The following is a 57,671-nucleotide window of genomic DNA, read 5'->3' on the forward strand; positions in this document are numbered from 1 at the left end:
CATCTGCCTTACAAGCAGAGGGTCATAGGTTCGAGCCCTATTGGTCCCATTTTGAGAGAATTTCTCTCAGAATGCCGTTGTGGCGGAACTGGCAGACGCACAGGACTTAAAATCCTGCGGGACTTATACTCCCGTACCGGTTCGATTCCGGTCAACGGCATTGAGCACTTATTAAAAGTGCTGCTTAATTTCATATGTGGGCGTAGCTCAGCTGGATAGAGCGTCTGGCTACGGACCAGAAGGTCGGGAGTTCGAATCTTCTCGCCCACGTAAAACCCTTATAAATCATTGATTTATAAGGGTTTTTTGTGCAGTATTATTTATTATAAAAGTTCGGAAAAAATGACGGAAAAATACCTATTTTGTATGATGAGAGGTTTACTTTACAGAAATGTTGTGGTATAATTCATAACTGTGAATGAAATGTAACAATACTGTAATAAACATAAAATTAATATAAAATATCGAAGTAGGAAGGTAACATCTTTATGAAGTCAATATTAAAAAAGACAGCAATATGTCTGCTCGTCTTTTCTATGATCATTACATCAGGATTGGCAGCTCCGAAAAAGGAAGTTCATGCAGCACAGGGTACATACGGCGGACGGATATGGAAATCATGGGTAAAACTGAGAAAGTCCAAATCTAAAAAATCGAAGGTGATCCGTAAAATTTCAAAAGGAGAACCTGTGCAGGTTCATTATACGAGCGGGAAATGGAGAAAGGTTACATACAAAGGCAAGACAGGATTTGTCCTGAAAAAATATGTGTATATTAACACAAATGCTCCTGAACTGTCAGGAAGCCAAGAAGAAAAAGGACAGACAGTGGCAGCCTTTGCCCAGCGTTTTGTAGGAAACCCATATGTATGGGGAGGAACAAATTTAAACAGCGGTGCCGACTGCTCTGGTTTTGTCGGAGGAGTATACCGTTCCTTCGGATATAAGCTTCCGAGAACGTCTTCGGACCTCAGAAAAGCGGGCAGAAAGGTATCTTATAAAAACAAGCAGCCTGGAGATCTGATTTGTTACAGCGGCCATGTAGCCATGTACATAGGCAACGGTAAGATCGTCCATGCCAGCACAAGAAAAACAGGGATTAAGATTTCTCCGAGAGCCAACTACAGAAAAGTAGTAGCCGTGAGGAGAATCGTAAGAGAATAGATCAAACAAAATGTGCAAGAGAAATCCTGCACATTTTTTTTCATGTTCTCATAATGTTTTGATAGAAGGAGGAGCGTATGAAATCAATCTTATTTGTCAATGGATGTATCAGAGGAGAAGAATCCAGGACATTGCTGATGGCCAGACGGTTTCTTGACTGTCTGAGAGGGAAATATGAGATCACAGAGGTGAACGGCCTTTGTCTGCCGCTGGACCGTGAGGCACTAAAAAAGAGGGACCGTCTGGCAGCTCAGGGGAATTGGGATGATCCGGTGTTTGATGAGGCCAGGACATTTCTGGAGGCGGATATCGTTGTGCTTGCGGCTCCGTTCTGGGAAGGAACATTTCCGGCTGCCGTACACGCTTATATTGAACAGATCTGTGTCACAGGTCTGACGTTTGGATACAGGGAGGACGGAACCGCAGAAGGTTACGGAAAGGCAAAGAGAGCCATATTCTTTTCCACAAGAGGAGGAATTTATTCTGAGGGTCCGAATAAGAAGGACGACCACGCCGGAAAATTCCTTGATTCTGTCTTTCGGATGCTTGGAATCCAGAGGACAGATGTGGTGACCGCAGAAGGACTTGATATCATTGGAAATGATGTGGGACTCATCATGGATCAGGCAGTGAGAGAGGCAGAACTGCTGGCAGGGACTTTTTAGGGAAATGAGAATGAATCTTTTCCAAAACATGGACGCAATAACTTGAAAAACATGATAAAATACGGTTATATAAATATAATAGAATTCAAAAGACAAGAAAAGAGGCGGCAGTTATGTTAAACGTAGAACATTTATCATACCGGATTAATGAAAACGGTGCAGATGTGCAGATACTGGATGATGTGAGTTTCTCTGTAGATGACGGGGAAATGCTTGTTGTCACAGGACCCAATGGCGGAGGCAAGTCCACCATCGCAAAGATTTTAATGGGGATAGAAAAAGCAAGCGGAGGTAAAATCTCTCTGGACGGAGAGGATATCACAGACTATACCATAGACCAGAGGGCAGAAGCAGGCATAGGATTTGCATTCCAGCAGCCTCCAAGATTTAAAGGGCTGACGGCTTCCAGGCTTCTCTCTCTCGCGGCAGGGGAGAAACTGAAGGACGAGCGGTGCTGTGAATTGCTGAGCAGTGTCGGGCTCTGCGGAATGGAATATAAAGACAGGGAAGTGGACGCTACTTTGTCAGGGGGCGAGATGAAGAGGATTGAGATCGCCACGGTATTTGCAAAAGATCATAAAATATGTATTTTTGATGAACCGGAGGCAGGAATCGATCTTTGGAGTTTTGCCATGCTGATCAAAGAATTTGAAAAGATTCACAGAGAAAACAAGGCAAGTCTCATTCTGATTTCCCATCAGGAGAGGATTATCCGGATGGCAGACCGCATCATGATCATCAGGGACGGCCGGGTAGAAGAGATCGGGACGAAAGAAGAGGTCTATCCTCATCTCATGGCAGAAGAATCTGAAGAGCAGTGTGCTTTTATGCAGGAATAGGAGGATAAGGACATGAAATTAGACCAAATAACGGCCGGAGTGCTGGAGGCTATCGACGGCCAGGGGTTTGTACAGAAAGGTGCTTATAACCTGCGTCAGAACGGACAGGCAGTATGTCACGGCGACAGTGAGAATGTGCGCATCGTAAAGAAACAGGACAAGCCCGGGATTGATATCTTTATCAGCGGGAAGACAAAAGGTGAGGCGGTGCATATACCGGTGGTTGTTTCTGCTTCCGGCATCACAGATGTGGTTTATAATGACTTTTATATCGAGGATGGTGCAGATGTTCTTATTGTGGCAGGATGCGGCATTCACAATGACGGGGACGAGGAGAGCAGGCATGACGGCATTCATGCATTCCATGTGGGCAGCCATGCCAATGTACGGTATGAGGAGCGCCATTACGGGGAAGGAAAAGGAACCGGAGGCAGGGTTTTAAATCCTGTCACGAAAATATATGTGGAGGAAGATTCTGTTTTTACGCTGGATACGACTCAGATCAAAGGGGTTGATTCGACGATACGGGAGACACATGTGGAGATGGGGGCAGGGTCCAAACTCTATGTAATGGAAAAACTTATGACACATGGAAACCAGCAGGCAATATCAAACATGGATGTACAGTTAAACGGGGAGGAGAGTTCTGCACAGATCATATCCCGGTCTGTCGCCAAAGACACATCTACCCAGGTCTTTCATCCGAAAGCCATCGGAAATGCGCTGTGCCACGCACACGTGCAGTGTGATTCTATTATCATGGATGATGCAAAGATCAGTTCTATTCCTGAGATCAACGCAAACCATGTGGATGCCCAGATTATACACGAGGCAGCCATCGGGCGTATCAATAATGATCAGCTTATCAAACTGCGCACTTTTGGAATGACTGGAGAAGAGGCAGAAGCAGTGATTATAGAGGACTTTTTAAAATAATCTTTAAAACAACAGGGGGAGAATAAGGGGGAGTATCAGGATGCTGGAATCAAGGGAAAATTATCTGGAAGCTATCTTAATGTTAAAACAGGAATTAGGGCAGGTGCGCTCTATCGATATCGCCAGAAAATTAAATTACAGCAAGCCAAGCGTCAGCCGTGCGGTCGGGATTTTGAAAAAAGGGGGGTATATTCTCGTGGATGCAAAAGGATATATATCCCTTACCTCCGAAGGGCTTAAAAAGGCCGAGTCGATCTACGAGAGACACAGGACGCTGACTTCGCTTTTTGTTCAGATTGCGGGAGTGCCGGAACATGTGGCCGAGGAAGATGCATGCCGGTGTGAACATGTTCTGAGTGCCCAGACTTTTCAGGGAATTAAAATGTTTTTAAATGAAAATGGTATATGCTGAAGAAAGGGTGTATAATTAAGAGGAAGATAAGACAAACAGCTGTGCAAGGAGGTAGCAGTATGGGAAGACTCGAAGGAAAAGTTGCAATCATTACCGGTGGGAATTCCGGCGTAGGTGAACAGACGGCAAAGCGGTTTGCAAAGGAAGGTGCCAAAGTCGTTATCACTGCCCGGAGAAAGGAAAAGCTTGAATCTGTGGCTGCTGATATAGAGGCTGACGGAGGCACAGTGCTGGCACTGCAGGGTGATATTTCTGTCCCGGGAGACGGCAAAAGAATCGTAGAAGCAGCCGCAGAGCATTTCGGTACGTTGGATATTCTGGTGAATAATGCCGGGGTGCTGGACGAAGGTCTGCTTCCCATCGATAAAGTAGCGGACAGCGAGATCGACAGAATCATTGACATCAACACAAAGGGAACGATGTATTTTATCCGTGCAGCGCTGGAAATCATGCTGAAAAATAAGAGCGGATCTATCGTCAATGTGGACAGCATTGCAGGATTGAACGGGGGCGGAGGAGCTGCCTACGTGGCTTCCAAGGCGGCAGGCCTGGGTATTACCAAACACACGGCTATGCGGTGTGCAAAAGACGGGGTTCGGTGCAATGCCATTTGTCCGGGCATGATCAAGACTCCGATGACAGCCGGACAGACGATGGATTCTATGGACCCGGATATGATGGGGGCCATGGCTGTGCATTCTGATCTAAGGCTTCCAGCATGTTCAGCAGAAGACGTGGCAAACTCAATCTTATTTTTGGCCAGTGATGAATCTGCTCCTGTTACCGGACAGTGTATCGTGCTGGATTACGGCGCAAACCTCTAAGAATTATATGGGCCTGGGATTTTCTCATAGGAGAAGATCCCAGGCCCTTTTTCATTCCATAGGAAAGCTGCAAAGCTGTCAAGCTCCTCAAAGCTTGCCTGCTTTGTTCTTCAAAGCAGAAAGTTCAGAACAATAGCAGACGTGATTGTTCTCATTATTTTTCGCGGAGTACAGTGCCTTGTCAGCATTGGACCATAGAGTTTGAAAGTCTTTTCCGTGCTCAGGATAAAAACCGATTCCCACAGAGACACATACATTGCCGTCAAGGTTCAAGTCCTCCTGGCGGGAGTTCCAGTTCTCAAAAAACAGTGCCAGCAATTCTTCAAGTCTGTGTTTATGTATAGAAAGACAGGATATATAAGTAATAAACTCATCACCGCCTATCCTTCCGTTGACTGCTTTTGGAAAAGTTTTTTGAAGACTCTTGGCGAGGGATACCAGTATCTTGTCTCCAAAAGGATGACCGTACTGGTCGTTGTAGATCTTAAAGTTATCAATATCCATGGCAATCAGGACGCCTGAAGGTCTTTGCTTCATCTGCTTATCGATATGATCCTCCATGCAGCGGCGGCTCATCAGTCCGGTCAGATAGTCAAATTGGGAATAATAAATGGTCTTTTTGTCTACACGGCTGAAATCCGGTACAGAGCGGTGAAGATGAAGTAGCTGCCATCCACTGTCCGAATACTCCGTAATCATGCTGAAACGAAGATGGACAGACGGCAGATTTGTTCCGCTGTTCCTCCTGCTGAGTTTAATTTCGCCGGTTATGAGAAAAAGATTCTCGCGCAGGCAGGAAGATTCATACCATTCTTTGTCAATTAAAAAAGTATGTTCAGCACGGGGAGCTCCAAAGGTTTTGAGAAACTCAAGGGAACTTTGACAAAATTCTCCGAGGCCTGTGCCAATCTCTGTCATACGAAGATCCAGAAATTTGTCAATTCCCTCTTTCTTATTGTCTATGAGATAACTATGCCAGAGAAAGCGGCAAAACTCCTCTGCAGATTTCAAGTTTTTCATTCACTTCGACCTTCCATACATTACCAGCCATGAAATGGGCAGAAATGTAGACTTTTTTCGTCGTTAATGATACTATTTTTATAGAGTGAATCCGAGACAGCAAACGTACCGGATTCAAAGATTGTTCCGCATTTATTTTTTTACGGGATGATCCGGATACTATAAAAAACAAACGGGTAAAAAAGTCTACTTTTTTTACCACATTTCTGTGTTTATGAGCGGCCTTCTTCTGCCTGCCGGACCCATTTAAAAAATGTGTTGTGAGTGGTTCCGAGTTGTTTAGCAGATTCCCGGCCGCTTATTTTTTCTGCCTTCCAGAGTGTATAAATGCGGTCAAACTCCTTTGGTATTTCTTTGGGAGGACGTCCAAAACTGACGCCTCTGGCTTTGGCTACGGCAATCCCCTCGGCCTGCCGTTTTCTGATCTGTTCCCGTTCTGTCTGTGCAACGTAAGAAAGGATCTGCAGCACCAGATCCGATATAAAGACACCTGTTAGGTCCAGAGCATTTTTACCGCGGGTATCCAGCAGCGGAAGGTCAGTGACAACGATGTCGGCCTTCTTGTGTTTGGTAATAGTACGCCACTCTTCGATAATCTCTTCATAGTTCCTGCCCAGGCGGTCAATGGACTTTACAAAAAGAGTATCTCCCGGCCGTAGCTTTCTTAGCAGTTTCTTATAAAGAGGACGGTTAAAATCCTTTCCCGACTGCCGGTCAATAAAAATGTTTTGTTTAGGTATTTTCAGGTCCTTCATCACTGCGAGCTGCCGTTCCACATTCTGATCTTTGGACGATACCCTGACATATCCATAATCCATTTCTCTCCCTCCTTCTACAAAATGTGACAGAATCATTATCCCATATGGAACAGCATAAATAAAAAGGTAATATATGCCGCAGAAAAAATAACTGGACTCTGTTTTCTCTCCGTGTGTTAAAATATTATTAAAACTGTACAGTATATGAAAAAGGAGGTGCAGGAAAAATGATAGAATTACCGGAAGCTCTGGCAAGGGCAGATGAATTGAAGAGTGAACTCAAAGGAAAGAGGGCAGAGAAAGTCTGGCCGCCGTCTTCTCCGCACAAGTTCTGCTGGTTTAACGGGGAAGCGTCATCTTATGACGATATGCTGAGTGGAAGGAAGGTGGTCGATGCACAGGGGTTCGGGATCTTTGCCGAGATTATTTTTGAAGGAGATCTAAGAGTTTGTTTCAATGACGGTGTGAATGTAAGGATCTTCGGGGAAGGGGATAACATACCCGGAAAGTATCAGCTTAGGATCGACTTCTCGGACGGAACTGTTCTTGTTTTTACAGTAGCGATGTATGGGAGCATTGCATGTGCAGACGGAAGTTATGACAATGAATATTATATTGTAAGTAAAAACAGCATATCGCCCATCTCACCGGAGTTTGACCATACCTATTTTTTCGGCCTTCTGGATTCAGCCAAACCGAACTTGAGCGCAAAGGCTTTTCTTGCTACAAAACAACGGATACCGGGGCTGGGAAACGGTGTCCTTCAGGATATCCTGTTTGAAGCGGGAATTCATCCAAAGAAAAAGATCGGCAGTTTTACAGAACATGAAAAGGAACTCCTTTTTGTGAGTATAAAAGAAGTATTGTCTGAAATGGTGCGTCTCAGAGGAAGAGATACAGAGAAGGATCTCTGGGGTAATCCCGGGGGCTATAAGACGAAACTCTCCAAGAACACATATAAAGACGGATGTCCGAAGTGCGGCGGAGAGATTACAAAGGCTGCTTATCTGGGAGGTACAGTATATTTCTGCCCTGAATGCCAGACATAAAAATACCTGAGACACCTTTTGAATCAGGAGTCTCAGGGAAGTATGATATTTGATGAGAATAGACTGCAGACACGTGTTTAGTCCGTCCGTTCATCTCCTTCAAAGAACAGGGCAACGGTTCCCGCACCCGTATGGGCTCCGATGACAGTTCCCACGCTGTTGATTACTACAGGGCCGTTCAGCTTAGGAAATGCAGCTTCGATCAGGTCCGCAACCTGTCTGGCATCTTCAAAGCAGGCGGAGTTGGAAATGAAACACTTGCCGCTGTAGTCTGTGCCGTCTTTTGCGTGCTCTTCCATTTTCTTAACGATTTCTTTAATGGCCCGCTTTTTTGTCCGAATCTTAGCGCGGGGGATCAGGTGTCCCTCAGAATCCATATTCAGCAGAGGACAGATGCCGAGCATCGTGCCGATAAAGCCTGAGGTCTTGGAAATCCTTCCTCCGCGGATGTAGGATGTGAGATCTGTGGAGAAAAACCAGTGGTGGATCTTCAGTCTGTTGGAGACAGTCCATTCATACACATCCCGGATGCTGTCCCCGCGGTCTCTCAGATCTGCGGCCATATCTACGAGCAGTCCATAGCCAGAAGATGCGCCCAGAGAATCCACAAGAAGGATTTGACGGTCTGGGTAGATTTCTAATAGTTCCTCTCTGGCAATATTGGCAGAATTAAATGTACCGGAGATTCCGGAAGACAGGCTGATATGCAGGATATCCTGACCATTCTTTAGGAACGGTTCGAAAAATTCGATATATTCTTCTACATTTACCTGGGAGGTGCCTGCCAGAGCACCTTCCTGTATTTTCTTATAGAACTCTTCAAACGAAATACTTTTTCCCAGATCATCCATGTAATCCTTGCCGTCTAAATTAACATGAAAACATACATAAGGAATATTACGCCGTTCAAAATAATTTTTTTCCATATCTGCTGTGGAACAGCAGGTCAAAACAAATGGTTCCATAGTAATCCCTTTTCTCTTTCTTTAAGTCATTTATCTGTTGTTTCCTATTATAAAGGAAATTCCAGAAATTATCAAACCGGTGCCTGTATACAGCGAAAACTTGTCTTGTTAATAAAATATGAATAATTATTACGAAAATATTACAAAATGCTTTACAATATTATTACGACGTGCTATAATTCATAAATGTAAACGAAATGTAATAATTACGTAATATATAGAAAGAAATTGAGTGAGGATACAATGAAAGCAATCGCAAAGAGAACCGCAATGTTTGCAGTTGCATGTTTAATGATAACAGGTACGGCGGCAGCATCGCTTCCGGAAAAAGAAGTGCAGGCAGCCTCGGGTTATACCGGATATATTAAAAGTGCGACTACAAGTTTAAAAAGGAGCAAATCAAAAAAGTCAAAGACATTGGCCAGAATCAAAAAGGGAAAGAAAGTCACCGTTTATTATACAAGCGGCAGCTGGAGGAAGATTTCCTATAAGGGAAAGAAAGGATTTGTCCCGAAAAAACGTGTAAAGATAAGCACAAAAGCACCGAAGCTCAAGGGAAGCAAAAAAACAAAAGGAAAGACAGTGGCAAGTTTCGCCAAAAGGTTTGTAGGAAATCCTTACCGCTGGGGCGGAACAAATTTAAATACAGGAGCAGACTGCTCCGGCTTTACAAAAGCCGTCTACCGTTCTTTTGGATATAATATCCCGAGAACTTCCTCCTCTCAGAGAAGAGCGGGGAAAAAGGTTTCTTATAAGAAGAAACAGCCGGGAGATCTGATCTGCTACAGCGGACATGTAGCCATCTATATCGGAGGCGGAAAGATCGTACATGCAAGTTCCAGAAAGACCGGCATCAAGATCTCACCAAAAGCGAATTACAGGAAAGTCGTCTCTGTACGGCGGATTGTAAGATAAATACCGGGAGATAAATATCAAACCGGCTAAAGAAAAAAAGCCCATGGAATCATTACCCCCTATCCTAAACTTATGATTCCAGGGCTTTTTTTCCATGTTCAGAAAGGGTTAGGCGTAGTAAAATAGAGAAAACATTCGCTAATTTTAAAAATTATACTAATTGTACCGATATAAGTGCAAAAACTGATTTTATGAGATATATACAAAACCGGTGAAGGATATTATGATTAATACATAAGCAAGACGCTTGCTTAACTTCATCGGTTTTATTCATTGAAGGAGGCCTACGAGATGAATAATTTACAGGAAAAAGTAATACGTAGAATGATTGATACGTATGGTTTTTTCACCACTGATGAACTTTCTGAAATGACAGGAGTTTCTGTCAGCAGCATCAAACACTCTTTAAGCGATATCAGCCGTGAGATAGAGAAGTATGAAGCAAAACTATTGACGGCACCGCGAAAAGGACTGTGTTTGGTCGCAACGGAAGAACAGAGGGAAATGATCCTGGATGACCTCAATGAATATGCCAACAAAGATCCGGAATCATTCTACTACCGAAAGAACTACATATTAGATACGTTATTTTACTATCCGGCCAAATATACGATTCAGCTTTTCTCCGAAGAGCTGTGTGTGAGCAGGAATATCATTCAGAAAGATCTGAAGCATATTGAAGACTATTTAAGTGAGTTTAACCTGACACTTACAAAAGTAAGGAATCAGGGGATTCAGATCAAGGGAGATGAATTTGATCTAAGACAGGCAATTGTGGATTCTGAAAACAAAAAGTATTGGAAACACGCCTATATTGAAAAACTGCCTGAAAACTTAGACTACCGAATCAGCAAACGGGCCTACACCTTTTTTACCGACCATTATCCAAAAGAAAACATTATGAAGGTGCAGGACAGCCTCCGGAAGGCAGAGGAGTTTTTAAATCAAATCTTTGTGGATATCTCTTTTTGCCGGCTGACGGAATATTTATTACTGACAATCAACCGTATCGGGGAAGGGAAAATCCTCCAAAACGCGGGAAGCCGAAAGATGACCAAGTTAGATACTTCTTTCCTCGATGCGGCTCGGTTGATATTAGATGAAATTATTCCTCAAGACGGAGACATGTCATTAGAATACCAGTTTCTGGCCGCTAAGCTGATGGTTGCAAAGACCTGCGGACACGGAATACGCCCTAAGGATGAAAAATATGAGAACATCGCACTGGACTATCTTTCCATTGTTCTGGCCGTGATGAAGAAAGAGAATGTATTAAAGAATGAAGTTCTTATCAATGACATCAGTTCATTTTTAGAAAAGATCACAATCAAACGTGATTACAAATTAGTGGAATGGGACGACCTGCACAGAGATGTGCAGCATCAGCTGCAGGATGTATATGCGGCATGTATGACTTATATTTTTGACATTGAAGGTAAGCTTTCTGTGATATTGACCCAGGACGAGATTGCATGGATCGCACTGCTGATCCACAATGCGATGATGGACAGCAGGGAGGGACGTGAGGCGGTGCTTCTTACTGCCACAGATCCTCACACCGCAAGGTACCAGAAGATTAAGATTGAGAATGCAGTTGAAGGGCTTGAGATTATAGACAGCATTCATATACGGGACTTTCACCCGGAAACAATGAAAGGACAATTATTGATTTCTACGGTTCCCCTAAAGGAGCCGAGGGAAAATACAATCGAAGTAACAAAACATATCGATCAGGCGGATATCAATAAAATCGCCGTGAGTCTGGATGAGCTCGATCATGACAAAAAAATGACGGATGCGCTGGAGACGACAAAGAAATCTTTCAGAGAATCTTTGATCTTAACCGACGTTAATGTCATGGAAAAACAGGACGTGATACAGCTCGCAAGCGACCTTTTGTATGAACAGGGTTTCATAGAGAAAGGATTCAGCCAGGAAGTGTGGAAACGGGAATTAAAAAGGCCGTCCACCGTCGGGAGGGGCATCGTAATGCCGCATATTTACAAAGATTATGTGAAGCAGAGCGGCGTTGCGGTCGTAAGGCTGAAATATCCGATTTCATGGACACCCAACGAAAAGGTACGGCTGATGTTCCTGATTGCGATTGATTTTGAAACTTCGGAGGAAATTCTAAGGTTTTTCCAGTATTTCTATGGGATGATCGGCAATAAAGAACTGATCGGACATCTTCTGGATGCGGAGGGACCAAAAGAGTTTTATGAAATTTTAATGAGTGAAGCAGGGTAACAATGGCCGAAAGGCATCTAATTTAAAGGAGGAAGCACTATGTTAGTAAACATGAAAGAAATTTTAGAGATCGCAGAGAAGGAGCAGTATGCAATTCCATGTATCAACACCCCGAACGTGGAAACTATCCGTGCAGTCATTGGTGCGGCAGAAGAATTAAACACACCGATCATCATTGACCATGCACAGGTACATGATCCGCTCATTCCGATCGAGAGAATCGGGCCGGAAATGTTAAAATATGCGAAGGCAGCATCTGTACCGGTTTGTGTACACTTAGACCACGGCAGTGACTATGATTTTGTACTTAGAGCTTTAAAAGTTGGATTCCCGTCTATCATGTATGACTGCAGCGCACTTCCTTACGAAGAAAACTTAAAGAGAGTTAAAGAATTCGTAAAGATCGCTCATCCTGCAGGAATCACAGTAGAGGCTGAACTGGGAGTTATGGCATCTACCGCAGAGGATACTCATGGAGAAGAAGACGCAGAGAGCCGTGTTCTGACAAACGAAGACATCAAAGAATTCTTCACAGAGCCGGAAGAAGCAAAAGCATTTGCTGAAGAGACAGGATGTGATGCACTGGCTGTATGTTTCGGAACGATGCACGGAATTTACGCAGAGCCGCCGGTACTGGACATTGACAGAGTGAAAGCACTCCGCGCAGCGATTCCGGATACATGCCGTGTCGTAATGCATGGGGCTTCAGGAGTAGAATTCTCTCAGGTACAGGAAGCGATCACAGCAGGATGCTCAAAAGTAAATTACTACTCTTACATGGCAAAGGCAGCAACAAAATTCGTAGCTGACCGTGTTGCTGAGACAGACGGCAAGATTGCATACCATGAATTACAGGAAGAAGCTTTCGAATTCATGAAAGGATATGCAAAAGACGTAATCAAGGCGTTTAAAAACGGGAAATAGGATTCCGTAAAGGGAGGGAATACATTTCATGAACAGTGTGGACTTATCCGAAGTGCTGCTCGATGAAATGGTGATCCTTGACCGGGAACCGTTTAAGGACAAAGATGATATGTTCAATGTGATGACCAGACAGTTTGAAACGGCAGGACTCGTTTCAGACGCCGGGGCATTCAAAAAGGCTTTGGATTTTCGGGAGACTTTGGGGCCGACTTACATGGGCAATATGATTGCCATCCCTCACGGGAAATGTAAAGAGGTCCTGACACCCGGAATCGGGTTCTGCAGATGCAGAGAGCCGTTCATTTATGAGTCTGGCGGGGAGTCAGGCGAAGTAAAGTACATCTTTGTTCTGGCGATTTCTGAAAATCAAGAGAATGATTACCATTTAAGAGTGCTGGCAACTTTGGCAGGATTTCTGGCTCACGACGAGTTTTTGGCATTATTAGAAAAGGCTGAAAGTTATGATGACTTGATCAAAGGGATCAAAGAACTCTAGAGAAGGAGGGATGTATCATGAAAGTTGTAGCAGTGACATCGTGCGCGACAGGGATTGCGCACACCTACATGGCGGCAGAGGCGATTCAAAAGATCTGTAAACAGAAAGGATACAAGTGTAAGGTTGAGAAACAAGGTGCACTTGGAATCGAAGACAAGTTGAGGGACCGTGACATCAAAGAAGCTGACCTGATCGTATTTGCGAATGATGTAGGAATTACAAAGGCAGAACGTTTTACACCATACCAAGACAAGATTTTTCAGACAAAACCACATGCAGTGATCAAAGACCCGAGTATTATTTTTAGTGAAGTAGAAGAGTAGTAGAAGAGAGAATTAAAATATGAAGGGATGGATGAAAAATGAGAGACGTAGTAGATGATATTAAAGAAGCGTTTTTAACCGGTGTTTCCTATATGCTGCCGTTTGTAGTGGCAGGAGGTATTTTAGTAGCTTTAGGGTTCCTGCTGGGAGGATACGATATCCCCAATACAGTAGAACCGGGAAGGAATTTTGCATCAACCATTTTCTGGATTGGTAAGATTGGTCTGGGAACTTTCATGGTGCCGATCTTAGGTGCGTATGTAGCATTCTCAATCGCCGACAAACCGGGAATCTGTGTCGGAATGTTCGGTGGCTGGCTGGCAACTGACCCATGGGGAATGGGTTATTCCTCAGGATTTATCGGAGCGCTGATTGCAGGTATTATCGCGGGCTATCTTGTAAATGCGTTAAAGAAGATTCCGCTTCCTAATGCAGTGAGATCCCTGCTTCCAACCTTAATTATTCCGGTTATCGGATGTGCGGGCATTTGTTTATTGATGCACTATGTGATTGGAGGACCTTTAGGAGCATTAACAGGAGCGTTGACAACAATGTTAAACAACCTGGGAACAGGAAACCTGGTGCTCTTAGGAATTGTTCAGGGATGTATGCTGGCATTTGACATGGGAGGCCCATGTAACAAAGTTGCTTACGCATTTGCACTGGCATGTATGGAAACAGGAAACTATGCACCGATGGCAGCAAACTTTATAGCCTGCTGTGCACCACCACTTGCAATGGCATTTGCTATGTTGATTGCACCTAAGAAATTCACTAAGGAAGACAGAACAGGAATCGCAGGATGTTTTGCAGGAGCATTATGCATGATCACAGAGTTTGCGATCCCATATGCTGCAAAGAACTTAAAATACATTCCGTGCTTTATGGTTGGATCCGCAGTCGGATCTGTGATGTCTTACTTATGGGGAATTACAATCCGTGCACCTCACGGCGGAGTCTTCGTAGTATTTGCAATGAACAAAGTGCTTCCATTCTTTATCTGCTTAATTGTGGCAGGAGCTGTTTCAGCTGCACTGATCGTACTTGTTTCTAAAACGAAAACGGAAGAAGAATTAGCAGCAGAGTAAATAAAATTAAAACAAAACAGGAGAAATAAAATGGCAAAGTTATTTGATATTATGGGAAAATTCCCTTTTGCACCAGACGACAAGAAACCGATGTTAATCCGCAAGCAGGATTACTCTACAGCACTGTATCCGCCGGATAATGCATTTACATCCGACAATACATTTACAATGATCACAACGGATACCTTCATGCTTGGTATTTATGAGTTAGGACCGGGCGGAGTATTTGCACCACTTGACATTCATCCTGGAGATGAGTCTTACTACATCTTAAACGGACCGGTTGTTCAGAGAAGCGGAAACGGACAGTTTGCTTACTTAGAGACAGGAGAGGGACTGTTTATGCCGGAAGGTGCTTGGCACTGCTGCCATAACTTCTCAGACCAGAAGGCAAGAATCCTTTACTTCATCACTCCAAAAGCATGGAGCGAGTCCATTCCTCCGGCAGTTATCCCGACAGAGGAAGAGACAAAGTTCTACAAAGGACCGAACAATGATAACCTTCCGGATATGAGAGACAAGATCCAGGATATCTCCCGTCAGGGATGCACCGATGATATCGGATGCTGGCCGGTAGATCCGACAGAAGCAAGAAAAACCGGAGCTGTTTACGCAGTGCGTGATTTTGAGAAATTAAACAACGTACACGGAACAACTCATCCGATGCTTATGAGATTTATCACAAGCAACGATTACGGACACTTCGGCGAGATGATCCTTCCGGCAGGAGGATACGGACCGAGATGTTCAGATCCTGACACACATGCAGGAGACGGAGCACTCTACTGTGTTGACGGACCGGTAACCGTAAACCTGGTTGACGCTCAGGAAAGCTTCGTTATGGAACCGGAAGATACGTTCTTCCTTCCTGCAGGAACGAAATATCAGTTAGTGAACTTTGAAGCAAAACCAGTAAAAGTTGTATTTGCAGTAACTGAATTATAATCCCATCCATGAAATCACGATAAGATATACATAAATCATCCAGGCATAGAACCGCCGCAGTGATTGGTGTATAATTAAGAAGAACACATGGTGATTTGCCTAGAAAGATTCTTTGCGGCATGCCGTGAAGAATCTTTTTGGCAGGAAAGGGGATAAACGATGGGACAATACAAAGGCATAATTTTTGACTTGGACGGGACACTTCTTGATACAATCGGAGATCTTACGGACTCCGTCAATGAGGTGATGGAGAAGTTTGGATTTCCTCTCCACGGGCCGGAAGACTACAAGAAAAAAGTAGGAAATGGGTTTAAAAAGCTTGTGGAGAGAAGCCTTCCTGAGGATGCCAGGGATGAGAAGACCATTGATGACGCAGTGGCTGCCTTTGTAGAAGCCTATGACCGGAGGTATCTGGATAAGACTGCTCCCTATGAAGGAATTTTGGAACTGCTGGCGAAGCTTTGTGAGAAAGGGATCGCCCTCGGAGTCAATTCCAACAAGAGATCGGACTATACCAGTGCACTGATCAAAAAGTATTTCGCACATATTCCGTTTGTGGATGTGTACGGAGAAAGAGAGGGAATACCCAAGAAGCCTGATCCGGCAGGGGCGCTGAAGCTTTTGGAGCTTATGGGTCTTGAAAAGGAAGAGGTGCTTTATATCGGGGATTCCAATACGGATATGCTGACAGGAAAAAACGCAGGCCTCGATACGGTCGGCGTTTCCTGGGGATTCAGGGGAAGAGAAGAACTGGAAGCATATGGGGGAACTTTTGTGGTAGACAGGCCGGAGGAAATACTCGGTCTGCTGGAAAGGAGCGAGCAATGAAAATTTCTTTAGGATGTGACGAGGCAGCATTTGACTTGAAAGAGGCGATTAAAAAGCATCTGGAAGATGCGGGACATGAAGTGGTAGACAACGGCGTGGGACCGGGGGAAGTGGAACTTTACCCGGATGTGGCAGTGCGTACCTGTGAAAAAGTAACAAGCAACGAATGCGACAGGGGAATTCTTGTATGCGGAACAGGAATCGGTATGGCGATGACAGCCAACAAGGTGCCGGGCATCCGTGCGGCAGTCTGCCACGATCCATTCTCAACAGAGCGCTCTATCCTGAGCAACGACGGAAATGTGATGTGTATGGGAGCAAGAGTCATCGCACCACAGCTGGCATTATATTTACTGGATATCTGGATGGGACTTACCTTCAAAGACGGACCGTCTACCGAGAAAGTAGAACGGATTACATATTACGAAAAACAGTTCAGCAAATAAAGCCAAGTACATAAACAAGGAGGGTTTTCTATGAATTTTAAATTTGGAGTGGATACGTTTATCTGGGCAGAAGCATATGGAGAAGAACATCTCTGGATCATCCCTAAGGCGAAAGAACTGGGATTTGAAGTCATTGACTTTGCGATCTCCAACCCATTCACATTTCCTGTAGAAAAAGTGAAGGCAGAGTTAGAGAGAGTAGGCATCGACTGTGTCTGCACTACCACGCTGACACCTGAAACCAATCCGATCTCTCCGGATGCTGAGATTCGTGCAGAAGGTGTAAAAGCCATGAAAAAATGTGTGGATATCTGCAACGAACTGGGTGCACCGATCTTAGGCGGTGTAAATTATGCAGGCTGGGGATATCTGACGAAGAAGCCAAGGACCGAGGAAGAGTGGAACTGGGGCGTAGAGTGCATGAGGGAAGTTGCCGAGTACGCAAAGGAAACCGGAGATGTTACCATCTGTGTGGAATGTGTCAACCGTTTTGAAACACATTTCTTGAATATTGCAGAAGATGCAGTTGCATTCTGTAAGGATGTTGGAACAGGAAATGTCAAGGTTCATCTCGACTGCTTCCACATGATCAGGGAAGAAAAGAGCTTTGCAGGGGCAGTAAAGACCTGCGGCAAAGAATATCTCGGATACATTCATGTCAATGAAAATGACAGAGGTATTCCTGGAACAGGGCTTGTGCCGTTTAAAGAATTTTTCAATGCATTAGTAGAGATCGGGTATGACGGACCTTTGGTGATCGAATCTTTTGATCCGAGCTTTGAAGAACTGTCCGGCAACTGTGCGATCTGGAGAAAATTTGCCGATACCGGAGAAGAACTTGCGATTGAAGGGCTGAAAAATCTGAAAGCCATCGCTGCTGAGATATAGGAGGGAGAACAGATGAATCGAATTGTAAACAATCCTGATTATGCTGTTGAGGATATGCTGAAAGGATTTGTAAAGACACATAAAGATATTGTGGCACCTACGGAAGATCCTCGTGTCCTGAAATATAAGGATGCACCTGTGGAAGGAAAGGTAGGAATCGTCACCGGGGGAGGCTCTGGGCATAAACCTGCATTCATCGGTTATATCGGTAAGAATATGTGTGATGCAGTAGCCGTGGGAGAAATTTTTTCATCACCGACTGCAAAGGCTTTCTTAGATGCCATGAAAGAGGCTGATTCCGGAAAAGGTGTTGCGTGCCTTTACGGAAACTATGCAGGCGATAACATGAACGTCAAGATGGCTATGAGAAAAGCAAAGAAGCTTGGCATTGAAGTAAAGACTGTTGTGGCAAATGATGACTGTGCGTCTGCACCGAAAGATGAACTGGAAAAACGCCGCGGTGTTGCGGGAGAAGTGCTCATGTGGAAAGTCGGGGGAGCGAAAGCTTCTATGGGCGCTGATCTGGACGGAGTCATCCAAGCGGCACAAAAAGCGATCGACAACACGAGATCCGTAGGGATCGGAACTGCACCGTGTACCATCCCTGCTGTGGGGCATCCGAACTTTGAGATCAAGGACGGAACCATGGAAGTCGGAATCGGACACCACGGGGAGCCGGGAATCAATGTACAGCCATTAAAGACTGCAAGTGAGATCGCAGACGAGATGCTGGACATTATCGTTCCGGACCTGCCGTTTGCAGAGGGAGACGAAGTGGTAGTGCTTCTGTCAGGCCTGGGGGCAACTCCGGTGATGGAACAGTACATCGTATATGACCGGGTGGAAGAAGTTCTCGCAGAAAAAGGAATCAGTGTGCACAAGGCATATGTAGGTAATTACTTTACTTCCCTTGAGATGATGGGTGTGACGCTTACTGTGATGAAGCTTGACGATGAACTGAAAGAATGCATCGACATGCCTTGCGACTCTGTCGGTTTAAAACAGCTGTAAGTCCGGCGTTTTCCATAAATTTGGAGCATCACTGGACCCAAAACAAATTGAAAAGTGTGATCCTTGTGTTACAATAAATAACAGAAGGAAGCAGTCTGAGTTTAAAGTGAGGAGAAGAATTATGTCAAGTTTTAAAAATGCAGAAGCAGGAATCATCGTAGATAAGCTGATCAAGACGATTCAGGAGCAGAGAGATTATCTGAGCGAGATTGACGGAAAGATCGGCGATGGTGACCACGGCATTAACATGAATAAAGGTTTTACCATGTGTGAGGAAAAGCTCAAGGGACAGACCTATAATATGAGTGAAGGACTCTGTACTCTCGGTGAGACTTTACTGGAGGATATCGGCGGTTCTATGGGACCTCTTTATGGTCTGTTGTTTGATGAACTCTCTGCGGCAAGCGAAGATAAAGATGAAATCGATGCTGAAGTATTCGGAGAGATGATCAGCGGAGCTGTGGAGGGAATCCAGGAAATCAGTCCGGCAAAGGTCGGCGACAAGACTCTGCTGGATACTCTGATTCCGGCAAAGGATGCTTTTATGGAAGCGAAAGATGCAGGCAAAGACTTTGCTGAGTGTCTGGATGCTATGAACGAAGCGGCAAAAAAGGGATGGGAATCTACCAAGGACCTGGTTGCAAAGATTGGACGTGCAAGCCGCCTTGGAGAACGTTCCAGAGGAGTTCTGGATGCGGGAGCTACAAGCTGTTACTTTATTGTGACCACGCTTGGAACGGCTGCAAAAGAACTGTTGAGTTAATCAGAATTTAAGAAAAATGTGAACTGTTATAGAAAAATGCACTGGATTTTGCCGGTGCATTTTTTGTGCAGAGAGATGTTTTATAATATAGAAAAAGTAAATTTTGAACCTGAATATAATAAAAAAATAGGATCTGATTCATGGGAGGTTTTTATACGTTTTTAAATAAGGGTAAAAACAACTGAAGTACTATTTGACTTATGGTTTTTCTCGTGATATGGTAATTAAATGATAGTAATTATCAAAAAAAGGAGGAGCCTATGAGTTTAACAGACGGAGTTATCCTGATTTTAGCGGCGGGAATCGTTCTTTTTGTGCTGTGGAGATTTATTTCACGTATCCGCAGGGGAGAGACAGGGTGCGGCTGCGGATGTGACGGCTGCTCCAAATCCTGTGCATCCAGAAAAAAGAAAGACCCAAAGTAAGTGAGTAAAAGGCTGTGAGTATTATCACAGTCTTTTGTAATTTATATCTTGACATGTAAAAATATGTATGATATATTGTCAACATAGAAAGCACCATACGGTTTCTCTTTTCTGAACCTCATTCAGCAGGATCTATTTCATCTTTCCTTTGGCATTCGCCAATCATACCCCAGTGATAGACCTTTAGAACCAATAGTCAGTTAAGAAAGCAACGATTCCTTATTTATTTTTCATCAAGAGGAGAGGAATACTGTACCTGGTGCTTTCTTTTTGTGGTATAATATCTATATCTGAGTAAAAATTTATTTTAAAATTCTACTTGTTAGAAAAAATGAGGTGGACTTGTCCGCTTTGTTATTACTTAGGAAAGACCTTGTCACGCTAATGCGTGAAAGTCTTTCCTAAGTAATAACAAACGCTCCGCGGGTTGTACACAGATGCGTAAGGAAATCATTTGACTACGTCAAATCGCATCTGGTACGCAAAGTTGTCAAGCCCCTCAAAGAGTGAGGGGTTGGGGAGCTGAGGTGGGCTTGCCCACTTTGTTCAAATATGATATTATAACATTTTGTAATTATTAGAACTTAGGAGGAAAAATCATGCCAGTAAAATACGTGTTTGTCACCGGCGGTGTTGTTTCAGGTCTTGGAAAAGGAATCACGGCAGCATCTCTGGGACGATTACTGAAAGCGAGGGGTTATCACGTAACCAGCCAGAAGTTTGATCCATACATCAATATTGACCCGGGTACTATGAATCCAATCCAGCACGGAGAAGTTTTTGTGACAGATGACGGAGCGGAGACAGATCTTGATCTGGGACATTATGAGAGATTCATCGACGAAGGGCTGAACAAAAAATCAAACGTGACGACAGGAAAGGTTTACTGGAATATTTTACAGAAGGAACGGCGCGGTGACTACGGCGGGAATACCGTACAGGTGATCCCCCATGTGACCAACGAGATCAAGAGCCGTTTTTATAGAAATGAAGAGGCGACGGAGCAGGAGGTAGCCATCATAGAGATCGGCGGTACGGTGGGAGACATTGAGAGCCAGCCGTTTTTAGAGGCACTGAGGCAGTTTCAGCATGAAGTGGGACATGAGAACTGTATTTTGATCCATGTGACCCTGATCCCTTATTTAAAGAGCTCAGGAGAACTGAAAACAAAGCCGACCCAGGCCAGCGTCAAAGATCTTCAGGGCATGGGAATTCAGCCGGATATTCTTGTGTGCAGATCAGATTATCCTCTGGATGACGGCATTAAGAGAAAGATTGCACAGTTCTGCAACGTGGAAAAAGAGCGTGTCATCCAAAATCTCGATGCAGAAGTTTTATACGAAGTACCTCTGATGATGGAAAATGAACATCTGGCACATGAGGCCTGTGCCTGCCTTCATCTTCCGTGTCCGGAACCGGATCTTTCAGAGTGGCGCAAGATGATCGACAACTGGAAGCATCCAAAGCATAAAATAGAAGTGGCTCTCGTCGGAAAGTATGTATCACTCCACGATGCCTATATCAGCGTGGTAGAATCTCTGGAACATGCGGGTGTTGCCAATTCGGCAGATGTCACCATCCGGTGGGTGGATTCCGAGCGTGTCAGCTCTTACAATGTGGACGAGATGCTGGGCGGTGTCCAGGGTATCATTGTTCCGGGAGGATTTGGAGACAGAGGTATTGAGGGCATGATCTGCTCCATTCAGTACGCAAGGGAACACAAGATTCCTTATCTGGGACTGTGCCTTGGCATGCAGCTTACCATCGTGGAGTTTGCGAGAAACGTCCTTGGCTACGCAGATGCCCACAGTAAAGAGTTTAATGAAAATACGGAACATCCGATGATTCATATCATGGCAGATCAGGATGGAGTGACCAACATCGGGGGTACACTGAGACTCGGATCTTATCCTTGTGTATTGGCAGACGGTTCCAAAGCCGAAGAACTTTACGGAACAAAAGAGATTTCAGAGCGCCACCGCCACCGATACGAGGTAAATAACAAGTACAGGGATGTACTTCAGGAAAACGGTATGATGCTTTCAGGGTGCTCACCGGACGGGCGTATTGTAGAGATGATCGAGATTCCGTCTCATCCGTTCTTTTTGGCAACACAGGCACATCCGGAGTTTAAATCAAGACCAAACAAGGCACATCCTCTGTTCAAAGGATTTATTGAGGCGTCACTGAAAAACGGAGGAATGATCTGAGAAAGGGGTGCGGCAGTATGAAGCATGAAATCATCGGACAGACAGTACCAGCAGTAGAAGTGGAACTTGACAAGGGGGAAGCAATGTTCACCCAGTCAGGAGCTATGGCATGGATGGACCCCTCGATAAAAGGGGAGTCTAAGATGGAGGGTGGATTTTTAAAAGGGATCGGAAGGAAGTTTGCCGGAGAGTCACTCTTCATGGTAACTTACTCTTCTGACAAAGATGGAGCAAAGATTGCTTTTGCATCAACTGTTCCCGGGACGATCCTTCCGCTTCAGTTTCAGGGGACCGGAGGAATGATCTGTCAGAAAAAGGCTTTTCTGTGCGCTCAGAGGAGCGTTTCTCTGGAGACTATTTTTACCAAAAAGCTGTCAGCAGGAGCCTTCGGAGGAGAGGGCTTCATACTGCAGAGACTTTCCGGAGACGGCATGGCATTTCTGGAAGTCGACGGAGATGCGGTGACGAAGGAACTGGCTCCGGGAGAGACCATACTCGTTGATACCGGAAATGTAGTAGCTTTTGAAGACGGTATCAGTTATGAGATTGAGCGGATCAAAGGCGTTAAAAATATCTTTTTCGGGGGCGAGGGATTATTTCTCACAAAGCTCACTGGTCCTGGAAAGATTATATTACAGACACAGAATTTCAATGATTTTGCAGGAAGGATTGCATCGCTGATACCTTCCGGCAGCTGATCAGAGCATACAGAAGACAAAAACTGCCCGGTTAATTTACAGGGCAGTTTTTTTGTGGTTTAAAGGAGCAGCAGTGTGGAAATGGAAAAGTTTTATAATATATTAAAATTGTATTGCTAAATGAAAATAAAAGTGTTATGATATTTTCATAATAAAAAGAAATGAAAACACATGAAAATCTCAAGGAGGGCATTATGCAGGTTAAGGGTGTAAGATTGTACGGAGTAGATGACATCAGATTAGAAGAATTTGAACTGCCGGAGATCAAAGATGACGAGATCTTGGTAAAAGTTGTAAGTGACAGTATCTGTATGTCAACATGGAAGACAGTAAAACAGGGAGCCGGACACAAAAGGGTGCCGAATGACGTAGCAGATCATCCGGTTTTGGTAGGACATGAATTTGCCGGTGATATTGTGAAAGTTGGTAAGAAGTGGCAGGATCAGTTTAAGCCGGGGCAGAAATTTGCTCAGCAGCCGGCGATCCCGGGACAGATGGAGTCTCCCGGATATTCTTATCAGTACTGCGGCGGTGCTGCAACCTACTGTATTTTCCCAAATGATATCATTGAAAAGGGATGTGTATGGACATTTGAAGGAGACAGCTACTTTGATGCTTCCGTGGCAGAGCCGATGTGCTGCGTCATCAGCGGTTACCATACAAATTACCACACGGTTCCGGGAAGCTATGAGCACGTGATGGGTACAAAAGAAGGCGGAAATATCCTGATCCTTGGCGGATGCGGACCTATGGGGCTGGGCGCCGTAAGCTATGCGTTGGCTTTTGAAAATAAACCGAAACGTGTTGTAGTTACAGACATCAGCGATGACCGTGTAGAACGGGCAAAACAGGTGATCTCTATTGAAGACGCAAAGGCAGCAGGCGTAGAACTTCACTATGTGAATACTGCGGCTATGGAAGATCAGGAAAAAGAATTGATGGATATTACAGAAGGGCATGGATATGATGACGTATTCGTATATGTTCCGATCACTGGCGTTGCAGAACTTGGAAATAAGCTGCTCGCTTACGACGGATGCATGAACCTGTTTGCAGGACCGACAGATTCAAAGTTCTCAGCGAACATGAATCTGTATGACTGCCATTACTCCAGAACCAAAATTTTGGGAAGCACCGGGGGAACCATTGAAGATATGAAAGAGGCGATCAACAAGGCGGCATCCAAGGAAATTAAGCCGGCGGTTATGATCACACATATCGGAGGTATCGACGCTGTTGCTGAGACAACCAAGAATCTTCCGGACATCCCGGGAGGAAAGAAACTTACTTATATGCAGTTTGACATGCCGCTCACAGCGATTGATGATTTCAGAAAACTTGGAGAAACAGATCCTCTTTATGCTAAGCTTGCCGATGCATGTGACAAACACAACGGCCTGTGGAATGCAGAAGCAGAGAAGATCTTATTCGATCATTTCGGGGCATAAGAAAAGATATGAGGGGTGCCAATGTTTGCAGAGGAAAGAAGAGAACAGATTCTATTATATTTGAAAAAGCATAAGCGGGCTGAGGTGAAAGAGCTCATCGAAGAGTTTCAGGTTACCGGGGCGACCCTGCGGGCTGACCTGCGGGCGATGGAAGAAGAGGGGTCCATCGTCCGTACCCACGGCGGTGCATTGCTGAAAGAAGATGTTTTACAGAAAGAAGACTTCTTATCACTCAGAAGAGGGCACGAAGAAGAAAAGAAAGCCATTGCCAGAATCGCCAGAGCTTATGTGAAAGAGGGAGACGCGGTTATCTTGGACAGCGGAAGCACTACGCTGGAGCTTGCGCTGCTGTTAAAAGATGCGAAAAACATCAAAGTTATCACCAACGATCTTCAGATTGCGTTGGAACTGCAGGAAAATCCGTGGATTGAACTCTATATTGTCGGGGGAAAAGTGAGAAATAATTTTCGACTGACTCAGGGAGCCATCGGTACTGACTTTCTTAAGAGTATAGCAGTGAATAAAGTATTTTTGTCTCCGAATGCTCTGTCTGTCTTTGAGGGGGCGACTACGAGCAATGAAGAGATGAAAGAGCTCAAGCGGGCTATGATGAAAGCGGCAGGAGAAATCTATATGCTCTGCGACAGCTCAAAGATTGGGCAGAGAGCTTTTTGTAAGTTTGCCAGGCTGAGCGAATTTAAATTAATGCTCACGGATTCCGGAATTTCCAAATTAGATAAAACAGCGATCGAAGAACAGGGACTTGAAGTAAAGATCTGCAAATGAGGGGGAACATTTGCACGGAAATGAAGGAGATGGATATATGAAAAACGCAGTACAAAAATTTGGGAAATTTTTGAGTGCAATGGTTATGCCGAACATCGGTGCATTCATTGCATGGGGACTGATTACAGCACTGTTTATTGAAAAGGGCTGGTTCCCGAACGTAAAACTTGCAACAATGGTCGATCCGATGCTGAAGTACATCCTTCCGGTTCTGATCGGTTATCAAGGCGGTAAGCTTGTGGCCGGAGAACGGGGCGGAGTCATCGCAGTTATCGCTATTTTGGGTGTTATCTGCGGAAGCAACGAAGTTATGTTCATGGGAGCCATGGCTATGGGTCCGTTTGCGGGATGGGTCATTAAAAAGTTTGACAAGGCAGTGGACGGACATATCCCGGCAGGGTTTGAAATGCTGGTCAACAACTTTTCCGTCGGTATCATCGGAATGATATTAGCAATCATCGGATATTACCTGATCGGGCCTGTTATGACAGCGATCCTTACAGTGCTTACAGCCGGTGTTGATTTCCTGATCGGGCACAGCCTGCTGCCACTGGTATCCGTATTTGTGGAACCGGCAAAAGTATTGTTCTTAAACAATGCGATTAATCATGGTATTTTCACTCCGATCGGAGGAGAGCAGGTACAGGCCGCCGGAAAATCCATTATGTATATGATCGAGGCAAACCCTGGAGCAGGACTCGGAGTGCTGTCCGCATACTGGGCATTCTCTAAAGACAAAAGGACAAAGGATTCCGCACCGGGTGCGATCATCATCCACTTTTTCGGAGGAATCCATGAGATATATTTCCCTTATGTACTGATGAATCCTGTTGTTATCATAGCATCTATTGCAGGTTCAGCATGTGCAGTATTTTATTACTCTTTATTTAACATCGGACTTACCGGACCGGCATCACCGGGATCCATCATTGCTTTCCTGACGATGGCACCTAAGGGATCAACGCTGGCCGTATTGCTTGGAGTCGTGATTGCTGCGGTTGTTTCTTTCCTCGTGGCTGCTCCGATCATCAAGATGTCGAATGGAAAGAGTTTGGAAGAAGCCTCAGACAGTGTTCAGAATATGAAGGCTGCCAGCAAAGGCATTGCAAAGAAAGCAGGAGAGATCAAAAAAATCGTCTTTGCCTGTGACGCAGGCATGGGCTCCAGCGCTATGGGGGCAACAAAGTTCAGAAACAGGATTAAGTCTCTCGGACTTGGCATTACAGTGATCAATTCCTCTGTAGATACGGTTCCTGCAGATACGGATGTAGTTGTATGCCAGGAAGTTTTGGCTGACCGTGCGGCAAAGAGTGCACCAAATGCACAGCTGGTAACAATTAAGAACTTTCTTCAGGATGAGGCGATCGACGATTTGTATGACAAACTGGCGCAGCTTCAGAAAGAAAGAGATTTACCGGCAAAAGATGCTGTACAGGAAGCAGAGAAGTCGCCATCGGAGGATGAGGCAAACCCGATGGTCATGGTAAAAGAGGGAATCAAACTCGGACAAAAGAGTGTTTCCAAAGAAGAAGCCATTGAGGCAGCAGGAAATTTACTCTATGAGCTCGACTATGTAGAAAAAGATTATATTGAGGCTATGCAGGAGAGAGAGCGGACAGTTAGCACCTACCTTGGAATGGGAGTTGCGATCCCTCACGGAACCGGAGATGCCAAAAATAAGGTTAAGAAAACAGGTATTGTTCTGGTACAGTATCCTGACGGTGTGGATTTTGGAGATGAAAAAGCACAGTTAGTATTCGGAATCGCCGGAATTGGAAATGAACATCTGGAACTGCTGGGTAAGATCACTCAGGTGATCGATAACCAGGATAACCTTGAAAAATTAAAGACTGCGGGCAATGTTCAGGATGTACTGGATATGCTGAAATAAAAAGCAGGAGCTTCTGAAAGACAGTTTATAACCCACAACTGTTTTATCAGAAGCTCCTTTTTATTTGACTGCGCTGACTTTTAATCTCCGAAATGGCTGAAAGCATGTGCCGTCCGGCTGTATGGCTCTTTTCAGTGTAGCGTCTATAACCTCGTTTCGGAATGCTTCTTTTAATTCTTCGGGTACATACTGCATAAAAGGGACAAGGCTGGGCTGGTCGATCCAGCCAATCATTTCTTCGGCATCAGTGAAAAACCGGTCTGCATTTTCTTCTGTGACCACGATGTTTTTAAACTCTGTGAGGTTCATTAATCCTTCATATTCAAATTTTGAAGGCATATACCAAGGCCATTGAAAAGATTGAAAATACTTTTTATATGGTTCCGTTTGAATCATGTTACGGATGATTTCAAAAAAATCCGAGCAGTTCCCTTCGCCGGCGAAATTCCATAGGATCTTTCCTCCAGGTTTTAGAGCGGAGTAGGATTGGTTTAAGAGACGAGAATGATCTTTCACCCAATGCAGTGCGGCGTTGGAATAAATGACATCAAATTGATTCATAAAGTTCATGTCTGCCATATCCATATTAAGAAACTGAAGATTCTTTTTTTTTATGTTTTTTTGCAGTATTGATCATTCCGATTGAAGCATCGATTCCAATAACACTGCCTTCGGGCACCAGCATGGACAACTGTTCCGTCAGGACCCCGTCCCCGCAGCCCAGATCTAAAATAGATTCATTGCCGTTAAGATGAAGGTCCGAAAAAAGTTTTTGACCCCATTCTTTTTGATGTCTGGAAGCCTGTTCATATTTTTTGCCGTTAAATTCATAGATACCCATCTGTATTCATCTCCCTGCTTATTTAATCATTTTTTTGAGTATACCATGATGGAGACTGGTACGCACAAATAAATTGCCTGTTGCCAAATGTGAGAACCCGTGGTATGATATTTGTGAAATGAAAAAAATACGAAATTTTTAAAAAATAATAAAAATTTTTAAAAAGCCAGGAGGGAATTATGAAGGCTAAAGGTGTGAGAATGTATGGGGCAAAGGATATTCGGCTGGAAGAGTTTGAACTGCCGGAGATCAAAGAAGACGAGGTGCTTTTGAAAGTCATGAGTGACAGCATCTGTATGTCTACATGGAAAGAAGTCAAGCTGGGAAGCGGACATATCCGCGTACCGGATGACATAGCAGAACGTCCGGTCATCATCGGCCATGAATTTTCCGGTGTGATCGAGCAGGTCGGAGAAAAGTGGGCAGACGAGTATAAAGTGGGAGAGAGATTTGTAGTACTTCCGGGGATTCCGGATCAGATGGGAGCACCGGGGTATTCCTATGAACACTTCGGAGGCGCAGTGACATACTGCATCGTTCCTAATGATGTGATTGAGAAGGGTTGTCTGCTCCACTATGACGGGGATGCTTTCTATGAAGTATCTGTGTCAGAGCCTATGTACTGTATCATCGGCGGATATATGGCGAACTATCATACGAAGCCGGAGACACACGAACATTTTATCGGCGCAAAAGCGGGAGGGAACATTGCGATCCTCGGAGGATGCGGACCGATGGGACTGGGCGCAATCAGTTATGCACTTGCCATGGAAAACAAACCGAAGACGGTTGTTGTTACGGAGATCAACGACGACCGAATCAACCGGGCCAGAGAAGTGATCTCTGAGGAAGATGCAAAAGCAAGAGGTGTGGAATTACATTATGTAAACACAGCAAAGATGGATGATGAGGTCAAAGAACTGATGGATCTCACCGGAGGAGAGGGATACCATGACGTATTTGTTTACGCTCCGGTAAAAGCGATTGCAGAGACAGGAAACAAGATCCTTGCATTCGACGGCTGCATGAACCTGTTCGCAGGTCCTTCTGACAGTGAATTTTCCGCAGACATGAACCTCTATGACTGCCATTACAGAAATACGAAGCTTCTGGGATCTTCAGGGGGCATTAAGGCAGACCTTCTGGAAGCGCTCGATCTGATCGCCAAGAAAGAGGTCAATCCTGCTGTTATGATCACTCATGTGGGAGGCATTGACGCAATCGTTGATACAACTCTTCATTTACCTGAGATACCGGGGGGAAAGAAACTTACCTATACACAGTTTGATATGCCTCTGACAGCGATTGAAGACTTCAGAAAACTGGGTGAGACCGATCCTCTGTTTGCGAAGCTTGCCGATGCATGCGACAAAAATCAGGGATTGTGGAACAAAGAAGCAGAAGAAATTTTACTGGATCATTTCGGAGTATAACTTATGTTTGCAAGAGAGCGGAAAGAAGAACTGCTGGCTTATATGAGGGTACATAAGAGGGCTGGCATCCATGAACTGTCGGAAGAATTCCATGTGACCGGCGCCACCATAAGGTCCGATTTAAGTGAATTGGAGAAAGAGGGACACCTGATTCGGACCCACGGGGGCGCACTGCTAAAGGAAGAAGAAGTCACAAAGGAGGCATTTCTTGCCTCCAGGTGGAACTTAAATCCCGATAAAAAGAGGATCATTGCACAGGGTGCCAAAGAGTTCGTCAGGGAAGGAGACATTATCCTGATCGACAGCGGTTCTACCATGCTGGAATTTGCAAAGGTTTTGACAGACTTTAATGACCTGAAGGTAGTGACCAATGATCTGAACATCGCTCTTGAACTGCAGAAAAAGCCTTCTATTCAGGTGATACTGATCGGAGGAACTGTGAGGAACCAGTTTGAATGTACCTTTGGTTCCCTGGGGATTGAATTTCTTGAGAGGATTTCCGTGGATAAACTGTTCTTGTCACCAAACGCTTTGTCAGTTTCCAAAGGGCTGACCACGCCCAATGAGGAGACAGCGGCGATGAAGCGTGCGATGATGAGGACCGCAACAGAAGCATATATGCTGTGCGACAGTACGAAGATTGGACGGAAGACCTTTTGCCGGTTTGCGAGGAACAGTGATTTTAAATATCTGATCACTGATGAGGGAATCCAGACTGCCGACAAAAAAGAACTTGAGAAGCAGGGAATCAAGGTCAGGGTGTGTAAGATGAAAGTTCAGGAATAACCTGGAAATTATCTTACCACCGGTTATAATTTAAAAAATTGTCAAGCAAAAAGGGAAGAAAATTTATTGAGAATTTTTCTTCCTTTTTTTGCGTTGGATAGAACTGACAAACCGCGTATTTATATGGTTTATAAGGTTATTAAAAGGAGGAAAATGTAAGAAAATCTTGTCAAAAAATCTTCTGCAAAATTTACCACTGGCAATAGTGGACGTATGGAAATACAATCAATATAATGGAATTATAGATAAACGTTTATCAGATATGAACCATTAACTGCAGCAAAAAATTATACCAAAAAGAGAAGGAAAAAAAGGAGGATTATTATGGCAAGTAGTTTCAAAGCTAAAGTCCAAAAAATGGGCGGATTCCTTTCAGGAATGGTAATGCCTAACATTGGTGCCCTGATTGCATGGGGTATTATCACAGCATTATTTATTCCGACAGGATATTTCCCAAATGAAAAGATGAACGAACTCGTAGGCCCGACACTTAAGTTCTTGATCCCGTTGTTATTTGGATACACCGGAGGTCATACAGTATATGGAAGACGTGGTGCCGTTGCAGGTACACTTGCAACAATCGGTGTTGTCATTGGTTCAGAAGCAACCATGATGATCGGTGGTATGGTCATGGGACCTCTCGGTGCATGGATCATCAAGCAGTTTGACAAATTGTTAGAAGGACGTGTAAAACCAGGTCTGGAAATGTTAGTAGATAACTTCTCCATGGGTATCATTGGAGCACTCATGATGATCGCAGGATTCTCTGTAATCACACCGCTTTTTGCAGGTATCACAAATATCTTAACAGTAGGCGTTAACTTTGCGATCGATCACAGTATCCTTCCATTCACACCAATCTTCGTTGTACCGGGACAGGTATTGTTCTTAAACAACGCGATCAATCACGGTATCTTTACTCCGCTTGCGATTGAACAGGCTGCACAGACAGGAAAATCTATCCTGTATCTTGTAGAGGCAAATGGTGGTAACTGGGCAGGACTTGTACTTGCATTTATGTGCTTTGGAAAAGGTATGGCAAAGAAATCTGCACCTGGTGCAGCAATCATTCACATCATCGGTGGTATCGGTGAAGTATCTTTCCCTTACGCTTTGATTAAACCAATCACTATTCTTGGACCGATCTGTGGTTCCATTGCAGCATTATTCTGGTTCCAGATCATGGGCGGTGGCGCAGTAGCAGCAGTATCTCCTGGATCAATCATTGCCTTGGCAATTATGTCACCGAAAGGAAAGCTGTTCGTCAACCTGGCCGGATATGTCATAGCCGCGATCGTATCGTTCGCTATCGTTGCATTCTTCCTTAAACGCGATAAGACGCCGGAAGATGAGGTCGGAGAAGTAGGCGGACTAGATATGAGCCAGTTTGTTGAAAGTCACAGCGCTCCTGGAGAAGAAAAGAAAGCTGTTGTAGCAGACGATGCAGAGCTTCCAAAACGCCAGGTTAAAAAGGTAGCATTTGCATGTGATGCAGGAATGGGATCCAGTGCCATGGGAGCTTCCATGCTGAAGACACAGCTGAATAAGATCGGAATGTACATAGATGTAAATCATGTATCTATTCATCAGATACCGGCAGACATCGATGTTATTGTTACAAACGAAAACTTATATGAAGCTGCGAAGAGTGCGGCTCCTGCGGGAGTACCGGTCATTGCGATCGAAAACTTCCTGGATGCTGCTGAACAGGCAGCAATTGCCAAGAAGATTAAAGACATGGCTGAATAAGTCAGACTGCGGCGCCATAATTGAAGAATTATGGCGCCTTCTAAGTAAAGGAGCTGCAAAATTATGCTGATGTCTAATCGTGTAAAAGATATCATACAGATTGTCTTAAGCAGCCGTGGTTTCGTAACCATGAAAGATATTGCCAACAAGATGAATGTCTCAGAGAGGACCGTATACCGGGAAATCCCTGAGGTGACAGAAGTGTTAAGGCAGTATCAGATTACGTTGGAAACGGTGAGTAAAAAAGGAATCCGGGCTGTCGGTTTGCCTGAACCTATTCAGAAACTCCAGACAGAATTAGGGGAACATAAAAAACTCCAGGTAGTAGACCCTAAGGAACGAATGTATTTGGTTCTCTTAGAACTGCTTCATCAGGATGACTTCATGAAGACAGAAGCATTGGCAATCGATATGGGTACATCCCTCCCGACAATCAGGAATGATCTGAAAAAGATTGAGAAAATTCTTCCGGAGTACAATATTAAATTAATCTCAAAAAAGGGAGATGGAATCTGCCTGAGCGGTGAGCAGGTGGCGAGGGATCATCTGATGGTCAATATCATCATGAAAAACACAGATGTGGATGTGATCGTACACTGGCTTGCAGGGAATGTCAGGCAGTTTCATCCTTTTATGCAGAAGCTGGATGAATATGGTTATATGGACCTGTTTCAGACATGTGAAAAAATATTAAGAGATATCAGCCATAAACTGATCCAAAAAAATTATCAGATACTTGACCAGAACTATGCAGAATTAGTCATGCTGGTGTCACTTCTGATCCGCAGACACAAGATCGGAAACAGGAAATACAGTACAGATTTTACTGTGGAACAAGTGGACAAGAACCAGAAGAAGGTTGTTGCCGCATTGATCCGGATGCTGGAAAAGAAATATTCCATTTCCCTGGACGAGGCAGAAAAAGAATATCTTCTGTGGGTTATGGATATCAGTGTCGGAAAAAGGAACAATGAAAATGTGTTTGTCAAAAATTTTGTGCTCAAGCCAAAGATTGAAGAGTTTGTAGAACTGGTGGAAGGGCGTATGGGCATTACTCTGAGCCAGGATACAAAGCTTATGGACGGACTGCTGACGCATATCGATAAAGCCCTGGTGCGGACAAGGAGCGGAATGAGTATCTCGAATCCAATTATCCGCGACATTGAAAAAGATTATTCGCAGCTGTTTTCCATTATAAAAGATACGGTCAGAAAAGTATTTCCGGATGATTATTTTCCGGATGATGAGATAGGGTATCTGGTATTATATTTTGCGGTATCATTGGACAACATTACAAAGAAGACATTCCGGGTGCTGGTGGTATGTTCCAGCGGTATGGGATCTTCCAAGATGCTGGCCAGCCGTCTGGAGAGGGAGATACCCGAGATTTATGTAAGAAAGATTGTATCTTTGGTAGGGCTGGGAGAAGAAGACTTAAACGATTATGACTTGATCCTGTCAACCATCCCGCTGTATTTAAAAGACAGGGAGTATCTGAAAGTTTCTCCGCTCCTGAACGATAATGAGCTGGAGATTGTAAAAGAAAAAATTAGAAGGCATAAGCATCAGACTTTAAGGAAGATTGAGGAACAGGAAAGAAAGGCGGCGGAGTTAGAAAGCAGCAACAGTATTGTATCTTTAAAACAGTTAAAACAATTAACTACGTGGGCAGTAGACTTATTGGCTGAATTCCATGTGTATGAAATTAATAATCTGAAGGATGAAAACCACTTATTTTCAAATTTGGAACACACGATCTGGGAAGCCGGAATCTTTATCGGTGAACAGGAGATTAAGAATTATGTGATCCGGCATGGAAATGAATGCCGTTTTACCATACCGACGACGGAAATCAGTTACTTTGAGTGTTATTTAAAGAAAATAAAAAAACCGCTTCTTTTCGTCTACCATTTAAAAGAGAAACGAATGGTCGATCCTCAGGAGGGTGATGCGGTCAGTAACATTATATTTTTCTTCTATCCAACGGAAATGGAAGAAGTACAGCAGATGTTTCTGCGATATATTACTGAATTGATCATCGAAGACCGGGATGTCATGAAGTTAATAGAGAAGGGCGACGAAGAAGAAATCAGGCAATGCTTTGGACACAGGTTCAGACATTATATAGGAGAATCAATTTAGGAGGTTTCATTATGGCAGATAAGAAGAGTATTTTTAACGAAGACAACATCAGATTGAACGCATCCTTTGCTACGAAGGAAGAGGCTATCCGGGCTGCGGGACAGATCCTTGCAGACAATGGTTACGTAAAAGAAGAATATATAGATGATATGCTGAAGAGGGAAGAAGTGGTCTCTACCTACATCGGCAATCACATTGCGATTCCGCACGGCATCGTAAAATCCGAAGAAAGGATTATGGCTTCAGGAATTTCCTTTATCCAGGTTCCTGAGGGCGTAGACTATGAAGGAAAAACTGCAAATGTCATCATTGGAATTGCAGGTAAGAACAATGAGCATATTGAGATTTTAGGAGATATCGCAGTGGCATGCTCAGATCTTGACAACGTAGAAAAACTTAGAAATGCAAAGACCAAAGAAGAAATACTGAATGTATTTAAAGATGTGGTCCGCTAAAACAGACGGAGGGAATAAAATGAAAGCAGTACACTTTGGGGCTGGCAAGATCGGCCGCGGGTTCATCGCAGACTTGCTGCATGATACAGGATATGAAATCGTATTCGTGGACGTAAATGAGAAAGTCAACGAGGAACTGAACAAATACCATAACTACTACTTATACGTGATCGAGGAGGATTACAGGAGAAAAGAAATCGACAAGGTTTCCGCTCTCTCTCCGATCACAGAAGAAGACAAAGTCGTGGAGGCAATCGTGGAAGCAGACGTAGTCACTACGGCAGTGCTGGCAGACAATTTCCTTAAAATTGCAGGTACTCTCGCAAAAGGGCTGAAAGCCAGATTGGAAGCAGGCAAAGAAAGAGTCAATGTAATTCCTTGTGAGAACGCATTGTTCAACGGAGATCTGCTCTTAAAGGAACTTGTCAAAACTGAAATTGCTTCTGAGGATGACTTCCTAAAAGCAGCGGCATTCCCGAATACGGCAGTAGACCGTATGGTATTCGGTACCGACAAAGACGGCAGAGACGGAATTGACATCGGAAAAGATCACGAGCTGGCAGTGGAAGTGAATAAGCTGGTAGACCCAGAGAAACTTCCGATTGCCGGAGCAGAATATACCGATAATCTTCAGAAGTTCCTGGAGAGAAAACTTTATACAATCAACTGCGGACACGCATGGTCCGGTTATATCGGAAAATTGATGGGATATGAGATCATCCAGGATTACTTCGCGGTGCCGGAAAACATTGAAATGACAAGAGAAGTCATGAGAGAAGTTGCGGCTCTGATGGTTGCAAAACACGGATTTACCGAGAAGGAAATGGAAGACTACATTACGTTTGCATTAAACCGTTTTTGTACTCCTGGTATCAAAGACACGATCACACGTATCTCCAGGGCGCCGATCAGAAAGCTTGCACCGAATGACCGTCTGGTAGGACCGGCTGTACAATGTGAGGAGAGGGGACTCAAAAATACACTTCTCCTGAGAGGTATTGCAGCGACATTCCTGTTCGACGTCAAAGAGGATGAGCAGTCTGTTGAGCTGATGCAGTATGTGGCTGACAACGGCATTGAAGATGCAGTGACTCATTTTACAGGTATTGAAGCGGGAACCAGGATGTTTGATGAGATCGTCAAAGATTACAACGAATTAAAGGAAGGAAAATAATATGAAATTACAGTTAGCTTTAGATGAAATGAACCTTGTAGATGCACTGCGTTTCGCTGACAAGGTTGCGGAGCATGTCGATATTATCGAAGTGGGAACTCCTTTCGTTATGGACGAAGGAATGAGGGGTGTGCGTGAATTCCACCGTTTCTTCCCGGACAAAGAGATCCTGGCCGATTTAAAGATCATGGACGGCGGATATCTGGAAGCAAGCTATGCCTATGAGGCAGGTGCTGCTTATGCTACAATCCTGGGTGTTTCTGATAACCTGACCATTGAAGGCGCTTTAAAAGCGGCAAGAGACTATGACAGAAAACTCGTTGTGGATATGATCTGTGTGGAAGATCTTCCGACTAGAATTGCAAAGATGGAAGAGATCGGAGTTGACATCCTGGCAGTTCATACAGGGGCTGACCAGCAGGCAGCAGGCAGAGAGCCGATCCAGGATCTTCAGGTTATGACAGAACATGCAAAGAAGGCTCAGATCGCTGTGGCCGGAGGTATTAACAGTAAGACCATCGATAAATATGTTGCCTTAAAACCGGAGATTATTATTGTAGGATCTGCGATCGGACATGCAGAAGATCCGGTTGCGGAAGCAAAAGCGATCAAAGACGCGATGCTTTAAACCACAAATTGAGACTGGAGGGAAAGATTATGACAGAATGTAAAAATATGATGGCGATTCTCGGAGAATTAACCGACAACGCAAAAGAAGTAGATAATGAACAGATCGAGGCAGTGGAAAAACTGATCACAGAGGCAAAAAGAATCTTTATAAGCGGTGCGGGACGTTCCGGATTTGCTGCCAGAGGATTTTCTAATCGTCTGATGCATCTTGGGTATACCGTATACTTTGTTGGCGAGCCGACCACACCGTCGATTCAGGCAGGAGATCTGCTGATCGTCGGTTCCGGTTCCGGAAATACCGCGAGCCTTGTGTCTAATGCCAAAAAGGCAAAGAGCCAGGGAGCAAAGGTAGCGACCATTACAATGTTCCCTGAGAACACGATCGGATCTATGGCAGATGCGGTAATCACTCTTCCGGGAGTTACGAAGAAGTGTGACAATCATGAGGGTGCGGGAACTGTTCAGGCTGCCGGTTCCGGATTCGAGCAGTTAAGCTGGATTACATATGACTGTATGGTTATGGATCTGATGAGGATTACAAGTCAGTCAGATGACGATCTGTTTGCAAGACATGCAAATATGGAGTAATAACAAATATGATATAAAAGGGGCTCTTTCTGGAGCCCCTTTTATATAACACAATACCAGAAGACATGACAGTAGGGAGGAATTTCAGACTATGAAACAGGTTATGATTGTAGGAGCAGGACGCCTTGGAAAAGGATTTTTTGGAGAAACATTCGATAATGCCGGATGGAAAATCGCTTTTTTAGACAAGGATCCGAGGGTGGTCGAGGAACTAAAGAGGACAGGGAGTTATCACGTGGAAGTCCACAGGGTAGATTCTATTGAGAACCGGACTGTCTCAGGGTATGAGGCTTATGTCTGTGATGAAAATTATTCCTGCATGGATGCGTTTTTGAATACGGATGTTATTATGCTGCCGCTTTATCCAAAAGATTTTAGGGAAGCAGGACATTATTTATCTAAGTGTTTCACTGAGTTTTATAAAAAGCAGCCTGAGAAAAAGCTGACCGCTATCTGTGTGACAAACAAAAATTATCTGATCCCGGAAATTATAGAAAGTTTTAAGGAAAAACTCCCGGATGATGTGAAAGCGTGGTTTGATACGAATGTAGCAGTCAGAGATTCTATTATCCGGAGAGGAACAGATGCACAGACTCACTATGCCACTGAGATAGTGACGATGGCGGTTGCTTCGCTTCTGATTCAGACTCCTGTATATAATGATTTCAGCGATGTTGAATGGCTGGAACTGAATGACCAGATAGAAACTCTGAAGGATTTAAAAGTGTTTGCAATCAATGGACCTCATGCGTCAACTGCTTTCTGGGGTTATCTGAAAGGTTATAAAACGATACCGGATGCCGAAAAAGATGAGGAGATTGCCGGCATTATTTATCAGGCGCATAAAGAGATTCTCGATATGATCATGGAAGAATACGATATTACAAAAGAGGAGCTGGATCATTTGGAAAATCTTCCGACGCCGATGGGAGAGATTCCGGATTCCATCTACAGAGTAGCATTTGATCCGATAAGAAAACTTTCCAGAGGAGACAGGCTTACCGGAGCTGCACAGAGGTGCCTTAAACATGGTCTCCCTTATGAAGCGATTGCAAAAGGTATGGCAGCCGGCTTTGGATATACGGAGCCAGAGGATGAAAATGCGGTAAAGCTTCAGGAGGAAATCAAAGAATTGGGGATCGAAGAGACTGTGCATAAATATACGAAACTTGAAAAAGACAGCCCTATTCTGAGAAAAGTAGTGGAAGAATATGAAGCTCTGAAAGACAGAGGACTGATAAAATAAGAAGAATAATTTTGGCAAAAAAGCTGTGTTCCTTTTCATTGGGGAGACAGCTTTCTTTGTTATTTATCCTGATCCTATGTTACAATAAGTCTGTATTTTATGTTTAACAACAGTGGAAAAATACAGGAAAGGGTGTGTATATTGTGGAAAATAAATTTGACGTCATTATTATAGGAGCAGGGCCTTCGGGGATTTTCTGTGCGTATGAACTCTCACAAAAGAAACCGGATTTAAAGATCTTAATGATAGAGAAGGGAAGAAGGATTGAAGACCGGTCCTGTCCCAAAAGGAAAACAAAAGTGTGTGTGGGCTGTAAGCCATGTTCCATTACGACCGGATTTGCAGGTGCAGGAGCTTTTTCTGACGGAAAGCTTTCCCTCTCTCCGGATGTGGGCGGAAATCTGCCGCAGATCCTTGGATACGAAGAAACAGAGCAGCTTCTGAAAGAATCGGACCAGATCTATTTGAAATTTGGAGCGGACACAAAAGTGTATGGATTGAATGAAGAAAAAGAAATTGCAAGGATCAGAAAAAAGGCAATTAAAGCCAATCTGAAATTAATCGAGTGTCCGATTCGGCATCTTGGCACGGAAGAGGGATATAAGATATACCAAAGGCTTCAGGAGCACCTGCTTGGCGTGGGGGTCAGGATGGAATTTAACACCATGGTTGATAATATTCTGACTGCAAAAGGACGGGTGAGGGGTGTGGTCACCGATAAAGGAGAGACATTCTATGCAGAGGAAGTTGTTGCCGCCGTGGGCAGGGAAGGATCTGAATGGCTCAGCAACCTGTGCCGGGAACACGAGATTGCGACTGAGGTGGGAACCGTAGACGTAGGCGTCAGAGTGGAGGTTCGGGATGAAATCATGGAAGAACTGAACAAGAGCCTGTACGAGGCAAAGCTGGTATATTATACGCCGACCTTTGACGATAAAGTCCGCGTGTTCTGTACCAACCCTTCAGGAGAAGTGGCCACAGAATATTATGAGGACGGACTTGCAGTAGTAAACGGCCATGCATATAAGGCAGAAAAATATAAGACAAAGAATACTAATTTTGCAATTCTTGTATCGAAAAATTTTACGAAGCCGTTTAAAGAGCCCATCCAGTATGGAAAACATATCGCGCAGCTCAGCAATATGCTCTGCGACGGAAAGATCCTTGTCCAGAGGTTCGGAGATTTTGTCCGGGGACGCAGAACGACAGAGGAACGCCTTCTCAGAAACAACATCACGCCGACGTTAAGGGATGCGGTGCCGGGGGATCTGTCATTGGTATTTCCTTACAGAATTATGAAAGCGATTGAAGAGATGATCTATGCACTGGATCAGGTGACGCCGGGGATGGCCAGTGATGAAACGCTGCTCTATGGAGTGGAAGTGAAATTTTATTCCAATAAAGTCGTCACAGACCAGGCGTTTGAAACCAACATCAAAGGCCTTCGGGCAATCGGTGACGGAGCCTCAGTCACAAGGGGCCTTCAGCAGGCATCGGCTAACGGGCTGAGCGCAGCCAGGAGTATTTTAACTGCGAAAGGAGTATCTATATGAGATATATATGTACCGTCTTATCCGTATCGGACATTAAGAAATCCAGAAAGTTTTATGAGAATTTATTCGGATTGGAGCTTTACCAGGATTATGGCATCAATATATCCTTTACTTGCGGACTTGCACTGCAGCAGGACTTTGACTGGCTGGTGAACATACCAAAAGAGGCAGTTCTGAAAAAAACAAATAACATCGAGATCTGCTTTGAAGAAGAGGACTTCGATGGATTCTTGAAAAAACTGAAAACTTATCCGGATGCTGAGCATTTGGGAGATGTGATCGAGCACAGCTGGGGACAGCGTGTCATCAGGTTTTATGATCCGGACGGGCATCTCATCGAAGTGGGAGAGTCAATGAAAATGGTAATTACCCGTTTTCTGGATTCGGGACTTACTATGGAAGAAGTTTCCAGCAAGATGGATGCCTCGGCAGAAGATCTGCAAAAACTTTTAGATAAGGAAGAATGATCCTTTGAGTTCTATGGATAAAATAGGATCATATATAAGACGACAGTATCGTTTCCGGTGTTGCGGTAAGAGTGAGCAGTATCTCCCGGAAATCGTATACTTTCGTCTTTTGTTAAGGTAAATTTGTGACAATCAGCGCATATTTCAAGATCTCCGTGAAATACAGTGATAAATTCTGTCGTTCCTTTCAGATGTGCTTCGGACTCCCAGCGGCTGTATGGTTCCAACTTCAGATAGTATACGGCGAATTTCCTGTCGGCGTCATCCGGAAAAAGCGGATATTTTTTAACCCTTCCCGAATCTTCCAGCAGCGGTTCTATGTCTGCTGTCTTAATGATTTCGTATGGAGTTTTTGGACGGACAGTCAAGGCATCAAAGGGTACCTTCATGCCATTTGATATTTTCCACAAGGTTGATATCGTTGGGTTCCCGTCCCCGCGCTCAATTTGGGCCAGCATACTTTTACTGACACCGCTTAATTTTGAAAGTGCCTCCATGCTGAGTTTCTGCTTTTCACGGAGACGTTTAATGTTTTTGGCAACAATTAAATTCATTGTATCCAAAGAAAGACTCCTTTCTATTGACAATATATTGTACAAATTGTATTATTATATCATACGAGTGCAATATAATAACTGTTTTGTATTATTATATTATTTTGAAACGGGATTGTAAATAGAAAAGGAGGTTTCATTTGCTGCATCTATATGATTTTGTAATTTATTGTTTTATAACTGCTTATACTCCGGGGGCAAATAATCTGCTCTCTATGAGCAATGCCATACGCCTTGGATTTCGCCGCAGCGTACGTTTTAATCTTGGGATCTTGGCCGGCTTTACGGCAGTTATGACAATTTGTACGGTTTTCAGTACGGCACTTTATTCTTCTCTTCCAAAAATTAGATTTGTCATGCAGTTTCTTGGGGCTGCCTATATGCTGTTCCTGGCATGGAAATTGTGGAAGAGTTCCAATGATATGACTTCAGACGGAGGAAGTGAAGCCAGCTTTCTCTCGGGAATGATCTTACAGTTTGCTAATCCTAAAATATACATTTATGCTATAACAGCCATGTCACTTTATATTCTTCCCGCCTATCAGTCGACAGGCGCTTTAGCAGCATTTACGATTATGTTATCATTGATCGGTGCGTCAGGATCTTTTGTATGGGCATTGTTTGGGTCGGCTTTTTGCAATTTTTTCTCAAAACATTTCCGTGCGGTCAATCTGGTGATGGTTCTTCTGCTGATCTACTGTGCAGTCTCACTATTTATGTAAATTCACAAAAAAACAAAGATTCATTCAGCTGTTTTTGGGCAAATGGGCAAAAAATAAAAAAAGACTTATGAAGCTTTGAATGACCCTGCTATACTAAATATTAGAAAATAAATATATGACAGAAATGAAAATGGTAGCGAGATTATAAGACTCTAATCGCAGCGAAAGTTACAGTCTTATAGTCCCGCTATTTTTTTCTGTATGAATCAATGAAAAGTTTGGAGGAATTTATGGAAAAGAATCATTTTATGGAACGGGAGAGTATTGGGAAACTCATGCTGAAATTTTCTGTTCCGTGTATTATGTCACTGCTGGTGTCATCTCTTTATAATATTGTAGACCAGATCTTTATCGGGCAGGGGATCGGATATCTGGGAAATGGAGCTACCAATGTGGTGTTCCCGGTTACGATCATTGCACTCGCGATGGCACTGATGGTTGGAGATGGATGTGCAGCAAACTTAAGTATCTGCCAGGGGTGCAAAGATCAGAACAGAGCCAGAAAGAGCGTAGGAAATGCGATTGTGCTGCTTGTGGCAGCAGGTGTGGTTTTTACTGTTTTACTTTTTCTGTTTAAGGATCAGTTTCTGAAGGCTTTTGGCGCGACAGAGAATAACTTTGCATATGCCAGGGAATATTTTGTGTATATCATGATTGGAATTCCGTTTTTTATGTTTTCCAATGGCATGAACTCTATTATCAGGGCAGACGGCAGCCCTCAGTTTGCAATGATATCATTGGTGCAGTTATCAATGTGATCCTGGATCCGATTATGATTTTTGTATTTCATTGGGGAATGATGGGTGCAGCCCTGGCTACGATTACCGGTCAGATTGTGTCAGCGATTCTGGCAGTTTATTATCTTTGCCATATGAAATCTATAAAGATGGAAACAGAATGTTTTCGAGTGAACCCCATAATTTCTAAAAAGGTGCTTTCTCTGGGGATCAGCAGCTTTCTGACACAGATTTCGATCGTAGCCATTATGGCGGCAATGAACAATATGCTCGTGATTTACGGAGCACAGTCCAGGTTTGGGTCTGATATTCCGCTGACAGTGGTGGGAATTGTTATGAAAGTATTCCAGATTGTGATTGCTTTTTCTGTAGGCATCGCAGCAGGCTCCCAGCCAGTGATCGGGTTTAACTACGGAGCAGGACTGAACCACAGAGTGAAGAAGATATTTAAGCTGATGATGGCGGCGGAAGCCTGCGTAGGTGTGTTTTCCATGATCATATTCGAATGTTTTCCTATGGAGATCATCAAACTATTTGGAAATGAGAGTGTACTTTACAATGAGTTTGCGGTTCTTGCTTTCAGAACTTATCTTTGTACCATAGTATTATGCTGTATCCAAAAATCAGTCAGTATTTTTCTGCAGGCATTGGGGAAGCCAATTCTCTCAATGGGGCTCTCCCTGCTCAGAGACTTTATTTTAAGTGTACCGCTGGTTCTATTTCTTCCAAAATTATTGGGGATAAAAGGGACTCTTTATTCTGCGCCGGCGGCAGATATGATCTCATTCATCGCTGTGATTGCCGTAACCCGGTATCTTTTCGGACATTTAAAAAAAGATGAAAAGGAGGAGAGAGAAACAGCTTTTAACAGAGGAGAAGAAACAATAAATCTGGTGTCAGAGTAGATTATGAAATGTCTGAAGCAGGGTCCCTTTATTCCGGGATTCCTGCTTCTTTTTCGTCCGCAGTATCAGCATCATCATGTCTGGAGGAGTGCAGATAGGATTCATTTGCTTCTTTGCCTGCAGCTATGAGACGTTCCAGCCCCTCTTCAGGGCACAGAAAAGAGCCGATCGGATAAGGTGTCTTAGTATATATACCATGGAAATCCGTGCCGCCGGTCATAAATAAATCATGTTCTTTGGCCAGAGATCTGACATGGTCCTTTGTGCGCTCATCATTTCTCGGATGATTCAGTTCGATACCGTCGATGAGTTTTTCTTCAATGAGCATCTCCATGAACATGGGATTTTTATATTCTCCCGGGTGGGCCAGGACTACGACACCGCCGCAGGATCGGATCAGGCCGACTGCTTCGTGTGTTGTCAGATCCTTCTGGGTCAGTTTGTATTTAGAACCGGAAGAAAAAAGCTCTTGGTGGAGTTCACCGATAGGGGTACCTGTATATCCCAGAGAAGCCAGGACCTGCATCATATGTACTTCATACAGGGTAGTACTTTCCCGGGCAGCCTCAAAGAGCTGTTCTTTCGTGATCGGATAATCTTCCATGAGCTTTTCGTACATGGCAAGCTTCGTCTGCCGCTGATATTCCAGATAACGGTCAAGCTTTCTCTGAAGCTTCTTTACATCGGCGGGATAGTAGCAGAGAAGATGAGGTTTTGTATCGGAAGCCTCGTGAACAGAGTTGATCTCGACCCCAGGGATGACATTGATCCCAAGTTCTTTTCCTAGAGCAAGTACAGCGGGAATAGAGTGGGTGGAATTGTGGTCTGTTACGGCGATATAATCCAGGCCGACGCGTTTTGCCTGGGAGATCAGCTGATCGACGTTTAAAGCGCCGTCGGACAGCACAGTATGTGAGTGAAGATCTGCTTTCATTTTTAAATTCCTCCTAGTAATTTGGCTGATTATATTATATCATGAAGATAAGCGGATTTAACAGAAATACTTATTAAAATAAATGACTGATCAGACAGAAAAAGGGGGCTATCGATATGAATTTAGAAGACTTTTATAGAGGAAGAGGCGAAGATTATCCGGTTATCATCGGAAGGTTTATGGGAAATGAAAATCTTTTAAAGAAGTTTGTCAAGAATTTTCCGGATGACCCGACCTATGGACGGCTTTGCGAAGCGATGGAGGCAAAAGACTGGCCGCAGGTGGAAATGTCGGCGCATACATTGAAGGGGGGTAGCGGCGAATCTGAGTTTTTCAAAACTATTTCAGGCATCGGCGGACCTGGTCAGCGTCATAAGAGAACAAGAGACAGAGAAGGCAGATGGATTATTTTCAGAAGTGCAGAAAGCTTACAAAGAGGTAGTACAGGGAATATCCGGGCTGGATTAAATTTGGGGAAAGAGTATGGAAGCAGAAAAGCGGACGCTTTTGATCGTTGACGACGTGGAATTAAACAGAGCAATCTTGAATGAGATTTTCTGTAAAAATTATTATATTATTGAAGCTGCCAATGGAAAAGAAGCTCTGGATATTATTTTAGATGCGAGGAAAAAAGTAGACTTGGTTCTGCTTGATTTAGTCATGCCCGTCATGGACGGTTTCGTACTGATGGAGATACTGAAAGAAAAGGGGGTACTGGAGCATCTCCCGGTGGTGGTCATCACGGTGGACGGTTCAGAACAGATTCTGGAGAAGGCATACTCCATGGGGGCGGAAGAGATCATCATCAAACCGTTTAACCCCGATATCATCAGGGAAAAAGTAAAAAATATTTTGTCCATGTACATAAGGATGGAACTGATCAGCAGCATGGGGAAGCTTCAGCACCTGACTGAGGAAGATACAGAGGATCAGCTTTCTGCGGATACCGGCACAAAAACACGGATCGATGCCCTTTCTACTCGGACGCTGTATCTCCTTGAGCTGGAGAGGGAAAAGAACCGGGTACTGGCAAATCTCTCCGGGGATATTATGTTTGATTATGATGTAAAGTCAGATACGCTTTCTTTTTCAGAAAAATATTTTGAGGTATTCGGGCGGGATACTGTGATCGAGGAAGTGAGCCGGAAGATAAGGAGAACGGATATCATCTATGACGATGACAAGCAGGTATTGGTGAACAATCTGGAAGGGCTGAGTACGGACAATACAACGATGCGCGCACAGATCCGGCTGATGACAAAAGACAGCGGATATCTTTGGTATGAGTGTTTTATAAAGTCTATCTGGGATATGGACGATGGAATGTGTTTGTCTCTGATAGGGAAATTCGTCAATATAGATCAGCACAGGAAAGAAATCTCCCGATGGAAAGAAGCGGCCGACAATGATGCCTTGACAGGAATCAATAATCGTAAAGGGCTGGAAGAAAAGATCTTAAAGATTATGAAAGAGAATTGGGATTCTTCAGGCGTACTGCTGTTTCTGGACCTGGATGACTTTAAACAGATCAATGACAGCAAAGGTCATGCTTTTGGCGACAAAGTGCTGCGGACCGTAGCAGAGAAGATTAAAAGCTGTGTCAGATCAACCGATGTGGTAGGCAGGATTGGGGGAGACGAGTTCATTGTTTTTCTCAACGGGATCGGAGGAAAGGATGCGGCACTCAAAAAGGCAGAAGAGATAGAACAGAAGATTCAGGACGGCTTTCATGGATATCCGGTAACGGTCAGCATAGGGATCGCACAGTTCCCGGAAGACGGAGCAGAATTTGATGTATTGATCAAGAGGGCAGATCAGGCACTTTATTACTCTAAAAATAAGGGAAAGAATTGGTATACATTTTATGATAAGAAGACAAAAGACATGCCGTTTCAGTCACTGCTCTCCAAGATGGACAGCGATGAAGATTTATAATATGAGATCATCGGAAATCAACGGGCAAAGATCGTTTGATTTCCTTTGGTCTCATTTGTTTTGGATCAGATTTTTCTCTGATACATTTTCTTTATAAATCCGGTCAGGGCGTACAGAAGCATAGCGATGATGCATAAGAGAACGATAGACATTAGTACCCAATCCATTTTAAATACCTGGCTTCCGTAGATGATCAGGTATCCAAGGCCGGAGCGTGCTGCCAAAAATTCTCCGATGATCACACCTACAAGAGAAAGCCCAATATTTACGTTCATAATGCTTAAAAGCAATGGAATACAGCTGGGTATGACTGCCATGGTCAGGCAGTCTTTTTTTGTTCCTCCGAGAGTCCGGATGAGTGTCAGACGCTCCTTATCCACGTGGAGAAATCCACTGTATAAATTCAGGATACTTCCGAAAACCGCAATGGAGATGGCGGTGATAATGATCGTCTTCATATTATTTCCGAGCCAGACGATCAGGATCGGAGCAAGGGCTGATTTCGGAAGACTGTTTAAGACTACAAGGTATGGGTCGATGATCTTGGCAGCCGTGGGGAACCACCATAAGATAGTCGCGATCAGCACTGAAAATAAAGTGATCAGCGCAAAGCTTACGAGCGTTTCAGCCAGAGTAACCCCAATATGAAGAAAGATGGAATGGTCTGTTACCATGCCGTAAAAACACCGGATGATCCTGCTTGGACTGCTGAAAATAAATCCGTTCAGTATATTTTTTGAAACCGCTGTTTCCCAGGCAAATAAAAGAAGGAGAAGCAGAAGGACCTGGGCAACCCGGATCCAATATTTTTTCCGTTGTATTTGGTTTAAATACTCGGACTGTTCTTTAGAAATTGGATCAGTCATTGATTTCCCTCCATAATTGATTAAAATAATCTTTAAATTCTACTGCATTTCTTGCAGCCTGCGGTGTTTTTTTCTCACATGTAAGGTGAATAGGAACAATGGTCTTGACAGTTCCCGGACGTTTGGACAGCACGATGACACGGTCGGCCATACTGATCGCCTCAGAAAGATCATGGGTGACGAGGAGAGCAGTTTTTTTCTTCTCTTTTATGATGGTGCCTATATCATCGGATACCCGGAGTCTTGTCTGGTAGTCCAATGCAGAAAATGGTTCATCCAGAAGAAGGATATCCGGGGACAGGGCGAGTGTACGAATCAGAGCAGCCCTCTGGCGCATACCTCCGGAAAGCTGGCTCGGATAAGAGTTTTTAAAGTCTTTGAGTCCGTAAAGTTCCAGCAGACGGTCAACCTTATCAAATGCCTCCGGATCTTTGATGTTTTGTATCTTGAGTCCCAGGGTAACATTTTCATAAATAGTGCGCCAGGGAAGAAGCTGATCCTTCTGGAGCATATATCCGATATGGTCGGTGGATTCCTCGATTGGTACGCCGTTGATTTTGATGGTGCCGCCAGACAGAGGGAGCAGTTTTGCAATTAAATGCAGCATGGTCGATTTTCCGCATCCGCTTGGGCCTACTACCGCGACGAATTCACCGCTTAATACATCAAAAGTGATTGAGGAAAGAGCCGTAGTTTCTTGCTTCATAGTATGGTAAGAGTAGGAAACCTGCTCTAAGGAAAGGGCAGTGGTCATTCTCATATCTCCTTTCTTGGGGATTATAGTATAGATTATGCTGGAAAGAAAAAAGGTGATATTATTCCTTGACATAAGAGAGATTAGCAGACTATAATTAAAGCGTAGACAAAAGTGGTTTGTCTCGGATAAATTTTCATCGGTAAAGCTGCCGAAAGGCAGTGACACAAAGCCAAGGGTCTAAAGTCTTACATAAGACTATGACAGCCGGTTGCCACATTATTTATTTAATGTGTATGAATATAGGTATCTGACTTATATTTGAAGCTGTAAGCGCAACCGTTTGTGAAGGAAACTTCACGGACGGTTTTTCTTTTTAAAGAAGCGCTCTGTATTTCAAAAGCTGGATGATTGTATTCATCACATGGTATTCATATCCACAGCGATGAATGAAACAATTACATATTCAGTAAAACTGTCAAAAGGCAGTGGCACAAAGCCAAGGGTCTAAGATCTGATTACAGATTATGACAGCCGGTTGCCGTATGATGGGGATCATGTGATTTGAAAAACAGATTAGGGAACTGCTTTTTCACCGGTCATCCGCCGGATTTGTGCCTTGGGATAAGAGGAGGCGCATCAGTTATGAAAAAAGCAGTTACTAAGTTGATAGCTGTGGCATTAGCGGTCATTGTGATTGCCGCAGGCGTTGGGATGGGGGTCCCGGCTTCGAAAAGTGTCGAAGCATCAAGCAAGGTTTCAGTAAAGGTCAGCACAACCAGAAAAGTCAAAACAAAAAAATATAAGTTAAAGAAAAAAGTCCGCAGAAAAAAGACAACCACAAAAAAGAAAGTGAAAACTACAAAGAAACTGACAAAGAGTGTTTCAAAAAAAGTTGAGAAAGTCATTCGACAGAATACAGTAGTTAAAACGACTATGAAGGCAAAGCGCAAGACAGTCAAGACTACGATTACGACGAAGACTACAACAAAGACGACAAATCTGGCCAGATCAGGAAGTGCTGACATTAACCAATTGAAGGGGATCATTGATACAAGGGTAATCAATTCATTTAAGAAGACCGGAATGACGATTGAAACGAATCCGCGTTCCTCCGTCTTAAAGGGAGCAGACGGAGTGTTCAGCCCATCCAGAAAGAGAATTTACCTGAAAGCCAACGTAGACCGCGTGCTTGTCCATGAAGTGGGACATTTCGTGGCATACAGGCAGGGAAGAGCTGATTCAACCAAAGAGTTCCAGGCTATCTACAAAGCAGAGAAGAATAAGTTCAAAGGAGACAATAAAAAGTATGCTGTTTCCTCCAACAAGGAGTTTTTTGCAGAATGCTTTAAAGAATACTCTATGAACAAGTCTTCCTTAAAGAAAAATTGCCCGCGCTCTTACAAGTACATAGAATCTGTGATCAGCAGAATGTAATCATCGTAGGAGTCATAAAGGAAGTCTCAAAACTGTAAGTGCAAACTATGGTTTTGAGACTTCCTTTTTTGCTGTTTGAAAAAACTTTTTCATTGACATCAGAAACTTCCGAAGTTATCATTAGGGGCGGAAAAGGAGACAGGAACATGCATTATGATCATATCATTTCAGGTACATTTTTAAAGCGCCCCAATCGGTTTATAGCCATTGTACTCGTCGGAGGACAGGAAGAAGAGGCACATGTTAAGAATACAGGAAGATGCAGGGAACTGCTGATTCCCGGAGCCAGGGTTTACCTGCAGCAGCATAACGATCCTAAGAGAAAGACAAAGTATTCTCTGATTGGTGTGAGCAAAGGAAATCTGATGATCAACATGGATTCCCAGGCGCCCAATAAAGCTGTGGGAGAATGGCTGAAAAGGGGAGGGATTTTTCCTTATATAGAAGAGATCAGGGCGGAAAAAAAGTATGGAAATTCCAGATTTGATTTCTTTGTCAGAGGAGGAGAACTTATGGCGGGAACCAGAGAGGCCTTCGTGGAAGTAAAAGGAGTGACCTTGGAGGAGGATGGAACAGCATGGTTTCCTGATGCGCCTACCGAACGCGGAATCAAGCATATAGAGGAACTCATACACTGTGTGGAAGAAGGTTATGATGCATATATTATCTTCGTCATTCAGATGAAAGGCGTGCACTGCTTCAGGCCCAATGACCGTACCCACAGGGCCTTTGGAGATACTCTGAGGAAAGCAGCAGACTCTGGAGTGCATATACTTGCACTGGACTGCCTTGTAACAAAGGACACAATGGAAATTGATGAGAAAATTCCGGTGATTCTGTAAACAAACCACCGGATAAGGAAGAGGGAGCAGACTATTTTTACTGCTTCCTCTTACTAGTTTATGAAGTTTTTATTCAGCAGCCGGTTCTGCCAGCGGAATAGTACGGAATATTTTTCTGGATTCCCAGGAAATCAGACAGCAGATCAGGCAGGCACCGTAGACCGCAAAATAAGACTGGCTCTTCAAAACATCAAACAGAACTCCGTATACGGCCTGGCCAAGAGGCTGGGAACACATGGACAGTGCCATGATACAGGAGATGACTTTGCCGATCAGATGATGCGGTGTAAGAGCCTGCACGAATGAGAGCATCTGCACGGTAAACATCGTGGAGCAGGCCATCATAAAGAAACTGCACAGGGTGATTACAATGTAGGCTGCCATCGGAGGAACATCCAGATTCAGCACGAGTCCGATTGGAAGGAGAGACGCTCCGCTGAGTAAGAGCAGAACATGGACACCTTGGATATTCAGCCGTTTTGCAAAGACTCCGGTGAGGATGCCGCCCAAAAGGCCCCCGAGGGCTAAGGCTCCCTGGGCATACCCATAAAGCTGGCTGGACATATGGAGAAACTGTGTGATGATCACAGGCAGGCCTACGATGAGCAGGGCGCTTAAAAATAAGTTAAATGCGCAGACAATCAGGATTCCTTTCCCTATAACAGGCTGTTCTGTACGGATAAACCAGAAACTTTCTGAAAGATCCTGTTTTACTACTGCAAATACACTGGTTCCCTTTTTTGGCTTTTTAAATGGGATATGGATAAACAGTTCCATTGTGGCAGAAAATATAAAGCAGATGATGCTCACATATAATATCGGGCGGATTCCGTAGAAGCCGTATAAGGCTCCGCCGGCCACCGGACCGATTAGATTGGCCAGAGCATTGACCTGATTGATGACTGCATTTCCGGAAAGCAGACGGTCCGGAGTCAGCAGAGCCGGAAGGCTTGCCTGGACTGCCGGCTGGTATGCACCCTGTATGCCATAAAGGATCATAAGGGTTATGACCAAAAGCATCACCAGGGATACATGGCCGAGAGCGGCGGTAAACAACAGGATCAGAGCGCTGGTTGCATAGTCAAGAATGACCATGATATTTCTTTTGTTGACCCGGTCCGCAACTATGCCTCCTGCGGGTGAGAGCAGGATCATAGGAATAAAGGAACAGGCGGTGACAATGCCGAACAGGGATGCGGACCCTGTTTCATTTAACAGATACAGAGGAAGTGCAAACCTCAGGATGGAATTGCCGAACAGAGAAATGATCTGTCCGATCACTACCAGAGAAAAATCTCTGGTAAATAGTTTATCTTTCATAAAAACTCCTTTCATACATTCGGTTGGTATGTAAAATTGATAAAAAAATTTGTAGTTCTCACCAATCTCCAAGACCGGACTGTATGAGTCCAGTCTGAGGATGAATGAGTCAGCTTTTTTCTTCCAGCTGTTTTCGGTAAGATTCAAGAACAAGGAGTGCTTCGTCATCCAGCAGAGGCATTCCGAGCCGGTCAAGCAGATCTTTCATAAACTGGGTTTTGCGGATGAGTTCTTCCGCAGTATTTTGGATAATAAATGGGTTCATCCAGAAGTTGCACAAAATGAGAAGTGCTTCTGACAGTTCTTTTGGATATTTAGTTTTTACAGAACCATCCTGAATCCCCTGCTCTATCAGCGGCAGTATCAGGTGGGGTACTGTATTGTCCAGGCTTTCAAACAGCTGCTTGGTCAGGAATCGTGGATTTTTCATAATATGAGGAGCGGCATTAATCATCATTTGATTACCAGGACTTTTAATTGATACGATGAGAAGTTTTCTTAATTTTTCAAGTCCTGTCCCCGGTCCGTTCAAAATATCCTCATAGTCCTTTTCCTGCCCGCTGTACAATTGGTTCATAACGGCTTCTATGATATCACTCTTGGATTTAAAGTGGTGATATATGGCGCCCTTCGTCAAATCACCCAGTTCGTCGATGATATCCTGAATCGTTGTGTGTTCGTAACCTTTTTCCAGAAATAATTTCAGCGATGCATCCAAGATCCTCTGCTCTGTAATCTCGGGATATTTATTTCTTGCCATGGAAAATCATCCTTTCTTGCATACATACTAATAGTATGTATTTAAAATAGCAGATACATGGAAGAATGTCAAGAAATTAAAAATAATACTTGCTTTTTATATGCTATATGTTATACTAGATATAGAACAAATAAGATTGGAGGAGTGAAGATGAATATTAATAAGTTTACTCAAAAGTCAGTCGAAGCAGTAAATCAGTGTGAAAAGATTGCTTATGACTGCCAAAACCAGGAAATTGACCAGGAACATTTATTATATAGTCTGCTGACCATAGAAGATAGTTTGATTCTTAGCCTTTTGGAGAAGATGAATGTAAATAAAGATTCTTTTTTAAGCCAGGCACAGCAGCTGCTCCAGAAGAAACCGAAGGTTTCCGGCGGACAGGTCTACATGAGCCAGGCGCTGAATCAGGTATTGCTGGCAGGGGAAGATGAGATGAAGGCCATGGGAGACGAGTATGTCTCTGTGGAGCATCTGTTTCTTGCTATGATCAAAAAGCCGAACAATGCAGTGAAAGAACTGTTCAGAGGTTATGGAATCACCAGAGACCGTTTCCTGGAGGTTTTGTCCGAAGTAAGGGGAGATAAGAAGGTAACCACGGACAATCCCGAGGCAACCTATGATACGCTGGAGAAATACGGATACGATCTGGTGAAGCGTGCCAGAGAGCAGAAACTGGACCCTGTGATCGGAAGAGACAGCGAGATCCGGAATGTTGTCCGTATTCTTTCAAGGAAAAGCAAGAATAATCCAGTGCTCATCGGAGAGCCCGGTGTTGGTAAAACTGCGGTTGTAGAGGGACTTGCCCAGAGGATCGTCCGGGGGGATGTGCCGGAACAGTTAAAGGACAAGACGATTTTCTCACTGGATATGGGATCTCTTGTGGCAGGCGCCAAATACAGAGGAGAATTTGAAGAACGACTGAAAGCGGTTCTCGAAGAAGTGAAAAAGAGCGAGGGACAGATTATCCTGTTCATTGATGAGCTGCACACGATCGTGGGAGCGGGAAAAACAGAGGGCTCCATGGATGCAGGCAATATGCTGAAGCCGATGCTGGCCAGAGGAGAGCTTCACTGTATCGGAGCGACGACTCTGGATGAGTACCGTCAGTATATTGAAAAAGATGCGGCTCTGGAGAGAAGGTTCCAGCCGGTCATGGTGGATGAGCCTACCGTGGAAGATACGATTTCTATCTTGAGAGGTATCAAAGAGCGCTACGAGGTTTTCCACGGAGTAAAAATCACAGATGGATCTTTGGTGGCTGCTGCGACCCTGTCAAACCGCTATATCACGGACCGTTTTCTTCCGGATAAAGCCATTGACCTGGTGGATGAGGCATGTGCCATGATTAAGACAGAGATGAATTCCCTTCCTTCAGAACTGGATGAGGTTCAGAGGAAGATCATGCAGCTGGAAATTGAGGAAGCGGCACTGAAGAAGGAAGACGATAATCTGAGCAGAGAACGCCTCCTGGAACTTCAGAGAGAATTGGCAGAGATGAGGGAAGATTTCAATGCCAAGAAGGCCACATGGGAGAATGAAAAGTCTTCCGTGGAGAGGGTTTCCAAACTGAGAGAAGAGATTGAATCTGTAAACAACGAAATACAGATCGCACAGAGAAATTATGATTTAAATAAGGCTGCGGAACTCCAGTACGGGCGCCTCCCTGAGCTGAAAAAACAGCTGGAAGAGGAAGAAGAGAAAGTACGGAAAGAGGACCGCTCTATGGTCAGGGAAAGCGTCACAGACGAAGAGATCGCCAAGATCATTTCCCGCTGGACGGGAATTCCTGTGGCAAAGCTTACAGAGAGTGAGAGAAATAAGACACTCCATCTGGATGAGATCCTTCACAAGAGAGTTGTGGGGCAGGACAATGCAGTGCAGCTTGTGACGGACTCTATCATCCGTTCCAAGGCGGGGATCAAAGACCCGAGCAAGCCGATTGGTTCTTTCTTGTTCCTTGGGCCGACGGGTGTAGGAAAGACGGAGCTTGCCAAGGCACTAGCAGAGAGCCTATTCGACAACGAACAGAATATTGTCCGTATCGATATGAGCGAATATATGGAGAAACACTCCGTAGCCCGTCTGATCGGAGCGCCTCCGGGATATGTAGGATATGAGGAGGGAGGACAGCTGACGGAAGCAGTCAGAAGAAAACCTTACTCTGTTGTACTGTTTGATGAGGTGGAGAAAGCTCATCCGGATGTGTTCAATATCCTTCTCCAAGTGCTGGATGACGGAAGGATCACAGATTCCAAGGGAAGGACCGTGGACTTTAAAAATACGATCCTTATCATGACATCCAACCTTGGTTCCACCTATCTGCTGGAAGGCATCGACCAATCCGGTAATATTACAAAAGAGGCGGAAGACATGGTGATGGCAGACTTAAAGAACCATTTCAGGCCGGAATTCTTAAACCGTCTGGATGAGATGATCCTGTTTAAACCGCTGACGAAGGAAAACATTACGAACATTATTGACCTGTTAGTTGCAGATCTGAATAAACGTCTCAGTGACAAAGAGCTTGCCGTAGAGCTCACACCGGCAGCGAAAATCTTTGTGGCGGACAACGGATATGACCCGATGTATGGTGCCAGACCGTTAAAGAGGTATCTGCAGAAGAGCGTGGAAACATTGGCTGCAAGGCTGATCTTAGGTGATGGGGTCAATATGGAAGATAAGATCCTGATTGATGAACAAAACGGGGAACTGACGGCAAGGGTGAAATAAGAAGATATTTAAAAAGGCTGTTTTGAACAACAGCCTTTTTATTGTAACACTGCTTGCCTGCATAGATAGGAAAAACAAGCGTAAATAAATAAGCCTACCTTGAACTTGGCGGTCTGGGTAGGCTTATGCACAAACCGGAGGCTAACCACCTCAGTGGGCGATATGCTCCTTTCTTTACTTATACTATGCTGTTTTTGGGTATTTTTGTAAGAGATTTCGCTGAAGATTCTCTATTCAAAATTCTCCGTTTACAAAAAACCATAATGGTCCAGCCCATTCCAAATTCCATGTGCGTCAATGTCGGTTGTTACATACTCTGCTGCATCTTTTACACAGTCATATGCATTCCCGAGAGCGATGCCGTGTCCTGCGGCTTCAAACATGGGCAGATCGTTAGGGGCATCTCCGAACGCATAGCAGTCATCGATCGGGATGTTAAAGTGTTCCGCAATAAAAGTAATGGCAGTTCCTTTAGATGTGCCTTCCGGGATAACTTCATAAAAATCTTCACCATTTTTGATGCACTTGAACGGAAAATCCAGGGAGTGAACATCTTCAATAAAGGCGGCCATATTCTGAGGCGTATCCGGGCTGGAAAAGCACACCAGTTTATCAAAAGATTTTACATTGTCCCAGTTAAATTCGATCACCATGCCGTCAGAACTTCTGCATACCTGGATCATAGAAGCGTAATAGGGATGGAACGAGGTATCATCGTCAGTGTAATAGGAACAGCGGCTTCCTTCAAGACAGGCACGGATGTTGTGGATGCGGCATAACTCTATGATCCGGGATTGGATATCTTTCGGAAGCTCACGGTGGTATAGGATATCTCCCCTGTAGCGCAGATCGGTGCCGTTGCCGCAGAGGTAGCCGTCGAAATCCAGGGAAAAGAAGTCATTCCCTATATATGCATAAGGCCTTCCAGTATTCAAGAAGATTTTATGGCCGTTCGTCTGGGCCTGCTTTAATGCCTTGGCTGCACTCGGCGGGATCTGGCCGGCCTTATTGCTGTATAAAGTCTCATCCACATCGAAAAATAAATATTTATGTTCCAAAAGTGTTCCTCCCTGTCTGATGTATTATCTTTACTGTGCCAAAAGAAATGCTTAGAACCGCACGGTGTCCTAAGCATTTCAAGTAAGTCTTTTAATATTTTATTCTTCTACGGTCACAGATTTCATAACCTGTTTTTCCAACGGCGCGTCAGAGTAGTCCGTTGCCACCTCAGCGAGTTTATTGACGACATCCATGCCCTCGATAACCTGTCCGAATGCGGCATATTGTCCGTCCAGATGCGGAGATGTTTTGTGCATGATGAAGAACTGAGAACCGGCAGAATCCGGAGCCATTGATCTTGCCATGGATAACACGCCCGGCGTGTGTTTTAAGTCATTCTTTACTCCGTTCATGCTGAACTCACCTTTGATGGTGTGTCCTGGTCCTCCGGTTCCGTTTCCGTTCGGACATCCTCCCTGGATCATAAATCCGGAAATAATGCGGTGGAATGTGAGCCCGTCATAAAAACCTTCCTTCACCAGCTTCACAAAGTTTTCTACTGTGATCGGAGCGATATCCGGATACAATTCTGCCTTGATCGTATCTCCGTTTTCCATTGTAATTGTTACGATTGGGTTTGCCATAATTCCTATTCCTTTCTATATCTTCCTATATAACTGATTATATAGGAAACCAAAAGAATGTCAATGAAGTTACAAATGTATTAAAAATATTAAAAAAATCTAATAAAAAGGGTGGTATTTCAGAACAATATCAGTATAATGAGAGATAATCAGTGTCGAATTATGGAGGAATTTATGGGGTTAAGTTTTTACGAAAAGAAAAAGAAATCAAAAAAACTATGGACTTTGCTGCTGGTTCTGGTCATTGCTGCACTGGGTGCGGCCTGCTGGATGTTCAAAGTGAAACAAGAAGAGCGGGAACTGGCCGCGAGAAAAAAACAGGAAGAGCGGACGGTCAGGATCACGATACCGGAGGGCTATACGGCAGAACTTGCGGCGAAGAAATTTGAACAGAAAGATATCTGTAAGGCTGAAGATTTTTTGAAGGCGGCCGGTGATCTCGACGGTTATTCTTATGAATGGCTGGAATCGGTGCCAAAAAAGGCACAGGTAAACTATAAACTGCAGGGATTTTTATTTCCCGATACTTATGAGGTATACAAGCATACCGATGCCAAAAAGATCGTGGCTATGATGCTTAACAATTTTAATACCAAATGGGAGCAGATATCCAAAGAAAACAAGACCGGTCTCACCCCGTATGAAATCGTGACTCTTGCGTCTGTCGTTGAGAGAGAAGCTAAGGTGGATGCTGAGTATGCCAAGATTTCCGGTGTGATCTACAATCGCCTGGACAAAAAAATGAAGCTCCAGATCGATGCAACCGTGCTCTATCCTCTTACAAAAGGGAAATATAATAAGAAAAGAACGCTGTATAAAGACCTGGAAGTGGATTCACCATATAATACGTACAAAAATCAGGGGCTCCCGGCGGGACCGATCTGCAATCCGGGGATCAATGCTTTGAAGGCGGCAGTTTCTCCACAAAAACATTCTTATCTCTATTACCATACAGATAAGACCGGAAAGGGAACTCATATTTTCTCAGAAACCTTCAGTCAGCACGAAGAATCTCTAAAAAATCAGGCAAAATAGACAAAAGACACTGTTATTTTTTGGACAAGATTTTTTCTAGAAAAAAAGATTCATAAAGTACTAAAAAAAATACGAAGAAATTTAGTTAAAATCCTTTAAAAACCCGTTATAATGATGTAAAATAAGGCTGTATGCATGATTGTATACAGTTTTATTTTGTTCTAAACAACGGTCCCGTTGTTGTGATAACATCCTGTCTCCTCTGTAAGGAGAAGGGAAAAACTTAAGTGTAGATTGTTAATATTTACACAAGATTTTTAGGAGGAAGAAACATGGCAAGAAAAATGAAAACCATGGATGGTAACACAGCCGCAGCACACGTATCATATGCGTTTACTGAGACAGCTGCAATCTATCCGATCACACCATCCTCACCAATGGCAGAATCAACAGACCAGTGGGCAACTCAGGGAAAGAAAAACATTTTTGGACATCCTGTAAAATTAGTTGAAATGCAGTCTGAAGCCGGAGCAGCAGGAACAGTACACGGTTCTCTTGCAGCAGGTGCACTGACAACGACTTACACT

General features: G+C 44.0%; 56 protein-coding genes, 2 tRNA genes, 2 pseudogenes and 2 riboswitches (1 of these 62 cut by a window edge). Of the genes and pseudogenes, 47 read left to right on the plus strand and 13 right to left on the minus strand.

Going from position 1 to position 57,671, the window contains the following annotated elements; all coding sequences use genetic code 11:
* The first annotated feature begins 73 nt into the window (after positions 1-73).
* From DWV34_RS11305 to DWV34_RS11340, 8 genes are all read left to right on the plus strand, one after another.
* Positions 74-160 (plus strand) — tRNA-Leu (locus DWV34_RS11305).
* Between the two features lie 36 nt (positions 161-196).
* Positions 197-270: transfer RNA gene (locus DWV34_RS11310), tRNA-Arg, on the plus strand.
* 218 nt (positions 271-488) lie between these two features.
* On the plus strand, positions 489-1,163 hold the full coding sequence (locus tag DWV34_RS11315) for a C40 family peptidase (RefSeq protein ID WP_006566400.1): 675 nt from the start codon (positions 489-491) through the stop codon (positions 1,161-1,163).
* A gap of 77 nt (positions 1,164-1,240) precedes the next feature.
* Positions 1,241-1,828 (plus strand): NAD(P)H-dependent oxidoreductase, encoded by a 588-nt coding sequence (locus DWV34_RS11320; RefSeq protein WP_006566399.1) that lies wholly within the window; start codon positions 1,241-1,243, stop codon positions 1,826-1,828.
* A gap of 113 nt (positions 1,829-1,941) precedes the next feature.
* The gene (locus tag DWV34_RS11325) at positions 1,942-2,667 is read left to right on the plus strand and encodes an ABC transporter ATP-binding protein (protein ID WP_006566398.1); all 726 of its coding nucleotides are present in this window, start codon (positions 1,942-1,944) and stop codon (positions 2,665-2,667) included.
* Between the two features lie 12 nt (positions 2,668-2,679).
* Positions 2,680-3,603 (plus strand): SufB/SufD family protein, encoded by a 924-nt coding sequence (locus tag DWV34_RS11330; protein WP_006566397.1) that lies wholly within the window; start codon positions 2,680-2,682, stop codon positions 3,601-3,603.
* A gap of 40 nt (positions 3,604-3,643) precedes the next feature.
* Positions 3,644-4,015 carry a metal-dependent transcriptional regulator gene (locus tag DWV34_RS11335; RefSeq protein WP_006566396.1) on the plus strand — a complete coding sequence of 124 codons (372 nt, stop codon included), beginning with the start codon at positions 3,644-3,646 and terminating at the stop codon, positions 4,013-4,015.
* Between the two features lie 59 nt (positions 4,016-4,074).
* Complete coding sequence (locus DWV34_RS11340) at positions 4,075-4,839, plus strand: SDR family NAD(P)-dependent oxidoreductase (RefSeq protein WP_009290903.1); 765 nt, start codon at positions 4,075-4,077, stop codon at positions 4,837-4,839.
* Between the two features lie 87 nt (positions 4,840-4,926).
* On the opposite strand, the gene DWV34_RS11345 is transcribed toward DWV34_RS11340, so the two are convergent.
* Positions 4,927-5,859 (minus strand): GGDEF domain-containing protein, encoded by a 933-nt coding sequence (locus DWV34_RS11345; protein WP_009290904.1) that lies wholly within the window; start codon positions 5,857-5,859, stop codon positions 4,927-4,929.
* Between the two features lie 212 nt (positions 5,860-6,071).
* Positions 6,072-6,677 (minus strand): recombinase family protein, encoded by a 606-nt coding sequence (locus tag DWV34_RS11350; protein ID WP_022260958.1) that lies wholly within the window; start codon positions 6,675-6,677, stop codon positions 6,072-6,074.
* Between the two features lie 167 nt (positions 6,678-6,844).
* Between DWV34_RS11350 and DWV34_RS11355 the strand changes: the two genes are divergently transcribed.
* Positions 6,845-7,666, plus strand: coding sequence for a formamidopyrimidine-DNA glycosylase (locus DWV34_RS11355; protein WP_006566391.1), 822 nt, complete (start codon positions 6,845-6,847; stop codon positions 7,664-7,666).
* A gap of 77 nt (positions 7,667-7,743) precedes the next feature.
* Here the strand turns inward: DWV34_RS11355 and DWV34_RS11360 are convergent, their stop codons facing one another.
* Positions 7,744-8,631, minus strand: a complete 888-nt coding sequence (locus tag DWV34_RS11360) for a DegV family protein (protein WP_039946463.1) — start codon at positions 8,629-8,631, stop codon at positions 7,744-7,746.
* 243 nt (positions 8,632-8,874) lie between these two features.
* Between DWV34_RS11360 and DWV34_RS11365 the strand changes: the two genes are divergently transcribed.
* From DWV34_RS11365 to DWV34_RS11450, 18 genes are all read left to right on the plus strand, one after another.
* On the plus strand, positions 8,875-9,546 hold the full coding sequence (locus DWV34_RS11365) for a C40 family peptidase (RefSeq protein ID WP_009290908.1): 672 nt from the start codon (positions 8,875-8,877) through the stop codon (positions 9,544-9,546).
* A 291-nt stretch (positions 9,547-9,837) separates the two neighbouring features.
* On the plus strand, positions 9,838-11,793 hold the full coding sequence (locus DWV34_RS11370) for a BglG family transcription antiterminator (RefSeq protein ID WP_009290909.1): 1,956 nt from the start codon (positions 9,838-9,840) through the stop codon (positions 11,791-11,793).
* Positions 11,794-11,832: 39 nt separating this feature from the next.
* Positions 11,833-12,717: a class II fructose-bisphosphate aldolase gene (locus DWV34_RS11375; RefSeq protein WP_006566387.1), complete on the plus strand. Its 885-nt coding sequence runs from the start codon at positions 11,833-11,835 to the stop codon at positions 12,715-12,717.
* 28 nt (positions 12,718-12,745) lie between these two features.
* Entirely contained in the window at positions 12,746-13,213 is a 468-nt protein-coding gene (locus DWV34_RS11380; RefSeq protein WP_009290910.1) for a PTS sugar transporter subunit IIA, read from the plus strand.
* A gap of 17 nt (positions 13,214-13,230) precedes the next feature.
* A complete protein-coding gene (locus tag DWV34_RS11385; protein ID WP_006566385.1) occupies positions 13,231-13,536 on the plus strand; it encodes a PTS fructose transporter subunit IIB in 306 nt (101 codons plus the stop codon).
* Between the two features lie 38 nt (positions 13,537-13,574).
* On the plus strand, positions 13,575-14,624 hold the full coding sequence (locus tag DWV34_RS11390) for a PTS fructose transporter subunit IIC (RefSeq protein ID WP_009290911.1): 1,050 nt from the start codon (positions 13,575-13,577) through the stop codon (positions 14,622-14,624).
* A gap of 30 nt (positions 14,625-14,654) precedes the next feature.
* Entirely contained in the window at positions 14,655-15,569 is a 915-nt protein-coding gene (locus tag DWV34_RS11395) for a cupin domain-containing protein (RefSeq protein ID WP_006566383.1), read from the plus strand.
* Positions 15,570-15,728: 159 nt separating this feature from the next.
* On the plus strand, positions 15,729-16,397 hold the full coding sequence (locus tag DWV34_RS11400) for an HAD family hydrolase (RefSeq protein WP_009290912.1): 669 nt from the start codon (positions 15,729-15,731) through the stop codon (positions 16,395-16,397).
* A complete protein-coding gene (gene rpiB, locus DWV34_RS11405; protein WP_006566381.1) occupies positions 16,394-16,843 on the plus strand; it encodes a ribose 5-phosphate isomerase B in 450 nt (149 codons plus the stop codon). The genes DWV34_RS11400 and rpiB overlap by 4 nt, the downstream gene beginning before the upstream one ends.
* 30 nt (positions 16,844-16,873) lie before the next feature.
* On the plus strand, positions 16,874-17,731 hold the full coding sequence (locus tag DWV34_RS11410; RefSeq protein ID WP_118476244.1) for a sugar phosphate isomerase/epimerase family protein: 858 nt from the start codon (positions 16,874-16,876) through the stop codon (positions 17,729-17,731).
* 12 nt (positions 17,732-17,743) lie between these two features.
* Positions 17,744-18,742: a dihydroxyacetone kinase subunit DhaK gene (locus DWV34_RS11415; protein ID WP_118476246.1), complete on the plus strand. Its 999-nt coding sequence runs from the start codon at positions 17,744-17,746 to the stop codon at positions 18,740-18,742.
* A gap of 121 nt (positions 18,743-18,863) precedes the next feature.
* Positions 18,864-19,505: a dihydroxyacetone kinase subunit DhaL gene (gene dhaL / locus DWV34_RS11420; protein WP_009290916.1), complete on the plus strand. Its 642-nt coding sequence runs from the start codon at positions 18,864-18,866 to the stop codon at positions 19,503-19,505.
* Positions 19,506-19,765: 260 nt separating this feature from the next.
* Complete coding sequence (locus tag DWV34_RS11425; RefSeq protein WP_118476248.1) at positions 19,766-19,930, plus strand: FeoB-associated Cys-rich membrane protein; 165 nt, start codon at positions 19,766-19,768, stop codon at positions 19,928-19,930.
* A gap of 599 nt (positions 19,931-20,529) precedes the next feature.
* A complete protein-coding gene (locus DWV34_RS11430) occupies positions 20,530-22,140 on the plus strand; it encodes a CTP synthase (protein WP_118476250.1) in 1,611 nt (536 codons plus the stop codon).
* Positions 22,141-22,157: 17 nt separating this feature from the next.
* Positions 22,158-22,838 carry a TIGR00266 family protein gene (locus tag DWV34_RS11435; RefSeq protein ID WP_009290917.1) on the plus strand — a complete coding sequence of 227 codons (681 nt, stop codon included), beginning with the start codon at positions 22,158-22,160 and terminating at the stop codon, positions 22,836-22,838.
* Between the two features lie 194 nt (positions 22,839-23,032).
* Positions 23,033-24,286 (plus strand): zinc-binding dehydrogenase, encoded by a 1,254-nt coding sequence (locus DWV34_RS11440; protein ID WP_039946388.1) that lies wholly within the window; start codon positions 23,033-23,035, stop codon positions 24,284-24,286.
* Positions 24,287-24,307: 21 nt separating this feature from the next.
* The gene (locus DWV34_RS11445) at positions 24,308-25,072 is read left to right on the plus strand and encodes a DeoR/GlpR family DNA-binding transcription regulator (protein WP_006566372.1); all 765 of its coding nucleotides are present in this window, start codon (positions 24,308-24,310) and stop codon (positions 25,070-25,072) included.
* Between the two features lie 37 nt (positions 25,073-25,109).
* On the plus strand, positions 25,110-26,963 hold the full coding sequence (locus DWV34_RS11450; protein ID WP_118476377.1) for a PTS mannitol transporter subunit IICBA: 1,854 nt from the start codon (positions 25,110-25,112) through the stop codon (positions 26,961-26,963).
* Between the two features lie 60 nt (positions 26,964-27,023).
* Here the strand turns inward: DWV34_RS11450 and DWV34_RS17700 are convergent, their stop codons facing one another.
* Entirely contained in the window at positions 27,024-27,272 is a 249-nt protein-coding gene (locus DWV34_RS17700; protein ID WP_243000864.1) for a hypothetical protein, read from the minus strand.
* A gap of 195 nt (positions 27,273-27,467) precedes the next feature.
* Positions 27,468-27,804, minus strand: a pseudogene (locus DWV34_RS17710) (class I SAM-dependent methyltransferase); the annotation flags it as partial.
* A 179-nt stretch (positions 27,805-27,983) separates the two neighbouring features.
* Here DWV34_RS17710 and DWV34_RS11460 point away from each other — a divergent pair.
* The 11 genes from DWV34_RS11460 to DWV34_RS11510 all read left to right on the plus strand — a co-directional run bounded on the left by DWV34_RS11460 (position 27,984) and on the right by DWV34_RS11510 (position 40,027).
* A complete protein-coding gene (locus tag DWV34_RS11460) occupies positions 27,984-29,237 on the plus strand; it encodes a zinc-binding dehydrogenase (protein WP_006566369.1) in 1,254 nt (417 codons plus the stop codon).
* Between the two features lie 3 nt (positions 29,238-29,240).
* Complete coding sequence (locus DWV34_RS11465; RefSeq protein ID WP_118476252.1) at positions 29,241-30,023, plus strand: DeoR/GlpR family DNA-binding transcription regulator; 783 nt, start codon at positions 29,241-29,243, stop codon at positions 30,021-30,023.
* A gap of 324 nt (positions 30,024-30,347) precedes the next feature.
* Positions 30,348-31,772: a PTS mannitol transporter subunit IICB gene (locus tag DWV34_RS11470; RefSeq protein ID WP_118476254.1), complete on the plus strand. Its 1,425-nt coding sequence runs from the start codon at positions 30,348-30,350 to the stop codon at positions 31,770-31,772.
* Positions 31,773-31,835: 63 nt separating this feature from the next.
* Positions 31,836-33,914, plus strand: a complete 2,079-nt coding sequence (locus tag DWV34_RS11475) for a BglG family transcription antiterminator (RefSeq protein ID WP_118476256.1) — start codon at positions 31,836-31,838, stop codon at positions 33,912-33,914.
* Positions 33,915-33,925: 11 nt separating this feature from the next.
* Positions 33,926-34,369: a PTS sugar transporter subunit IIA gene (locus DWV34_RS11480; protein WP_006566364.1), complete on the plus strand. Its 444-nt coding sequence runs from the start codon at positions 33,926-33,928 to the stop codon at positions 34,367-34,369.
* Positions 34,370-34,388: 19 nt separating this feature from the next.
* The gene (locus DWV34_RS11485; protein ID WP_118476379.1) at positions 34,389-35,543 is read left to right on the plus strand and encodes a 3-hydroxyacyl-CoA dehydrogenase NAD-binding domain-containing protein; all 1,155 of its coding nucleotides are present in this window, start codon (positions 34,389-34,391) and stop codon (positions 35,541-35,543) included.
* A 1-nt stretch (position 35,544) separates the two neighbouring features.
* Complete coding sequence (gene hxlA, locus DWV34_RS11490; RefSeq protein WP_006566362.1) at positions 35,545-36,171, plus strand: 3-hexulose-6-phosphate synthase; 627 nt, start codon at positions 35,545-35,547, stop codon at positions 36,169-36,171.
* A 29-nt stretch (positions 36,172-36,200) separates the two neighbouring features.
* Positions 36,201-36,761: a 6-phospho-3-hexuloisomerase gene (gene hxlB, locus DWV34_RS11495; RefSeq protein WP_006566361.1), complete on the plus strand. Its 561-nt coding sequence runs from the start codon at positions 36,201-36,203 to the stop codon at positions 36,759-36,761.
* A gap of 91 nt (positions 36,762-36,852) precedes the next feature.
* Positions 36,853-38,007, plus strand: a complete 1,155-nt coding sequence (locus tag DWV34_RS11500; protein WP_006566360.1) for a mannitol dehydrogenase — start codon at positions 36,853-36,855, stop codon at positions 38,005-38,007.
* A gap of 134 nt (positions 38,008-38,141) precedes the next feature.
* Positions 38,142-39,560, plus strand: a complete 1,419-nt coding sequence (locus DWV34_RS11505) for an NAD(P)/FAD-dependent oxidoreductase (protein WP_009290931.1) — start codon at positions 38,142-38,144, stop codon at positions 39,558-39,560.
* Positions 39,557-40,027: a VOC family protein gene (locus DWV34_RS11510; RefSeq protein ID WP_006566358.1), complete on the plus strand. Its 471-nt coding sequence runs from the start codon at positions 39,557-39,559 to the stop codon at positions 40,025-40,027. Before DWV34_RS11505 ends, DWV34_RS11510 begins: the two co-directional genes overlap by 4 nt.
* A gap of 11 nt (positions 40,028-40,038) precedes the next feature.
* Here DWV34_RS11510 and DWV34_RS11515 read toward each other — a convergent pair whose 3' ends face one another.
* Positions 40,039-40,581: a helix-turn-helix domain-containing protein gene (locus DWV34_RS11515; RefSeq protein ID WP_118476381.1), complete on the minus strand. Its 543-nt coding sequence runs from the start codon at positions 40,579-40,581 to the stop codon at positions 40,039-40,041.
* A gap of 140 nt (positions 40,582-40,721) precedes the next feature.
* Between DWV34_RS11515 and DWV34_RS11520 the strand changes: the two genes are divergently transcribed.
* On the plus strand, positions 40,722-41,303 hold the full coding sequence (locus DWV34_RS11520) for a LysE family transporter (RefSeq protein ID WP_009290933.1): 582 nt from the start codon (positions 40,722-40,724) through the stop codon (positions 41,301-41,303).
* A gap of 230 nt (positions 41,304-41,533) precedes the next feature.
* A pseudogene (locus DWV34_RS18115) lies at positions 41,534-42,945 on the plus strand (MATE family efflux transporter).
* 28 nt (positions 42,946-42,973) lie between these two features.
* On the opposite strand, the gene DWV34_RS11530 reads toward DWV34_RS18115, so the two are convergent.
* The gene (locus DWV34_RS11530; protein WP_118476258.1) at positions 42,974-43,879 is read right to left on the minus strand and encodes a PHP domain-containing protein; all 906 of its coding nucleotides are present in this window, start codon (positions 43,877-43,879) and stop codon (positions 42,974-42,976) included.
* Between the two features lie 116 nt (positions 43,880-43,995).
* Here DWV34_RS11530 and DWV34_RS11535 point away from each other — a divergent pair, with 116 nt between their 5' ends.
* Positions 43,996-44,397 (plus strand): Hpt domain-containing protein, encoded by a 402-nt coding sequence (locus DWV34_RS11535; RefSeq protein ID WP_243000855.1) that lies wholly within the window; start codon positions 43,996-43,998, stop codon positions 44,395-44,397.
* Complete coding sequence (locus tag DWV34_RS11540) at positions 44,363-45,814, plus strand: GGDEF domain-containing response regulator (RefSeq protein WP_009290936.1); 1,452 nt, start codon at positions 44,363-44,365, stop codon at positions 45,812-45,814. The genes DWV34_RS11535 and DWV34_RS11540 overlap by 35 nt, the downstream gene beginning before the upstream one ends.
* A 65-nt stretch (positions 45,815-45,879) precedes the next feature.
* Here the strand turns inward: DWV34_RS11540 and DWV34_RS11545 are convergent, their stop codons facing one another.
* A complete protein-coding gene (locus DWV34_RS11545; protein WP_006566350.1) occupies positions 45,880-46,680 on the minus strand; it encodes an ABC transporter permease in 801 nt (266 codons plus the stop codon).
* Positions 46,673-47,434 carry an ABC transporter ATP-binding protein gene (locus DWV34_RS11550; protein WP_022260948.1) on the minus strand — a complete coding sequence of 254 codons (762 nt, stop codon included), beginning with the start codon at positions 47,432-47,434 and terminating at the stop codon, positions 46,673-46,675. Before DWV34_RS11550 ends, DWV34_RS11545 begins: the two co-directional genes overlap by 8 nt.
* Positions 47,435-47,565: 131 nt before the next feature.
* A riboswitch (cyclic di-GMP riboswitch) is annotated at positions 47,566-47,653 on the plus strand.
* Between the two features lie 179 nt (positions 47,654-47,832).
* Positions 47,833-47,920: riboswitch (cyclic di-GMP riboswitch) on the plus strand.
* A 99-nt stretch (positions 47,921-48,019) separates the two neighbouring features.
* Here DWV34_RS11550 and DWV34_RS11555 point away from each other — a divergent pair.
* Both DWV34_RS11555 and sfsA read left to right on the plus strand, forming a co-directional pair.
* On the plus strand, positions 48,020-48,811 hold the full coding sequence (locus tag DWV34_RS11555) for an anthrax toxin lethal factor-related metalloendopeptidase (protein WP_022260947.1): 792 nt from the start codon (positions 48,020-48,022) through the stop codon (positions 48,809-48,811).
* Between the two features lie 146 nt (positions 48,812-48,957).
* Positions 48,958-49,653: a DNA/RNA nuclease SfsA gene (gene sfsA / locus DWV34_RS11560; protein WP_009290940.1), complete on the plus strand. Its 696-nt coding sequence runs from the start codon at positions 48,958-48,960 to the stop codon at positions 49,651-49,653.
* A 69-nt stretch (positions 49,654-49,722) separates the two neighbouring features.
* Here sfsA and DWV34_RS11565 read toward each other — a convergent pair whose 3' ends face one another.
* Both DWV34_RS11565 and DWV34_RS11570 read right to left on the minus strand, forming a co-directional pair.
* On the minus strand, positions 49,723-50,973 hold the full coding sequence (locus DWV34_RS11565; protein ID WP_022260946.1) for an MFS transporter: 1,251 nt from the start codon (positions 50,971-50,973) through the stop codon (positions 49,723-49,725).
* 109 nt (positions 50,974-51,082) lie between these two features.
* Positions 51,083-51,733 (minus strand): TetR/AcrR family transcriptional regulator, encoded by a 651-nt coding sequence (locus DWV34_RS11570; RefSeq protein WP_006566345.1) that lies wholly within the window; start codon positions 51,731-51,733, stop codon positions 51,083-51,085.
* A 150-nt stretch (positions 51,734-51,883) separates the two neighbouring features.
* On the opposite strand from DWV34_RS11570, the gene clpB reads away from it, so the two are divergent.
* A complete protein-coding gene (clpB, locus tag DWV34_RS11575) occupies positions 51,884-54,466 on the plus strand; it encodes an ATP-dependent chaperone ClpB (RefSeq protein WP_118476260.1) in 2,583 nt (860 codons plus the stop codon).
* A gap of 248 nt (positions 54,467-54,714) precedes the next feature.
* Here the strand turns inward: clpB and DWV34_RS11580 are convergent, their stop codons facing one another.
* Together DWV34_RS11580 and DWV34_RS11585 are read right to left on the minus strand one after the other, a co-directional pair.
* Entirely contained in the window at positions 54,715-55,524 is an 810-nt protein-coding gene (locus DWV34_RS11580) for an HAD family hydrolase (protein WP_009290944.1), read from the minus strand.
* Positions 55,525-55,623: 99 nt separating this feature from the next.
* Positions 55,624-56,109, minus strand: a complete 486-nt coding sequence (locus DWV34_RS11585) for a peptidylprolyl isomerase (RefSeq protein WP_006566342.1) — start codon at positions 56,107-56,109, stop codon at positions 55,624-55,626.
* Between the two features lie 174 nt (positions 56,110-56,283).
* Here DWV34_RS11585 and mltG point away from each other — a divergent pair, with 174 nt between their 5' ends.
* Positions 56,284-57,144: an endolytic transglycosylase MltG gene (gene mltG, locus DWV34_RS11590; RefSeq protein WP_022260944.1), complete on the plus strand. Its 861-nt coding sequence runs from the start codon at positions 56,284-56,286 to the stop codon at positions 57,142-57,144.
* A gap of 272 nt (positions 57,145-57,416) precedes the next feature.
* A protein-coding gene (gene nifJ, locus DWV34_RS11595) for a pyruvate:ferredoxin (flavodoxin) oxidoreductase (protein WP_009290946.1) crosses the window boundary here: on the plus strand, positions 57,417-57,671 show its beginning. 3,270 nt of this gene lie beyond the right edge of the window; only the first 255 of its 3,525 coding nucleotides appear in the window; it begins with the start codon at positions 57,417-57,419; its stop codon lies beyond the right edge, outside the window.

Source organism: Anaerostipes sp. AF04-45, from assembly GCF_003461725.1.
GTDB classification, from domain to species: Bacteria; Bacillota; Clostridia; order Lachnospirales; family Lachnospiraceae; genus Anaerostipes; species Anaerostipes caccae.

What these genes read in the sequence shown, in the direction of transcription:
- DWV34_RS11450 (WP_118476377.1), top strand. Translation starts at nt 25,110, where the DNA reads ATGAAAAACGCAGTACAAAAATTTGGGAAATTTTTGAGTGCAATGGTT.
- sfsA (WP_009290940.1), top strand. Translation starts at nt 48,958, where the DNA reads ATGCATTATGATCATATCATTTCAGGTACATTTTTAAAGCGCCCCAAT.
- DWV34_RS11360 (WP_039946463.1), bottom strand. Translation starts at nt 8,631, where the DNA reads ATGGAACCATTTGTTTTGACCTGCTGTTCCACAGCAGATATGGAAAAA.
- DWV34_RS11335 (WP_006566396.1), top strand. Translation starts at nt 3,644, where the DNA reads ATGCTGGAATCAAGGGAAAATTATCTGGAAGCTATCTTAATGTTAAAA.
- DWV34_RS11555 (WP_022260947.1), top strand. Translation starts at nt 48,020, where the DNA reads ATGAAAAAAGCAGTTACTAAGTTGATAGCTGTGGCATTAGCGGTCATT.
- DWV34_RS11385 (WP_006566385.1), top strand. Translation starts at nt 13,231, where the DNA reads ATGAAAGTTGTAGCAGTGACATCGTGCGCGACAGGGATTGCGCACACC.
- DWV34_RS11480 (WP_006566364.1), top strand. Translation starts at nt 33,926, where the DNA reads ATGGCAGATAAGAAGAGTATTTTTAACGAAGACAACATCAGATTGAAC.
- DWV34_RS11325 (WP_006566398.1), top strand. Translation starts at nt 1,942, where the DNA reads ATGTTAAACGTAGAACATTTATCATACCGGATTAATGAAAACGGTGCA.
- DWV34_RS11510 (WP_006566358.1), top strand. Translation starts at nt 39,557, where the DNA reads ATGAGATATATATGTACCGTCTTATCCGTATCGGACATTAAGAAATCC.
- DWV34_RS11550 (WP_022260948.1), bottom strand. Translation starts at nt 47,434, where the DNA reads ATGACCACTGCCCTTTCCTTAGAGCAGGTTTCCTACTCTTACCATACT.
- DWV34_RS11380 (WP_009290910.1), top strand. Translation starts at nt 12,746, where the DNA reads ATGAACAGTGTGGACTTATCCGAAGTGCTGCTCGATGAAATGGTGATC.
- DWV34_RS11460 (WP_006566369.1), top strand. Translation starts at nt 27,984, where the DNA reads ATGAAGGCTAAAGGTGTGAGAATGTATGGGGCAAAGGATATTCGGCTG.
- DWV34_RS11440 (WP_039946388.1), top strand. Translation starts at nt 23,033, where the DNA reads ATGCAGGTTAAGGGTGTAAGATTGTACGGAGTAGATGACATCAGATTA.
- DWV34_RS11470 (WP_118476254.1), top strand. Translation starts at nt 30,348, where the DNA reads ATGGCAAGTAGTTTCAAAGCTAAAGTCCAAAAAATGGGCGGATTCCTT.
- DWV34_RS11365 (WP_009290908.1), top strand. Translation starts at nt 8,875, where the DNA reads ATGAAAGCAATCGCAAAGAGAACCGCAATGTTTGCAGTTGCATGTTTA.
- DWV34_RS11390 (WP_009290911.1), top strand. Translation starts at nt 13,575, where the DNA reads ATGAGAGACGTAGTAGATGATATTAAAGAAGCGTTTTTAACCGGTGTT.
- DWV34_RS17700 (WP_243000864.1), bottom strand. Translation starts at nt 27,272, where the DNA reads ATGAACCTCACAGAGTTTAAAAACATCGTGGTCACAGAAGAAAATGCA.
- DWV34_RS11395 (WP_006566383.1), top strand. Translation starts at nt 14,655, where the DNA reads ATGGCAAAGTTATTTGATATTATGGGAAAATTCCCTTTTGCACCAGAC.
- clpB (WP_118476260.1), top strand. Translation starts at nt 51,884, where the DNA reads ATGAATATTAATAAGTTTACTCAAAAGTCAGTCGAAGCAGTAAATCAG.
- DWV34_RS11445 (WP_006566372.1), top strand. Translation starts at nt 24,308, where the DNA reads ATGTTTGCAGAGGAAAGAAGAGAACAGATTCTATTATATTTGAAAAAG.
- DWV34_RS11435 (WP_009290917.1), top strand. Translation starts at nt 22,158, where the DNA reads ATGAAGCATGAAATCATCGGACAGACAGTACCAGCAGTAGAAGTGGAA.
- DWV34_RS11340 (WP_009290903.1), top strand. Translation starts at nt 4,075, where the DNA reads ATGGGAAGACTCGAAGGAAAAGTTGCAATCATTACCGGTGGGAATTCC.
- rpiB (WP_006566381.1), top strand. Translation starts at nt 16,394, where the DNA reads ATGAAAATTTCTTTAGGATGTGACGAGGCAGCATTTGACTTGAAAGAG.
- hxlA (WP_006566362.1), top strand. Translation starts at nt 35,545, where the DNA reads ATGAAATTACAGTTAGCTTTAGATGAAATGAACCTTGTAGATGCACTG.
- DWV34_RS11345 (WP_009290904.1), bottom strand. Translation starts at nt 5,859, where the DNA reads ATGAAAAACTTGAAATCTGCAGAGGAGTTTTGCCGCTTTCTCTGGCAT.
- DWV34_RS11500 (WP_006566360.1), top strand. Translation starts at nt 36,853, where the DNA reads ATGAAACAGGTTATGATTGTAGGAGCAGGACGCCTTGGAAAAGGATTT.
- DWV34_RS11400 (WP_009290912.1), top strand. Translation starts at nt 15,729, where the DNA reads ATGGGACAATACAAAGGCATAATTTTTGACTTGGACGGGACACTTCTT.
- DWV34_RS11545 (WP_006566350.1), bottom strand. Translation starts at nt 46,680, where the DNA reads ATGACTGATCCAATTTCTAAAGAACAGTCCGAGTATTTAAACCAAATA.
- DWV34_RS11425 (WP_118476248.1), top strand. Translation starts at nt 19,766, where the DNA reads ATGAGTTTAACAGACGGAGTTATCCTGATTTTAGCGGCGGGAATCGTT.
- DWV34_RS11375 (WP_006566387.1), top strand. Translation starts at nt 11,833, where the DNA reads ATGTTAGTAAACATGAAAGAAATTTTAGAGATCGCAGAGAAGGAGCAG.
- hxlB (WP_006566361.1), top strand. Translation starts at nt 36,201, where the DNA reads ATGACAGAATGTAAAAATATGATGGCGATTCTCGGAGAATTAACCGAC.
- DWV34_RS11535 (WP_243000855.1), top strand. Translation starts at nt 43,996, where the DNA reads ATGAATTTAGAAGACTTTTATAGAGGAAGAGGCGAAGATTATCCGGTT.
- DWV34_RS11530 (WP_118476258.1), bottom strand. Translation starts at nt 43,879, where the DNA reads ATGAAAGCAGATCTTCACTCACATACTGTGCTGTCCGACGGCGCTTTA.
- DWV34_RS11585 (WP_006566342.1), bottom strand. Translation starts at nt 56,109, where the DNA reads ATGGCAAACCCAATCGTAACAATTACAATGGAAAACGGAGATACGATC.
- DWV34_RS11410 (WP_118476244.1), top strand. Translation starts at nt 16,874, where the DNA reads ATGAATTTTAAATTTGGAGTGGATACGTTTATCTGGGCAGAAGCATAT.
- DWV34_RS11430 (WP_118476250.1), top strand. Translation starts at nt 20,530, where the DNA reads ATGCCAGTAAAATACGTGTTTGTCACCGGCGGTGTTGTTTCAGGTCTT.
- DWV34_RS11515 (WP_118476381.1), bottom strand. Translation starts at nt 40,581, where the DNA reads ATGAATTTAATTGTTGCCAAAAACATTAAACGTCTCCGTGAAAAGCAG.
- DWV34_RS11355 (WP_006566391.1), top strand. Translation starts at nt 6,845, where the DNA reads ATGATAGAATTACCGGAAGCTCTGGCAAGGGCAGATGAATTGAAGAGT.
- DWV34_RS11330 (WP_006566397.1), top strand. Translation starts at nt 2,680, where the DNA reads ATGAAATTAGACCAAATAACGGCCGGAGTGCTGGAGGCTATCGACGGC.
- mltG (WP_022260944.1), top strand. Translation starts at nt 56,284, where the DNA reads ATGGGGTTAAGTTTTTACGAAAAGAAAAAGAAATCAAAAAAACTATGG.
- DWV34_RS11485 (WP_118476379.1), top strand. Translation starts at nt 34,389, where the DNA reads ATGAAAGCAGTACACTTTGGGGCTGGCAAGATCGGCCGCGGGTTCATC.
- DWV34_RS11570 (WP_006566345.1), bottom strand. Translation starts at nt 51,733, where the DNA reads ATGGCAAGAAATAAATATCCCGAGATTACAGAGCAGAGGATCTTGGAT.
- DWV34_RS11565 (WP_022260946.1), bottom strand. Translation starts at nt 50,973, where the DNA reads ATGAAAGATAAACTATTTACCAGAGATTTTTCTCTGGTAGTGATCGGA.
- DWV34_RS11540 (WP_009290936.1), top strand. Translation starts at nt 44,363, where the DNA reads ATGGAAGCAGAAAAGCGGACGCTTTTGATCGTTGACGACGTGGAATTA.
- DWV34_RS11350 (WP_022260958.1), bottom strand. Translation starts at nt 6,677, where the DNA reads ATGGATTATGGATATGTCAGGGTATCGTCCAAAGATCAGAATGTGGAA.
- DWV34_RS11320 (WP_006566399.1), top strand. Translation starts at nt 1,241, where the DNA reads ATGAAATCAATCTTATTTGTCAATGGATGTATCAGAGGAGAAGAATCC.
- DWV34_RS11315 (WP_006566400.1), top strand. Translation starts at nt 489, where the DNA reads ATGAAGTCAATATTAAAAAAGACAGCAATATGTCTGCTCGTCTTTTCT.
- DWV34_RS11475 (WP_118476256.1), top strand. Translation starts at nt 31,836, where the DNA reads ATGCTGATGTCTAATCGTGTAAAAGATATCATACAGATTGTCTTAAGC.
- DWV34_RS11415 (WP_118476246.1), top strand. Translation starts at nt 17,744, where the DNA reads ATGAATCGAATTGTAAACAATCCTGATTATGCTGTTGAGGATATGCTG.
- DWV34_RS11370 (WP_009290909.1), top strand. Translation starts at nt 9,838, where the DNA reads ATGAATAATTTACAGGAAAAAGTAATACGTAGAATGATTGATACGTAT.
- DWV34_RS11465 (WP_118476252.1), top strand. Translation starts at nt 29,241, where the DNA reads ATGTTTGCAAGAGAGCGGAAAGAAGAACTGCTGGCTTATATGAGGGTA.
- dhaL (WP_009290916.1), top strand. Translation starts at nt 18,864, where the DNA reads ATGTCAAGTTTTAAAAATGCAGAAGCAGGAATCATCGTAGATAAGCTG.